Origin of the sequence: Chitinophaga sp. CCNWYY40 (genome assembly GCF_037483205.1) — a bacterium.
Classification (GTDB): Bacteria; Bacteroidota; Bacteroidia; order Chitinophagales; family Chitinophagaceae; genus Chitinophaga; species Chitinophaga ginsengisegetis.
On the sequence record NZ_JBBHLF010000003.1, the window covers coordinates 461,372 to 519,042 of the forward strand.

Sequence of the window (57,671 nt, forward strand, 5' to 3'; positions counted from 1 at the left end):
GAAATTTATCATAGCTCAGTTCAAAACGTACATAGAGGAAAATGAAGAAGCAGGCAGTAAGACCAATAGTGAGGCCCATTACATTGATAAAAGAAAAAACTTTATTTCTCCAGAGATTGCGCCAGGCAATTTTGAGATAGTTTTTAAGCATCAGCAGGAAAGTTGGATTTTGAAAGATATCAATCTCACGGGATCGTAGGGCTGCTGCGAAGAAAATGCCAGTGGGTAGAAGTGTTAGGATCAGGCGGAATTGAATACGTGAAAATTATAATCTGTCCGGATTTAAGACAGGGGTGTCCGGAAATGGACAAGGCAGTAAAAAGAAACAGGGGCTTTCCGATGTGGAGAACCCCTGTTTGAATAATGTGTTGCTGCAAACTTATTTAGTATTCTTTCCCGTACTACCTGCATTGATCAAATCCCTGATTTCTGAGGCTTCCGAGTTGTAGTAATAAGACATAATGGAGGAATACCGTTGATATAGATCATCTCCTGTCCGGAGATCATTTTGTTTTGATCTCAATGTGATTCTCATTTTCTTTGAAAGGATATCAACTTTCTTTGTTCTTCCCAATTTTGCAAGATATTTCCTTTTCATACTCAACTAAATTAAGATATTTTCACGGAATTCGAACAGCTTTGCAGGGTTATCGTTCAATAAATCAATACAATAAGGCAGTTGCCCCTTTGGAACATCTGTAGAAATTGCGCCATAACTGGAAATAAAGCTATATAATTTATTTTTTATTAAATAGTAGGTCAAACATGGATCATTTCCATAACCGTCGAATATCAATCCAATAGGAACGTACCGTTTTGTTTCATGAAATCTATGAATTGCGCGGATAGTTGCCTTCTGTCTCAAAAGAGAAACCAAAGTCAAATGCACCTCGTATCTTTTAAAATGTAAAAACGCCGCCAAATCAATTATTGCATTTACGTCCTGACCAATTTTCGGCAACAGAATGTTATAGCCCAAATCAATTGACCTCAGTGTTAAAGAAGGCACTATCGGATCTGGATTTGAAATGATCTTACTAGATTCCTCATGCACCAATGAGGCACCAAATGGATATCTTGAATATTCCGGCAGTTTTCTCTTTGCAAAATCTGCATCCAAAATTATTGCGCCAAAGTTGTCAGCCATACGGCACGCAATAGATGATTTCCCTGAAGCCGGTAACCCAATCAATATAAATGCTTTCCTGTTACTGATAATGCCACCAACAGGCAGCGCCCCACCTTTTCCTAAACAAATATCTTCATCGTCGGCTAATCTGGTCTTTGACAGTAATTCATCAACAATTGTAACCCTCAGTTTTTCCCTGGAAGGCTCATCAAAAAATCTCTTATCCCTATATTCATTTCCTGAATATGTCTGCATTTCATAGGGCACATTCAGTATGCCGATTTCACCTGCAACTATACCGGGAATAATTCCTTCCAAGCTGGATGGATCAAAATCAAGTACATGCCTTAAAAAGAATTCTACTTGCTTCTCCTCTATTAAAACTCTCGAATATTTCTGGCTCATCAACTAACAATCATTTTCAGATACATTCCACTACTCAACTGAACACTTATTTCAGGAAAACTTCCATCGTCATGGCCTCTTAATATCGGCGCACATCCAATATCTTCCGGCATTCATCTAAGTTTTTGTGGGTTAAACAATATCGTTAACAAATGTACCCTGCCAATGCAAATCACCCGTAAGAAACAGGTTAAAAGAAAATGATTAACATAAAAAAGATGACCAGCAAACGCTGATCATCTTTCTATAAATCTGTAAAAAAATATTACCTGACCGGCAAAAAAGCGCTTTTATCCCGGATACCCGAAATACCTTTCCACTTATCAGCGCTTTCCCGCCACCGCGCGATATATACGCATTTGGCAATTCCCGCACTTATCCTCTTGATAACGAAGGAATTTAGGTGGAGATTTGTTAAAGAAGCAGGCGCCATTATAACAGCACAAACAGTCCCCAAAAATTCTAATGAAGAACACCCCAAAAGCACCTGCTTTAGATTTAAAATAACCCCAAAATAAAATGTCATGAGTTACCAGTTTAAAGGCAATTTAAAGGGCCTTCTGTGCGACAAATACTGCATAGAAGCCATTGCCAACGTTAAGATCAGGCTTTACCGGGCAGCCGTTTCCCGGGAAGTAATCCTGCAGGCCACTGCTGCGGAGAAAGAAACTTTTCACGAAGTATCCGCCGAAGAAGCCAAAAAGAAAGCCGGCAACCTGCTGGCAGAAACCCTCACGGATGCAGAAGGCAACTTCGCCTTTTCTCTCGGAAGAGAAAGTAAGTATGAAGGCGAAGCCTTTGAAATCGACTTCGAATGCGGCAATGTACCACGCCCCAAACCTTACCCCGGCACATTGCCTACCCTCCAGTTCCACATCACCACGCTCCAGCCACGGTGGCGCGGACAGGAAAATGATTTCTTCGCTTCCTGGGAATATGTAATCCCAAACCGCTGGTGGTGCCTCATCCGCGCTAAATATGATGCATGGGTGATCTGCGGCCGTGTGATCAACTGTAAAACCCAGAAGCCCCTGCAAGGCTTACGGGTAGCCGCTTTTGATGTAGACTGGCTCCAGGACGATCCTCTCGGCAGCCAGCTCACCGATGCCACCGGCCATTTCAGGATAGACTATACAATGGCCGACTTCAGCCAAACGCTCCTGTCGCCCTGGCTTAATGTAGAATGGCCCGCTGGCCCCGATCTTTATTTCAGCATCACGGAACCTGTATCAGGCGCCGTACTGCTAAAGGAAGACCGCAACGTAGGCCACCGCGCCGACCGCACCAACCGCGGTCCCTGCTTCTGCATAGAACTCTGCGTACCAGACGATATCACTCCCAACAATGAAGTACCCGCCCTCTTTGAAAGAGTAGGCGCGTACGACATAGGCCCTACCGGCGCCCAGTTTGATGCACAGGGTTACACCACCGATGTACCCCGTCTCTCCTTCTACGGCCCGCTCGATCTCAACGGCACCCTGCCAAGCGGCACCAACTCCAATGAAATGGAATACCGCTTCCGTATCATCAACGCCGACACCAGCTACGAACTCAGCGCCACACAGGTGCTCAGCGCCCTGCTGCCATTTAAGATCGGCGAACTGCTGAAACAAACCGGCCCCACCACCTGGACGCACGAAGCGGTAATTGTTACCCCCGCCCTCAACAGCGCAGGTGAAGTATGGATTCCCGTACCGCGCGGCAATAACTTAACCACCGGTATCTTCACCCCTACCAATGGCGTACTGGCTATTCTCAATACTGCGCAGCTGGCACTCAATGCCGCCGGCACGGCCTTCGCAAGGGATAATTTTGATCTCACCTCACCCGCTGTGCTCGTGGCCGGCAACGCCGTGCCACCCGCACAAAGAGCAGGCATCCATACTTTCAAAATTATCTTCGAAGCCCGGAAAGTAGGTACCACCACACTCACCGCCATCAATACACTGGAGAAAATTGTAGTATCCAATGTAAATTATAAACAAAGAAGACACCCGGGATGGGGCTACACCGGCGATGAAAATATCCTCGCAGCAGCCATGCTCGAAATCGGGGAAACTACCGGCAGCGGCCACGGCTGCGGAGGTATCACCACCACCGTTACCGCACAATACACCATTGCCCACCCGCATATCGAAGCATTTACCCTCCGCTTTGAAGGCAACCCCGTACTCCCGGCATCCTTCCACGGCGGCCCGCCACCGGCAGCAGCGGAATACCACAACAACAGCCTGGTATTCTCTACCGCCGGTATGGAACCCTGCGCGTATATTCTCTGGCTGGATCTGCAATTAGGTCTTACCAACGGCTATCAGAAAATACCACTGGTACATGATCATATTGCTTTCTGCAAAACAGCGTAACATAAAAAAGCAGCGAAGAAAATCTTCGCTGCTTTTTTTATCTTCTAATTTCAATTGTCACGCCCGTTTTAACACATAAAGGATCAGGAGTAAAGTGAAGTCCCCAAACTGCTCACGTAAACTTTCAAGCGCACGGTATATCAGCTTGTACGCGCCAACAATATTCATGTGCATAATGTCAGCGATCTCTTCATAGGAAAGATCCTCATAGTATTTCAGGAATACCGCTTCCCGTTGCCGGTTAGTTAAAATGTTGAGCAACATATCTACTTTGGCAGTAAGTTCCTCCATGCGTTCTTTCCTCACCATCGGATGCCCACCAATCAGTTCCAGTTGAAAAGGAATATGTTCCCCACTCAACTCTTCTTCATGCCGCGAAGGGTTGTACTCCAGCTTACGAAGCAGGATACGCCGGAAAGAAAGATACAGATACTGCTTTACCACCGCCGGACTTTCAATACGCTCCCTGTTTTGCCATAGCTTCAGGAAAAGATCCTGCATGCTTTCTTCTATGCATACATTATCGGGCGTAAATTTAAATCCGTAGTTCGTGAGCGGGGAATAATACAGTTCATATAATCCTTCCAGGGCTTTTACATCTCCTTCTTTATAGGAGTACCATAATTCATTATCATGCATGATGTTGGAATAATGGGATTAGTTCCATAACGAGGGGGCAAAATACAGTAAAAATCGTTTACGGCAAAATGCGTAACCGCTGCCGGGACGAAATTGACCGTTCTTCTTTTTTTGCTCTCAATGGTATAATAATTTTAGTTAAATTAGCCTTATACACTATGATAATGTACTGATGTAGATAAGATCCCCGGTAAGTTTTTGCTTTTTTATCAAGTCGGAGCCATCAATAATACTGCCGGGAAGGTATAGTGATATCAACCAGAATATAAGATTAAACCCTTATTGCCTCATATGCATTCAACCAAGAGATGTAGAAAGCTGGGTGCGTTTCCCTACCCTACATTGCCCGGATTATATTCAATTAAATCGCTGTTAACTATGAAGCTACTGTCCCTTTTTCTGCTCGCGCTTTCTTTGCAGGCAAGCGCCAGGGATTCCCTGGAAAAACTCCCGCCCGGCCCATTGCGGCAAACCGTGAAAGCGGCAACCCCTGTGCATGGCATTATCCGCAACAATAAAGGGGAACCATTACCCGGCGCCTCGGTAAAAGTAAAGGGTACTACAAGAGGCGCTATTACCAATGCGGCAGGTGCATTTGACCTGGATGTACCGGATGGCGCCACGCTGGTAATATCTGCCGTAGGCTATAAAACCCGGGAAGTAAGGGCCACCGCTAACCTGGTTATTTCCCTTGAAGAAGATGTAACAGAGCTGGGAGGTGTGGTGGTAACCGGTTTCCAGAATATCGACCGTAAAAAATTTGCCGGCGCCGCCGTTACCCTCAAAGGCGATAATGTGAAAATAGACGGCGTACAGGATGTGAGCCGTATGCTGGAAGGCCGCGCTGCCGGTGTGAGCGTACAAAATGTTTCCGGCACCTTCGGTTCCGCCCCTAAAGTACGTATCCGCGGCGCTACCTCTATCTCCGGTGAAAACAAACCACTGTGGGTAGTAGACGGCGTAGTGCTGGAAGATATCGTAAACGTTTCCAACGAACAGCTCTCCAGTGGTAATATCAATACCCTCCTGGGTTCTGCCGTAGCCGGACTGAATGCCAACGATATTGAAACCTTCGACATCCTGAAAGATGCCGCTGCTACCGCTCTCTATGGCGCCCGCGCCATGAACGGCGTAATCGTTATCACCACCAAAAAAGGTAAGGCAGGCAGGGCCGCAGTTTCTTACACCGGCAACTTCGGCGTACAACTGAAACCCTCCTACGAAAACTACGATATCATGAACTCTGCCGACCAGATGTCGGTATACGCGGAACTGGAACGTAAACAACTGCTCCAGTATTCCGAACAGATCAACGAACCAACTTCAGGTATCTACGGAAAACTGGGCCGCCTCCTTCAATATCCCGATGGCAGCGATAAATTTTCTGTACTGAATACCCCGCAGGCACGGCAGCAATGGCTCATGCAATACGCCAACGCCAACACCGACTGGTTCGATATCCTGTTCCGGAATTCCCTCACACAGGAACACTCACTGAGCCTGTCTACCGGTAGCGAGAAGTCACAGCTCTATCTCTCCACCAGCTTCTACAACGACGCCGGCTGGACCATCGCTGATAACGTGAAACGATATACGGTAAACATGCGCGCCAACTATACGCCTAATAATAAACTGAGCTACGGCCTCCAGATTAATGGTAACGTACGCCAGCAACGCGCACCAGGTACGGAAGACCGCGTATCGGACAAGGTACAGGGTACCTATACCAGGGACTTCGACATTAACCCCTTCTCCTATGCACTCAGCACCAGCAGGGCGCTCAGAGCATACGACGAAAACGGCCAACTTGAATACTTCACGCGGAACTTTGCCCCCTTTAATATCATTGACGAAACGAGAAATAATTTTACAGACCTCAACGTCATCGATTTCAGGTTACAGGGCAACCTCAATTATAAATTCAATTCCCACTTCAACTATGACTTTACCGGCGCCATCCGCTACGCCCGGACAAGTGCGGAACATAAGTCAAACGAAAAATCCAATGAGGCCAATGCCTACCGCGCCAACGGCAACAGCATTATCAACCAGCGGAATCCATTCCTCTACAAAAATCCGGACTTCCCCAACGACCCGGCAGTAGTAGTACTGCCCTACGGAGGATTTTACCGGAGAAATGATGTGGAACTGAAAAATTATACTTTCCGTAACCAGTTTAACTATAACCAGTCGTTCAACGATGATGAACACCAGGTAGCCGCGCTGATAGGACAGGAAGTAAAATACGCCGATCGCCAAACGTCCAACAACATAGGCGTAGGTTATCAGTATAACAGCGGCGGAACACCCTTTGTAGATTATCTCTTCATCAAAAAAATGACAGAGAAAAATAAAACCTACTACGGGGTAAGCAACGACTACGACCGGTTCACCGCATTTTATGCCAACGCCAGTTATACCTATAAAAATAAATACACCCTCCAGGCCACCGTCCGCGAAGATGGTTCCAACAGGCTTGGCAGCTCCCCCAGCGCACGCTGGCTGCCTACCTGGACCGTTGCCGGTAACTGGAACCTTGACCAGGAAAACTTCCTGAAAAATTCCTCAGCGGTGAGTCACCTCATGCTCAAAGCCAGCTATGGCCTGAACGCCAGCACCGGCGCGGCCACCAATACCACCGCCATCCTGCGGTCGTTTGTTACCGCCCGGCCATATCTTGCCGATCAGCAAACCGCCATTCTCATACAGGCACTGGAAAACTCGGATCTTACCTGGGAGAAAAAGTATGAACTGGACCTCGGCGCTGATATGGGATTTTTTGAAGAAAGACTCGGACTCACCTTCGACTACTACCGGAGAAAAAGTTTTGACCTGATCGGTTTGATTAAAACTTCCGGCGTAGGCGGACAGGTAAACCAATTCGCCAACTATGCCGATATGAAATCTCATGGTGTGGACGTAGCGCTCACCGGCAAAATCATTGCACAAAAGAATGTGGGTCTTACCAGTACCCTCATCTTCAGCTATAACAATACCCTCATCACCAACGCCAGGAACAACCCCGTGATCTTCGACCTGGTAGGTGAAGGCGGCGGTGCTTTGGAAGGCTACCCTGTACGCGGACTCTTCTCCCTGCAAAACGCAGGACTGGACCCCTATACCGGCGTAGCACGCTTTATCAATGACACCGGCACCGTTTCGTCCGGCGTATACCTGCAAAGCCATAATGTGAAATACCTGAAATATGAAGGCCCCGCCGATCCAACCATCACCGGCGGATGGAGCAACACCTTCCGGTATAAGGATTTCTCCCTCAGCGCACTCATTACTTACCAGGCAGGAAATAAGATCAGGCTTACACCGGTATACACTACCAACTACACCGATTTTAACTCGCTGCCAAATGAGTTTAAAGGACGATGGAGTTTACCCGGAGATGATAAAAAAACAAATATCCCCTCCGTGGCCGACATCTACACACAAACAGATCTGCTGGCTAATACCGCCTATCCGTATAACAACTACAACTTTTCCAGCGACCGCATAGCAGATGGTGGATTTGTAAGATTAAAATCAGTGACCCTCAGTTACCAGATCCCCGCACCATTGCTGGGTCGCATCGGGTTAAAAGGCGGATCACTCACGGCTACAGGAAACAACTTATGGCTTATCTACGCCGATGAACGCCTGCACGGGCAGGACCCGGAATTTTATAATACCGGCGGGGTAGCAATGCCTGTCAACAAACAGGTAACCGTTTCACTGAGGGTAAGCCTTTAATCCAAAAAGTATTCATTATGAAAAAACTACTGATCTATATAGGCTTGTTTACCGCCGTACTAACCATACCTGGCTGTAAGAAGTACCTCGAAACACTGCCCGATAACAGGACGGTGATCACCTCACCGGAGCAGGTTACCCAGCTGCTCACTACTGCGTATCCGCATGCCAGTTATATGCTGTTTTGCGAAGCAATGAGCGATAATGTGGAAGACAAAGGCAACACCGGGGTAGGTATTGATCCGCAAACTTTCCTGATCAATACCCAAACTTTTAAGTACCAGGATGCAGATGATATTTCCGCCGATGGCCCTATTGCCTACTGGGACTCCTGTTATGCTGCTATTGCAGTGGCCAACCAGGCATTGTCCTATTGCAGCGGTCCGGACTCGGCAAATTATTCCGCACAAAAAGGAGAAGCGCTCGTATGCAGGGCCTATGCCCACTTTATGCTGGTTACCCTGTTTGCCAAAGCATATAATCCGGCTACCGCGGCCAACGATCCGGGTGTGCCCTACATGACCACCATCAGTACTTCCGTTTTCAATAAATATGACCGGAGCAACGTGGCGGCCGTATACCAGAAAATTGAAAGTGACCTCACCACCGGCCTGCCCCTGCTGAAAGATGAACTGTATGCCAACGCGCCCAAATATCACTTCACCCGCCAGGCTGCAAACGCCTTTGCTGCACGGTTCTATTTATTCAAGCGGGATTATGCAAAAGTGGTAACACATTCCACCGCTGTTTTCGGCAGCGCCAACCCAGCTAACCTGATCCGCGACCAGGACGCATTCTACGGCATGTCGTACGATGATATGGTGGTATACTACAACCACGCATCTAATCCTGCCAATATTTTACTGCAGGAAGCCCCCGGCACAAAATATCCGGACAACTATTACAGCTACCGCTATGGGATAGGCTCTGAAATTAACCAGGAATATTTCCTGTCGAACAACGTTACCGGCGGTAACCTGGCAGTCAGCATCTATGGTGCAGGTCCGCAGTATTTTAACTTCCCGAAATTCAAATCGGACGTTACGGTGATGTCGCTCCTGAGCATGGATGAAGTATTACTGAACCGGGTTGAAGCTAATATCCGTTTAAAGAATTACAGCGCGGCTGTTACCGACATGAATACCTGGGTAAGCAAAAATATCTCAGGCTACAATCCAGCCAGCCACAACGTAACCATCGCAAAAATGATGTCTTTCTATGGCTTGCCACAGGATCAATCCATGATCGAAACTACGCTCTTTATGAAAAGGATCACTTACATGCAGGAAGGTCTGCGCTGGTTCGATATCCTTCGTCTCGATATCCCGGTAGTACATACAGGCTCACCCAATTTTAACACGACCCTGGTACCCGGCGATAAAAGGCGATTGCTGCAGCTACCGCCGGAAGCGGTGAACGACGGTATGGCATTGAATCCGCGATAATTCATCTGTTGTAAACCTTTTAAAATGAAACCAATGAAACTACATATCATCACCGGCATCTTCTTCCTGCTACTAATGGGGAGCGCGTGCAAAAAAGAAAAGGTGAACCTTACCACACCTCCCGTTGGACTCGGCGGCGACTCTACCGCCAACACGCTGGAAGATATCTTTATACATGATAGTCTGACTGTACCTTATAACATCGCCGTTTATTATAAATGGCTGCCCGGTCAGCTGGACTTTCCTTACGAAATTGTTCCGCCAAAGGCAGAGAAAATGATCCCCGCACTAAAAGCCTTGCTGGCGGTTACTTTCAGACCTTATAATGATCAAACCGGCAGCACCGTTTTCCTGAGAAAATACCTGCCGAAAACATTTAAAGTAGCAGGTTCCGCACAATACCTGAGTAATGGTTCCATTATTCTCGGCCAGGCGGAAGGCGGTACTTCCATGGTGCTGTTTGAATTTAACAATTTCACCACCCAGGCAAAAGATTCCAATACGCTGAAACGGATGGGGCATACCATGCACCACGAGTTCGGCCATATCCTGAATCAGAATATTGTGGTGCCTCCTTCATTTAAACAGATCACACCACGGTACACCGGTAACTGGTATAATATCGCCGACCAGGAAGCGCGGATGGACGGGTTCATTACCGCCTACGCAGAGTCGGACCCGAATGAAGATTTCGTGGAAATGGTCGCGTCCCTCCTGATAGGCGCCGATAATGGCAACGATGGATACGACAACTATGAGAAAATTCTGGCCGATCAGACAGATGGTCCGGGAACATATGGATATGAAGCCATCAAAGCAAAAGAAGCAGCGGTGGTGGACTATTTTGCCCGGTCGTGGTCTATCGACTTTTATGCCCTGCAACGCAAATGCCGCAGAGCCCTGGCCGCCTATTATCAATAATTGTTGATCACCCTGAATTATTATTTATGAAAAAGATATGGATATATTATTTCCTCGGCATAGCAGTGATGCTCTCTGCGTGCGACAGGAAATCAGACCTTAATATAGATGGGATACCAACGGATGTGAGAATAGCACAGGCCCTGGCCACCTATCAGCAAAAGCTTACCGACGCCCCCTACGGATGGGTGGTTACCCAGTACACCAACGGTACCTCCACCAATGGCGGCGTTACCCGCAACGGGCCCAAAGCAGTATTCTCCTATTATATGAAATTCGATAAAAACAGCCAGGTGTCTATGCTGTCGGATTTTAACATGGGAGCTGCTACTGTTTTTAACAATACCGGCTACCGCATCAAAGCTAACCAACGCCCAACGCTGATCTTTGATACCTATAGCTATGTTCACCTTCCCTGCGATCCGGATGGTAGCATATCCAACAGTCCTTTCGGATCAGGCTTCGGATGGGGAACCGATTTTGAATTTTCTTTTGCAGATAACGTAGCCGCAGCGGAACTGGGAGACACCATCCGTTTGAAAGGCAACCTGAATCAGGCGGAAGCGGTGATGGTAAAGGCCACGCAGGCAGAACAAACGCTGTTTACTACCAGCGGATTCGGTTCCTATAGTACCTTCAATAAGATCCTCGAATATTTCAAACGGGTGAACGTTGGCGGTGTCATCTTCGAAATAACTCCCGGCGTAGGCGGCAGGTCGTTCGATATTAAAACAACAGGCAGTCAAACCATTACCAATGTCGGCTGCCAGTTCGCGCCCACCAGCATCATACTACAGGAACCCGTTACTGTTGGTGGACTCACGGTTCGCTCCCTCGACAACCTCGTTTGGAATGCAGGCAGCCGCACCATCAGCGCCACTGTCAATGGTACTGCTGCTACCATTGCGCCCGCTCTGGCGCCGCTATCGCCGGAACCAGGTATCGCGATCGCCTTCTACAATGAAGGGGTCGACAACCCCTGGCTTACTATTCCGGGCTTCCACATCAGCGGAGTAGATGACGCTTACAATATCAGGGGACTTACCTTTCCGGGCCGAACCTACTACAGGTATGTATATTACCCGGGCCTGGTAGATGCAGGCGGTGGCGACTTTTACGATGTGTTGTCGCCGTTCTTCGTAGGAGCTACTAACGGCTACCCCTACCTGTTTGCGGGCGGAGTGGCGTATCCATATTTACAGAGTGGTGGCCGTCTTACCTTCGAAATGCTCGACGGCGGCGATCCAATCGTGAATCCTCCGGCCATTATTTCTACCAATAACGTTTTTAATACCGGTAAAACAGCGCCGCCTTATTTTGCCAACTCCGCAGGCTTTTATATTGTACGTAAAGCAGATGGAACTACAATGGATATGGTGACTGCCGGCGATGCACTGGGCTGGATCTCATGGAACCACCAGTAATTTTATTATTAAAATTTTTATCAGATGAAAAAGATATTCTTCATAGCTGTTATAACCCTGCTGGGCGGCAAATTGGCACAGGCCCAACAAAGTACCCCGTCGCCGGTTAACCAGGTAAAGGAAGGCTATAAGCAAACAAGGGCCAATACCGATTATAGCATGATTTACCTGAGAAACATTGCGGTGACCGATGCGCAGAAACCACAGGTAAATAAAATAATACTGAACTATCTCGACGCCAAAAGAACATTGGCGCTGGCTAACAAACAAGACCTCAGCGTTTACAGGCAGCAGCAACCTGCCCTGTTCAACGACTTTAAAACAAAACTCGCCGCAGTGCTGAACAGCGAACAGATGTCCGCATTCATGGCCTCAAAGCCACCACTCGACGATAAGAAAAACCTGTTGAGAGGATTATTCTACTAAAATAAAAAACGGAGGGGATTATTCCCCTCCGTTTTCACTTGTATTTTTCTTGCCGAGAATTTCCGCGCGGTGCTGCTCTCCCCACTCTTTCATTGCACTGATTACCGGCGCCAGTGTTTTGCAGTAGGGCGTAATGTCATATTCCACTGTCACCGGCCGCGTATCGCATACCGTACGACTTACCAGTTTATGCATTTCCAGCTCCTGCAATTCCTTTGAAAGTACCCTCGGTGAAATGTTTAATTCTTTCACCAACTCACGGAACCGACGCCTGCCTCCTTTATAAAATGTTAAAAGTAGCAACAGCTTCCATTTTCCGCTAATGGTTTCTAAAGTATCTCTTACAGCCATCCCGGCTGATTTGCATTCCTTTTCGCTTAAATGTTCCATGTCAGTATCCTTTTTGTAACCGGTTACACGAGGCAAACATAACCATTCCGGTACTATTTTCGCTCAACGGATGCCATCCAATTGCATACATGAAAATACTTTGCCAGCTACTTTCGGTTTTACTGATTGCCCTCATTCTTATTGCCGCAGGCGTGCCTCATACGGCCCTCATTATTTCACCGGATGCTTTGGACAGCCTCCCCGCTGATACCTTGCCCATCGCCTCACCCGATAGCATGGATGCCCCCATCCATTACAAAGCGAAAGACTCCATCGTAATGCAGATACCCAAAAAACGTATACTCCTGTACGGTAGCGGCGATACTAAATACAAAGAAACCAACATCACCGCGGAACGTATCAGCTTCGACCAGGAAAACGGCATGGTGGAAGCCACCAAAGTAAACGACACCGCCGGCAAAGCCATTGGCCGCCCTGTTATGACCGACAACGGGCAAAGCTTTGAGTCAGATACCATGCAGTTTAATATTACCACCCGTAAAGCAAAAATTTATAATACCCGGTCGGTATACGGAGAAGGATTTATCACCAGCCAGCAGTCCAAACGGATGCCGGACAACACCATCTTCGGCTTTAAAAATACATTTACCACCTGCGACCTCGATACCCCACACTTCCAGTTCCGCGCCCGTAAAATAAAAGTGATCCCCGATAAACTGGTGATCTCCGGTCCGGCTAACCTGGAAATTGAAGGCATTCCCACACCTTTGTTTATCCCGTTCGCCATTTTCCCCATCACCCAGGGACAACGCTCAGGGATACTGCCGCCACAATACGTGGTGAACCAGCAAAAGGGAATCGGCCTGGAAAACGGCGGGTACTATCTCGGCCTGGGCGACAACTTCGACCTCACCACGCGGATAGACCTCTACTCGTACGGCAGCTGGGGGATCAAGGCCAGTCCTACCTACCGGAAAAGATATAAATACAACGGGGGCTTTAACTTCGACTTTGCCAACACCCGCTTCGGCGACCCGGAAGTAAAATCAGAGTTCAGTACCTCGAAAGATTTCCGCGTAACCTGGAACCACAGTATGGACAGCAAGGCCCGCCCCGGCGTGAACTTTGGTGCGGCAGTAAACTTTGGTACATCTTCCTATAACAAATACAATGTATTTGATTACAATACCCGCGTAAACAATAACATCGGGTCATCTATCACGTTCTCCAAAACCTGGCAGGGCAAACCCTATAACCTTACAATGGGATTGAACCATTCGCAAAACCTCAGCACCCGCGATGTGTCCATCTCTTTCCCGGATGCGACTTTCACCGTGAACACCATTTACCCTTTCCAGCCAAAGGAAATGGTGGGCACACCAAAGTGGTACGAAAAAATCGGCATCTCTTATAATACTATCCTGCGTAACCAGGCTAATTTCAAGGATTCCCTGTTTGGAAAGCAAGCGATGTTTGACGCCATGCAAACAGGTATGCAGCACAATATCCCGATCTCGTTTTCGATCCCGGTGTTTAAAACATTTACGTTATCACCGGGCATCAACTATACAGAATACTGGTACACCAAGAAACTTATCCGCAAGTGGGACCCCAATAAAAAGAACCTCGGATCGGACACCGCGGGTGGCGCTATTGACACCACTTATATTCCGGGCTTTTACAGTGCCCGCGATATCAGCGCCAGCATGTCGCTGTCCACTGCCATGTACGGCATGTATACGTTTAACAAAAACTCGAAGATAAAAGCCATCCGTCATGTGATGCGGCCTACGATGAGTGTAAGCTACCGCCCGGATCTCTCCAGCCAGTATTATCATGAGCTGCAGTACAACAAGGAGGGCGACAAACAAATGGTGTCCGATTTCGATGGCGCCATCATAGGAGTGCCTTCCCCAGGCGCTTTCGGAGGTATTAACTTCGGACTGGATAATAACCTGGAGATGAAAGTATTCTCGAAAAAAGATACAACCGGACGTCATGAAAAGAAAATAAAACTGCTGGATGGTTTTGGGATCAACGGCAGCTATAACCTGGTAGCCGACTCCTTTAAATTATCTACGTTCAGTTTATATGCCCGCACCAACCTGTTCGACAAACTGAATATCTCCGCCAGCGGCAACCTCGATCCCTACCAGGTAGACGCCCGTGGCCGCCGCCTCGATAAATACGTATGGCAGCAGGGTAAAATCAGCCTGGGTCGTTTAACCAACGCCAGCATCTCCATGAGCACTTCTTTCCAATCAAAAGATAAAAAGGGCGCCGCCAAAGAACAAAAAATGGATTCCCTCCAAAACGTCCAGGGCGCAGACGCCGCTTTTGCGGCGCAACAGCGGCAGCTGCAGATGGTGCGTAACAATCCGGGCGAATACGTGGATTTCGATATCCCCTGGCGCATAGATCTTTCTTATAGTTTGTCTTATACCAACACCATCATCCCCGACTCCGGCGGCGTGGTAAAGCGGATTACCCAATATGTGAGTTTTAATGGCGACTTTAGTCTCACACCCAAATGGAAGATCGGTTTGAACAGCGGCTTCGATTTTACCAACATGCAAATCGCGTACACCAACATGTATATCTCCCGCGATCTGCACGATTTCAATCTCTCCATCAACCTGATTCCGTTTGGCACTTACCGGCAGTTCAGTTTCACCATCAGCGCCAAAGCCAGCATCCTGAAGGATTTGCGGCTTAACCGATCCAGGCAGTTCTATGATCAGTAGAACAACACCTTTTCCAGTGTTCCTACTACCGCCGCAATTTCTTTATTGTTGAGCGACGCAAAACCCAAACGCAGCGCATTCTGCGACGAAGCTCCGTAGTGGTATTGCTCGCCGCTTGTCATCTGCAAACCAAGTGCTGCTGCCTTTGCTGCAATTTTCTTCAGCGGATATTTTTTGGAGAAGCGCAACCAGATAGCCATTCCGCCGGATGGAACCGTAAACTTCACCGCGTCGCCAAGTTTGGTGCGCAATAAGTGACAAAGCAGGTCCCGTCTTTCTTTATAAATTTTATTTGATTTTTTAAGATGCCGGTCGATGGTACCATCCTCAAACAGATTGGCCAATGCCTGTTCGGAAAGGTTATCCCCGCGCAGGTCCATCAGCCGGCGCAGGTCGGCGGCGGCCTTAATAAAATCCGCAGGCGCAATCATAAACCCGATACGGATAGACAGCCCCAGCGATTTTGTAAACGACCCGATATAAATCACATTACCGCCATGATCTGCACTGGCCAATGGTAAAATAGGCGCCGAGCTATAGTGGAAATCATAATCGTAATCATCTTCTATCACCGGCAGTTTATACTTCCGGATAACCGCCAGCAGCTTCATTCGCCGCGCTGCACTCAGCGTAACCGTGGTAGGATGGTGATGATGCGTAATCAGGTACAGCATCTTTATTTTCCGTTTGCTGCATAACTGTTCAATCATATCTACGTCAATCCCTTCTTCATCTACCGGCACCCGTAACAGCTGTGCGCCCCGTTGTTCAAAACAGAGGTCCGCGAAAAAATAGTTCGGACTACCAACAATCACCAGGTCATCTTTTTTAATGAGTAATGCAGCAGCCAGGTAAATAGCCATTTGTGCGCCACGGGTAATCATGATATGCGGCAAACTGATATTTAATCCGCGGGTATCAGAAAGATACTCCATCATTTGCTTGCGCAGCGATTCCAGGCCAGTAGCGCCTCCATACATCAGCAGCTTGTGATACCGAGGACTTTCAATCACCGAACGGCATTCCTTTACCCAGTCGGTAAGAGGCGCCAGCCGTGCATCCGGGAAGCCATCATTGACGACCAGTGCACCGGTAACCGGCTTCACACTGGCCAGCGTTATGGAAGGAGCCTGATGAAACGAAAATGCCGCCGCATCTTCATAAGGAGATACCGCGCCGCGATAAGTCCGGGGTCGTATTACCGGTAAATTGCCTGCTACCATCACCCCTTTGCGCGGTACCGCCACCAGCCAGTCCTGGCTCACCAGCTCATCATACGCTGCAATCACCGTTTTCCGGTGCAGCTCCAGTTGTAACGCCAGCACCCGGCTGCCGGGCAGGTATAGCCCCGGCTTTAAGATCCCTTCCTGGATAAGCCCTATGAGCCGGTTGGCGATTTGCTGGTACACGGGCAGCTTCAGCGTTTTATCTGTTTGTATGAGCGTTTTAAATGGCAGCATCTGGACTACTTAACAATTGTAAAGTGGACTACTAAGATACTCCAGTTGCCGGTAAATTTGCAGGATCATTTTTAATACAAAACAATTGACGATGACAACCAGATTTTTGATGAACGAAACGGAACCCGGCGCCTACGCCGCTATGCTGGGGCTGGAAAAATATCTTGCTACCACCGGCATTGCTCCGCTCCATCATGAGCTGATAAGAATACGCGCCTCGCAGATCAACGGCTGCGCCTTTTGCGTAAATAAACATAGTATAGACGCACTTAACTCAGGCGAAACCACGCAACGCCTGCTGCTGCTCCCGGTATGGCGGGAATCACCACAGTTCACGGAAGAAGAGCGGATCATCCTGGCTATGACGGAAGAAATTACGCTTATCAGCGAGAAAGGACTTACCGATGAAACCTATGAAAAAGCATTAGCCACATTTGGTCTGAATGGCACTGCGCAACTGATTATGGCAGTCAATATTATTAATGCGTGGGATCGTATCGGGATCACTACCCGGCGCATTCCCGGTCAATAAAACCAAACAATATGGTATCTGTAAAAACTGCCCGCAGCGAAGCTGAGGATGATACCCGTGTACGGGCACACGGCGTATCACCGTTACTGTTTTTTTGCCTGTACATTCAGCGTTACTGTGAGCTTATCATCAATGGCATTGTCTGGCCCCACCTGGAAGTCTTTCCGGTTAATGGTAAACTTACCGGTCAGTTGCACCGCCTCAGCAGATACCACTGCCGTAAACGGGAAAGTGATGGTCCGCGTAATTCCCTTGATGGTAAGCGCCGCAGTGAGCTGGTAAGTGGAGGGCTTATCCGTAGCTGCAATGCCGGTGGAAACAATCCGCATCACCGGATATTTTGCCGCATTAAAATACTTCTCCTCCAGCAGGTCCCTGTCGCGTTTACCAATACCGGTGCTGATCGTATTTACAGCCACGGTCGCATCTATCGACGACGATTTCAGGTCGCGCGGATCAAAACGGATACTCCCTTTCAATCCTTTGAAATAGCCATTCACCGTAGAAGTAAAGATCAGGTGATTGATAATGGTAAACTGTACTTTGGAACCGGCGTCTGTAGGAACATAGTGCTGCGCCTGTGCAGCAATACTGCAAAATGCCAGGAGGCATAACAACCATATACGCCGTGCGTTTGCGGGTGCTTTCATACCTGCTAAGTTGGCTAATTCCCCGCTTATTACCAAATCATAAAAAACAGCAGGCAGCCCTTGCAATGCCACCTGCTGTACATCTATCATTATGAAAAAAAAGCTATTTTTTGCCGGTTTCTTCTTTGTAGGCGCTCACGTATTCGTGCATAATTTCAGTAAGACTTTCCCCTATCAATGTATACGCATCGGTAGGTAAATTGGCCAGCGATACCCTTACCGACCATTCCGGACCGGCAAAGCCGCCACCATTCAATAATACAATCGCCGTTTTTTCCGCCAGCCGGAAAAGGATATCCGTGGGCTGCATTTTTTTCTGCAACCATTTCAGGAAATCATCTCCATAAATTTTCGACGCCCACGATGCAATATCTATTTCAGCATAATACCCGGTATTCAGCGGATCATCCAGCTGCGGCTGTTCCAGCTTATCCCACAATAACTTCAGCCGTTTATGCACCAGCGCCTGCGCTACCTGTTTGTAATTGTTTTCTTTGTCGAGCAGCGCAAACAGGCTGAATAAAGTCATTTGTGTTTGCTGCGGCAACGACAATCCAGCTGTATGGTTCAGCGCCACCTGTCGACTATCCGCCACCATGCGGTCGATGAACTTCATTTTTTCCGGGTGCAATGTAGTGGTACTGTAGCGCTTTGCCAGATCTTTTTTAGCAGCGGCAGGCAGGGCGGCAATCTGCTCATCAAAGATGTTGTCTTCATGAATAGCGATCACGCCTAAACGCCAGCCGGTACAACCGAAATATTTGGAGAAAGAGTATACACAGATTGTGTTGTAGGGGATCTTTGACAACAACGACCGGAAGCCATTCACAAAAGTGCCGTATACATCATCCGTTACAATCATCAGATGAGGGTTATCCTTCTTTACAATCTTTGCCAGCTTATCCAACGCTGCAGGCGCCAGGGCCCGCGATGGCGGGTTACTGGGGTTTACACAAAACAACACCCGGATGCCGGGGTCCTTTAATTTTTCCAGTTCCTCATCCGGGTACTGCCAGGTATGCCGGCCTTCTTTGGTTTCGCCCTTCGCGTTAATATATACCACTTCAAACTGGTAGCGGTCCAGTTCCGGTATTTCCAGGTAGGGCGTAAAAACAGGCACCATCAAAGCGATCTTTGATCCTTGTTTCAGCAGTTTGTTCTGCATCAGTGAATCGAAGATATAACACATCGCCGCCGTGCCGCCTTCTACGGCAAACAGGTCGAATTTACCTTTCGACTTTTCCCCGCCGCACATCTCCTGTACAATATAATCATGCACAATCGGCTCCATATGTGCCAGCATGCGGCCAGGCACCGGGTATTCATTACCGATCACACTTTCTGCCAGTTCAAATACAAAGGCATCATCGTTAAACTGGTGTACATTTTGTCCGTATAAATATGCCTGTTGCAGCAGCGCCGCGCCGGGAGCATCTTTATGCAGGGCCAGGAAACTTTTGAACCGGTCGGCGATGCCGCTCTTTTCAGGCACGCCGGTAAAGCCATGCTCTTCCCGCATATTACGGCGGCATTCCGCTATACCGAATTGCCCCAGCAGGAAGAAGGCTTCCCGTGGTGTGGAGGCCGTCCAGTTAGGATTACCACGCCCTGCATTCAACATTACCTCAATACTTTTCTGTGCGGTTTGTTGTGCCAGTGAAATCAGCGTATCCTTCAGTTCAAAAGGGCTTAATTTCTGTAATGCACGTTGTTCTGCAACGGTAGTTTTGATATAAGACAGTCCCATAAAATAATGTTTGTCGGGTCAATAGGTGAAAAAGTAACTCTGCAACATATCCCTGTTTGAAGTTTGGGTAAGTCCAAGCATCAGGAGGATCCTGGCTTTCTGCGGGTTGAGGTCATCGCTCACAATGGTGCCCAGTGTTTTGTCGTCTACTTCATCATATTGGGTAACGCGGCCGGAGCCAACATGACTGGAACGCACCACCACCACGCCTTTCTTTATCGCCTCCGCAATAGCGTCGTAAAATGCTTTGTTGAAATTACCGTTGCCTACACCGGCAATGATAATTCCTTTGTACCCGTCTTTTACAAAGTTGTTAATGGCTACCGGGTCCGCATCGGCATACATATAAGCGATGCCTACTTTCGGCAATGACGTAACACCCGCAATATCAAAAGGCGTTTCTTTATTTGCTTTCCGCATGGCGCTCTGGTAGTAGGCCACCCGGCCATCGTATACCTGGCCCAGCGGCCCCAGGTTGGGCGCATAGAAGGCATCTACTTTGGTAGTATTCCCTTTCGATACATCACGGCCATCAAAAATACTTTCATTAAACACCAGCAGTACGCCACGTCCGGCAGATTTGGGGCTGGCAGCCACGGTTACAGCATCAAATAAATTTTTGGGACCATCTGCACTGATAGCGGTGGAGGGGCGCATAGAGCCGGTGAGTACCACCGGCTTATCGGTACGTTCAGTGAGGTTCAGAAAATACGCGGTTTCTTCCTGTGTGTCGGTACCATGTGTGATCACAATACCATCTGCTTCATTATTGGCGTATATTTCATTGATCCGCTTATTCAGCTTCATCCAGATATCAATGGTCATATCCTGGCTGCCTACGTTGGCGATCTGTTCGCCGGTAATAGCTGCAATTTTCTCAATACCCGGTACCGCTTTCAGTAAAGATGCAATGGGCACCTTGCCTGCTGTGTAAGCGGCCCTGTCGGCGGAGGCGCCTTCGCCGGCAATAGTGCCGCCGGTGGCCAGGATGATCACACGGGGTTTCTGGGCAATGGATGAGATACAGACAAATAATACAATGATTAAAGTACAGACGGTTTTCATATGTAACACCTTTAGATTGTTTGGTGGAATGGTCAGGATAATAGAACACCGGAAGTTTGCGGATTGTTCACATCGCCTTCGGCGATGGAAATTGTCCTGGAGCAGGATTAGGCTGATTATACTGATTACACTGATTTTATTTTCCGGGATTTTTATTAAAAGATTAGGGGAGACGAAAGCGAATATACCTGCTTTCATCTCCCCTAATCTTTTTAAAATCAAAATATAATAAAATCAGTGTAATCAGTATAATCAGCCTAATCCTGCTCCAAGACAATCGCCGAAGGCGATCCTTTACGCTTTCTCCGCTACCTTCTTCAGGCCGGCCAGCACCTGCTGCCAGTTATCGCGCGAATGATCGCAGGCTTCCTGGTTTTCAAAATTTTCCTGGCTCACGGTAAAGCCGGTAGCGCCATTGCCGTTACTGTTCAACGTATAAACGATAACGGAATAATTCTCCGGTTTATCTTCTTTACCGGAACTCAGGTAAGTGAAAGACAATTTCTTATCCTGCTCCGCTGCCAGTACTTCACCTTTTTCTTCGTAGTGTTTTCCTTCCCATTCACCGGACCAGATCACCGGGCTGCCCACTTTCCAGTCGCTGATAACATCTGTTCCAAAAAAATATTCTTTGATCAGTGCCTTATCAGTGATGGCGGCCCATACTTTTGCAACAGGGGCGTTGATACTGATGGTTTCCGAAAGTTTTAACTGCTTGTCCATAATACATTGTTTTTGATAGTACAATATTAAGCAACCGCTGTTCCGGCGGATTGCATTTTACGGATTAATTCTAACGGAATTGGGAGTAACCCCGAATTTCTTTTTAAAGGCATTATTAAAATGTTGCGGTGTGGAATAGCCCAGCTCATAGGCTATTTCAGCAGAAGTTTTCTGGGTGTCCTGCAGGTATTGATTGGCCAGCTGCAGGCGTTGCCCGGTGAGATAATCAAACACCGTGGAATTAAATGTTTCTTTAAAACCACGTTTGAGTTTATATTCATTCAGTCCTACGAGTTGTGCTATTTCACTCAGGCCGGGCGGGTTAGTGAGCCGGTCGTTGATCAGGTCTCTTACTGCAATGATCTTTTCTTTGTCTTTTTTATTTTTTATAAAGATGTCTTTCTTCGCGGTATAATTATATGCTTCGGCCGATAGCACCAGCAATTCAATACTCTTCGACAGGAGGAATAATTTCTTCAGCTGTCCCGAAAAACGGCAGTTCAGTATTTGCACAATCACCTGTTGGATACCGGCATCAATGGGTCCCCAGTTTTCAGACAGCAATACACTTTTTCCACTCAGCACCGCTTCACAAAACCGTTGCAGATGTTCATTCCCCTTTTCAGTAAATTCCAGGAATTGTTTTTTGGAGAACTGGATCCCGAATGTTTCTATTTCTGTGGCTTTGGGCGTTATTTCAATCTCAAAGCCATTTGAGTACATGATGTTGTGATGCCCGCCGATCAGGTCAAAAGAACGGTCCAGTTGTTTATACGAAAACGCATAGTCGCCTTTCATACCGAAATGCAGGCGTACCACATCGGTATCGTTGCTGGCGTGTATCTTATCGGGTTTTGTATAACGGGAAACAGTATGCGTTAAGCGGATATCATCACAAAACCAGTCTGTGATATCGGTAACGCTGAATGCGGTAACTAACTGATGTTGTTTATCGTGGTTCATAATGGGTCCTAAAAATACGAATATTACGGGGTATCTTTGATTTGCACAATTAATACTGTAATAACTACAAGTATGCAGGTATTACGCCGCTTATCTTTGCCCCTTTGAATTACCACCAACCCGAAATTACATCATATGAAGTACAGAACATTAGGAACAACAGACGTGCAATTGTCAGCCATTGGACTGGGCTGCATGGGTATGAGCTATGCCTACGGCACGCCGGACGACGTGGAATCCATTGCCACCCTGGAAAAGGCCCTGGAAATCGGGATCAATTTCTGGGATACAGCGGATGTGTATGCTGCCGGCAAAAATGAAGAACTGATCGCCAAAGTATTAAAGCCTAACCGCAGCAAGATATTTATTGCCACCAAATTTGGCTTTACTTCTTCTCCTGCTTCGCCCGGTGCCATACAATTCGATGGTTCACCCGCCTACATGAGAAAGGCCGTGGAAGCCAGCTTAAAGAGATTGCAAACGGATGTGATTGATTTATATTATGCACACCGTATCGACCCGAATGTGCCGGTGGAAGAAATGGTAGGCGCTATGGCCGAACTGGTGAAGGAAGGAAAGGTACGCTACCTCGGCCTCTCCGAGGCGTCGGCTACCACTTTGCGTAAAGCGCATGCCGTACATCCTATCAGCGCATTGCAAAGCGAATACTCGCTGCTGACAAGAGACGTGGAGAAAGAGATCCTGCCGGCGTGCAAGGAACTGGGCATCAGCTTTGTGCCATTCAGTCCGCTTGCACGCGGCCTGGTGACCAATGACCTTGATATTGCCAATCTTGCTGACAACGATTTCCGCAAATCACTCCCCCGTTACCAGGGCGAACATGCGGAAAACAACCGCCTGCTGGCCGCCGGGTTTGCGGAACTGGCTGCCGGTAAAAACTGTACCACTGCACAACTGGCATTGGCATGGGTGCTGGCACAGGGCGAAAATATCATTCCTATTCCCGGCACCAAAAGGAGAAAATACCTGCTGGATAACGCCGGTGCAGTGGATGTAGATTTAACAGCTGCTGATCTGCAAAACCTGGAAGAATTGCTGCAGAAATATCCCAACACCGGGGAACGGTATACTGAAGCAATGAACAAACTGGTGGATAAGAGTTAAGCGTTCCGCTACTTTTCCTGGAAGGGGAACAACGCGGTTTCCACATGCGCCTCCTTCATATGGGCAGCCAGTCTGCGCGCAATATCCGGACGGGCTGCTGCCATATTCTTTGTTTCTCCCGGGTCTGTGGAAAGATCATAGAGTTCCACAGGCCCATCGGGGTGTTGCGCTGCGTGCAAGCGCACCGCTTTCCAGTTTCCCTCCCGCACAGCCTGACGGCCACCGTCTTCATGGAATTCCCAATAGAGATAATTATGTTGCTGCTGTCCTTTCCCGTTTGTAAGCGCAGGTAATAGCGACACGCCATCTGTATAAGGTACGGCCGGTGCGTTGGTGAGCTGCGCCAGTGTAGGCATAATGTCCCAGAATGCGCCCTGGAAACTGTTGGTGCTGCCGGCTTTGATTTTACCGGGCCAGCGTGCAATAAACGGTTCGCGGATACCGCCTTCATACAGGTCGCGTTTAACCCCGCGGAAACCTCCGCTGCTGTTGAAGAAAGCCGGATCGGCGCCGCCTTCTTTATGCGGGCCGTTATCGCTGGTGAAAATCACCAGGGTATTTTTATCTAAGCCCAGTTCTTTTAAACGCGCCATCACCTGCCCTACGTAGTTATCCAGCCGGGTAACCATTGTGGCAAAAGTAGCATGCGGATATTGCTGGGAGGCATAGCCAGGCACAGTGGCGTTTGGGCCGTAGTCGTTGCCTTTATAGGGCTTCTCTTCAAATTTGCCTTTAAAATGCTGAAAGAGGCTATCATCCGGTACCTGCAGCTCCGCATGTGGCAGGGTGTAGGTGAGATATAAAAAGAAAGGTTTGTTTTTATTGTCGTCCAGGAAGCGGAGCGCCTGTTGCTGGATAAGGTCCGGTGCATAGGTGTTCATATGTTCCAGCTGGCCGTTTTGTTCCAGCACCACTTTGGTATTGTTGTCCCACAGGTGTGTTGGAAAAAAGCGGTGCGATTCGCGCTGGCAGTTATAACCATAAAAACGGTCGGCTCCCTGCTTCAGCGGATCGCCTTCCGAGCCAACCGGGCCCAGTCCCCACTTACCGAAGATACCGGAAGTATACCCGGCTTTTTTCAGCACTTCCATCACGGTTGTAACGGTGTCGGCTATAGGTTGTTGTCCTTCCGGTTGGATCTCCTTGTTGCCCCTGATAAAGGTATGTCCTGTATGCAGCCCGGTTACCAGCGATGCGCGGGAAGGTGCGCATACGGATGTACCGGCGTAGAATTGTGTAAACCGCATGCCCTGCTTTGCCAGCTGATCGATGTGAGGCGTGCTGAATTTACGCTGACCATATGCACTCAGGTCGCCATAACCCAGGTCGTCCGCAAGAATAAAAACAATATTGGGAGGAGTCGCCTTTTTTTGCTGTGCCGCCACTGGTGCGGTTAACAGGGTGAGCCCTGCTGCAACAGGCAGTAGTGTGTTAAAAATTTTCATGTTCATTGTGCTATACCTTGCAATTACTTCGCTGGTCCAAAATACAAAAGTATTCCGGTCTTTTTACGACCACGGCGCTGGTAGCAAAGCAGGGTATCCGGCAGTAGCGGGTGGGGCCTGCACTGAATTTGTTTAAGCGGAGGGATTGTCTCCCTCCGCTTAACTACATGTTTTTACATTTTAAATACTTTACCTCCTACCATCACTTCCTGTGTTGCTTCATCGAAGGTGGCTTTCATGCCGGTGCGGTAAGCCGCGTTACCCATGATGAGTGCAATAGAGTGTGAGTAGGCTGCTTCTATTGGTGCATTGGGTTGCTTACGTTCACGCACACACGTCATCCAGTTGCGTACATGCGCATTGGTGAGCGGATCGCCGCCGGTGTTGGCGCTGGTAGCAGCGGCTTCTTCGTTGCTGAGTGTTTGAGGCGTCAGCAGGTTAGCGTGCATGCCCATTTCCTGCGCTTCTTTTTCGGTGAGGCCACCGGTAGCGCTTATTTTGTTGGTAGACATATCAATAGTGCCGCCGTTGGAATAATAAATTTCTTTGGTGCCACCGGCAGAGTTGTGGAAACGGCTGCTGTACATTACCTGGAAGCCATTGGAAGGATCATTTTCCGGACCGTAGTCGAAAACGGCGGTGAGAGTATCCGGGTTTTTGCGGCCATCTTTCCACATATAAATGCCGCCATTAGCTACTGCGCTGCGTGGATGTTTCAACCCGCTGAACCAATGCACCGTATCTATCTGGTGTGTCATCCACTGCCCGAAGATACCGGAGGAATAAGGCCAGAAGAGGCGGTATTCGAGGTACTTGCGCGGGTCCCAGCTATCCTGCGGGCGGCCGGCCAGGAAGCGTTTCCAGTCGGTATCCGATTCTTTGATGGACTTTACCAGGTCCGGGCGGCGCCAGCGGCCTGGCTGATTTACGTTCCAGGTCATTTCCACCATCGTAATAGGACCAAATTTTCCCTGTTGGATGAAGTTGGCAGCGGAGTGGTAGCTCGGACCGCTGCGGCGCTGCGTACCCACCTGCATAATGCGGCCGGAGTCTTTCACGGCTTTGAGGGCGCTGCGGGCGTCTTCCATTGTTTCCGCGAAAGGTTTTTCACTGTATACATCGCACTTATTCTTTACCGCTTCAATGGTATGATAAGCATGCTGAAAATCGGCGGAGGCGATGAATACCGCATCCAGTCCTTTGATATTATACAGCTCATCATTATTCATACATGCCTGTACGTTATGGCCTGTTTTCTGTTGCAGGAAAGCTTTTCCTTCATCCCTGCGGCGGTTCCATATATCAGATACAGCGATCAGATCAAAGTTCAGTTCCTTGTTATTGTTAAAGAAAGATGGCAGCAGGGCCTGGCGTGCACGATCGGAAAATCCTACCAATCCCACATTTACCCGGTCGTTGGCGCCCATGATGCGGGCATAGCTGCTGGCGGGCATTCCCATAGCACTGATCGTGATACCGGCTCCTGCCAGTAACGACTGTTGCAGGAATTCCCGTCTTGTTTTTTTTGATTCAGACATATAAAGGCGTTTTTTATAGTGTGTGGTTTATTTGGCGTAAGCTTCTTTCAGTTGACCTTCCAGGTAATCAAATGCTGGTTTATACTGCCTGGCAGGGTCGTCCCAGCGACATTCCATCATAATGCGACCGGTATATCCAATTTTATGCAGGGCGGCAAAATAGGGCCTGAAATCGTCTCCGGCAACACCGGGCGGTGTGCGTTTATCCCGTTCCGCGATGTGGCAATGTACCAGTACCGCCTTTGCATTTTCTATGCTGGCGGGTGATTCATGCTCTTTCAGCATATGATAGATATCTGCAGTAAGCCGGAAGTTAGGATGCTGTATGGCTGTAACGATCTCATTTCCTTCTGCCAGCGTATTCACAAAATTGGTTTCCGTGGCATTAAGGTTTTCCATAGCGATGATGATATTGTACTTTGCAGCTACCACCGCCATTTTACGACATAGTTGAATAAACTGTTGTTTGCATTTTCCCCGGTCGGCGCCTTCCGGTATTTTCCGGGCTTCCCCGCTGCCCAGCACAATGAGCTTTACTCCTGCAATTTTTGCCCGTTGCATCACCGAGTCCACGTATCCCAGCACATTGGCTTCGTTTACTTCGTTGCCGGTTAGCTTCATGGTTCCCGGGATAAATACATTGCAAGTCTGGATCTTGCACTTGCTGTTGCGGATGGCGTGCAGCTGTTCCCTGAACTGCGCCTCGCTCAGTGCGGGCGACAGGATCTTGCGGACCGTTTCTTCCAGGAAAGTAAACCCGGTGGCCGCAGCGAGACTGTCGTTGGAAAAAGAAGTGCAGATGCCAATAGCCGGTAACGACTGTGCATTCGATTGCAAAAATGGAGAGAAGATAACAGAAAAAAGCAGTAGCAACCAAGTTTTCATAACGTCTGGTATGTTTATGTGGAAAAACGGAACAGCATTAAGATAATATCTAATTCCGGAAAAACAAAACAAAAAGACGACAGGCGGAAAAACAGGGGGTTACCGTTTCATATTTTCCCCAGGCTCAGCCTTAAAGGAAAGATTTGAGCTTTATACGAATTACTTCCTCCATACTTCTCCGATACTTCCCGGATACTTCTCAGATACTTAGGAGTCGTGTATGCGTCGTATTCCCTATACGGTTCCTATACAGTCCCCCTACAGTCACTATACACTCCCCATACTCTCCCTATACAGTTCCCATACACTCACAATACACTCCCCATACACTCCCCATACACTTAGGTCCCTGAGGCTAATAGTATTTTAACGCCATTTCTTATATTGACTGCCTAGAATAATAATTTTATCCGCCTAAAAACCAACACAGGCTATGATTGGTAAAACACCTGCAGGAACGCAGCGATTAACAAATCATAGCCTGTATGTTAGGTTCATCGGAATAGCCTGACGAAATAAAGGCATGTTGAATTTATATGGGAAGGAAAGCAGAAAGAAGCGCTGACTAATTATACTCCTGTTTTAAAAAAGTACTTAATTCCTGTTCAAGCTTTCTCTGTTCTGAATAAAAAGGTAAAAGCCGGTGCAGCAGATTGCCACTACCGGTAGTGATAAGGTCCAGTAAAAAGAATATTGTTGTGAGAACAGATGGCTTAGTCATTCTCTCTATCACAATTTCGTTTTCTTCTTTTGTTACCTGGATGGATACAAAAGCAGATTTCTCCACAAAAATACTTTGCTTGTTACCAAAATCAAATAGCTCATAAGAATACCTGCCGGAGAACTTTTGCTTCAGGGTTTCTGATAGTTCGTTAATGGAAGGAAGTATTTTTGAGGTGGTAATCTTCATCTTTCTTTTTTTATATTAATATACCTATAAATTCCGACAAACAGTAAATAAAAAAATGGTTTTTACGGTTCCTTACAATCAAGAACCCGATCAGCACAACGATGATGATAATTCCTATATGCATCTTCCTACTTTTTTACTTCTTTTTCATACTGCTTAATCCACGCTTCCGGTGTAATCTTTGCCGCCAGTTCTCCCAGCAACTCATATGGTATCTCCGTCGCTTTTTTAAACCGGATACAACCTTTTCCCATATCCGGCTTCTTACCGGTTGTTTCTATCCAACGGGTGGTAAGCCATTCCAACAACTCCGGATCGTACAACCCCATGTGATAAAAAGACACATAATTTTTCTGCGATGCAATACTGATAAAAGGCAAAGGCAGTTCCGGGTTTGCATGATACCCGGAAGGATACAGGGAGTGCGGCACCACAAAGCCAGGCATACCATAATTCATTTCTTCCCGGAACCCGGCCGGTATGTGTTCCTGCAACACCTGGCGCAAACGGGTGAGTATTTCTTTGCGGCCGGGAGGCAACGCAGCAAAATATTCATCAGGGGTAGCGGCTTTGGATATCATAAGAAGCTGATTGTAGTATGAAGTTAAATAAAACGCCCCGGTAACTTCCGGAAAACAGATTAAATTATCCATATATTTGCTTAGACCAGCATTTGAATAATGGACCCATTATCTACCCTGCATATCCGGATCATCAACCAGGTTTTTGAACTGGACAAGAAAACAAGTGCCAAACCGGAGCTGCTATCCCTGCAACGTAATATAGACCGGATCAAACAACATTTTGAAGAAGCAGGTTATACCATCCTCAACCCACTGGGCGAACCTTACCGGGAAACACGGGTGGATTACGAAGCCAGCATCACCGGCGAAATGTCGCCGGACATGGAAATAGTAAATGTGATCAAGCCGGTGGTATATTATACAAACGGAGGACAAAAATCCATTTTACAAAAAGGTGTAGTCATCGCCGCAGCAAAATAAACCTATGAGCAACCAAATTAATTTCGGTATCGACCTGGGCACTACCAATTCCCTGATCGCCAGGTTCCAGAACGGCGCCGTGGAAATCTTCAAAAACCCGTTCGGTCAGAAAGAAACGCTGCCTTCGGTGGTGGCCTTCCGGAAAGACAGGATCATTGTTGGCGATAAAGCCAGGGAGCTGATAGAGAAAGATCCGGAAAATGTGTTCTCTTCTTTCAAAAGAAAAATGGGAACATCGGAATCATTCCTTGTACCTAATACGAGCGACTTTAAAACGCCGGTAGAACTTTCTGCCCTCGTACTCCGCGAACTCAAAAACTTTATCTATACCGGCGAAAAACCGGAAGCAGTGATCATCACTATCCCCGCTTCTTTTGATACGATCCAGTCGAACGCTACCAAAAAAGCAGGCAACGATGCAGGCTTCAGCGAAGTACTGCTGCTGCAGGAACCCATTGCCGCCAGCCTCGCTTTTGCCAACAAACAGGCCAACGCTACCTCCCTCCAGGGACAATGGCTGGTGTATGACCTCGGCGGCGGCACCTTTGATGTGGCCCTCGTAAAAATTGTAGATGGCGAAATGCGCGTTACCGATCATGAAGGAGATAACTATCTCGGAGGTGTGGACTTCGACATTGCCATCATAGAGCAACTGGTGATTCCCGCCCTGCAACAACAACACACCCTTCCCGATCTGCTTACCGAAATGCGCAGCGCACGCGGGAAATATAATACCCTGTATCATATCCTGCTTAAAAAAGCAGAAGAAGTAAAAATACAGCTCACTGCCAGTCCTTCGGCGGAAATGGAATTTGAAATCACCGACGCCACCGGCCAACCGCACGATATCTATCTCACCATTACCCGCGAACAATTTGAAACCGTTATATACGACCACATACAGTATTCCGTTGATCTCGTAAAAAAGATCATCGACCGTAACCACCTCACTGCTGCCGATATCAAAGAGGTAGTGATGATTGGCGGCAGCACGTATATCCCGCTGGTAAAAAACCTGGTCGCGGCACAACTGGGCATCCCCGTTAACTGCAGCGTAGATCCCACCACTGCCGTAGCCGCAGGTGCTGCATGGTATGCCGGCACCAAAACAATTACCCAGTCCAACCCCGCCGCCAGCAAACCTTTGGCCGCAGGCATGCCGGATATCCGGTTTAAAACAGCCTATCAGAAAAATACCGCCGATAAGGAAGAATACTTTACCGCCATCGTAACCGGCCCTGTAGCCGGACTAAGCTATCGCATTGTGCGCACCGACGGTGGCTACGACAGCGGCATCAAACCATTACAGGAACGTATCTCTGAAATGCTGCTGCTGGCCGAAAATACCAGCAATGTATTTAATATTCTGGTATTCGATGCCGCACATAACGAACTGGCGGTACAAGCCCCCGTTATCGCTATTTCGCAGGGCAAGTTTAATATTCATGGTCAACCACTGCCAAACGATATCTGTATTGAAATAGATGACCTGGAAAACAATACCACCAAACTGGAACTCATCTTTGAAAAAAACGCCATCCTCCCGCTGAGGAAAACGATTATCAAAGAAGTGATGAAAACAATCCTGCGCACCAGCCAGGACAGCCTCCTGATCAACGTGCTGGAAGGCAGTCGCTATGCCATCCCCGGCAGTTGTGTTCCCCTCGGCATGATCGAAATAAAAAGCACCGACCTCATCACCGATCTCGTGAAAGGCTCCGATGTGGAAATTACCTTACAGATCAGCGAAAGCAGGGACCTTTCCGTGAGGGCAGTACTGCTCATGAACGAACAGGAATTCTCCGAAGTATTCAACCCCATGGTCAGGAAAATCAACACCGGTAAACTACTGGACGATATCCGCCAGCTGCGCCTCAACGCATCTGAAAAAATAAAATCATTCAGGAGAAGCCAGCAGTATGAACTCGCGGCAACCGTACAGGATATCATGGTGGATCTGGATCATATCAGCAACCGCCTGGAATTGCTCAGCACAGACGACGTGACCGACGAAAAATATCAGCTGGAAGAAAAGAAACGTAAACTCGCGCAACATCTCGACAGCACCGGGAAAGACCAGCTGATTGTAGAAATTACAGAACTCTATTTTAAAAGGAAAGAATATTGTTTGTATAATATCCGGGAAGAAGAAGACAGCGCCCGCATGATCCGTTTTGAAAAGATCATCGCCGATGAAAGCGCCTGTCTTTCTTCACAAAGCTACTACGCCATCAAAGCAAAAATTGATGAGCTGAATGATCTTTGCTGGGAAATAAGACGCAACAAACCCGAAACCTGGATCAATGCGTATTACTACTACGCCAACGTAAGTACAGATGATTATACCGATCCTCAAACAGCCGCCCGCTTCAAGGAAATCGGGGAAAAAGCGCTGGAACGGAAAAATTATGAAGAACTGAAAGTAGCCGTGAATCAACTGTACAACCTCATGCCGGATACCAAAAAAGAAACCGATCAGCTGAAAGGAACCGGGATCGGTTAATTGCCTATTTCCAGTTCTATTCCTGCTGCATTATTTTCCAGCAGGTTGAAATACAAACTGGTACTATCAGTAAGCCCGATTTCAATAGGGATATTCCGGTCGGAGGTAGCCCAGTAATTGGGGTCGAGCTTAAAAATCAGGCTGCTTTCTTTCAGGAACTGCCTGGAATTTTTATACGGCATCAGGAAGAAACCTTTAACCCGGTAGGCACGCGCATCGTCCATCGGAGCCCTGGCTTCTTTACTTCCATTCCAAAGCTGCCCTGCATATACATACAGCTGGTTAACGGTGAGCTGCAGCGGTACATAAGCGCTGTCCGCCGGCGCAATATAGCAGGAATAAAAAGTATCGGGCGTTTGGATCATGGCAATGGCAGGAACGATCAAACGGTTGTAGAGATGCAGGCTTTGCCGGTGCGCGGTATTCGACTTTGGTGCAGAGATGGTTGCTCCCGGTTTGCGGTCTTTAAGACGATCGTTTACTGTTTTTAGCACAGCGGGATCGGTTGTATTAGGAAACAGCGGTTTTTGCAATGCAGCCATAAAGTCGGGGCCGTATACGTCGTCTCCTGTTATGGGGGTTTGGTTGGTGTCTTTGTTGTTTAGAGGATATATAGAGTCCGTTTGTAGATTAGACAAGAGGTATTTTACAGGTTCGTAAGTAATTGCATCTGTAAAATATTCTGATTGAGTTGCGGCTTTGGGTTGCAGCTTTCTTTTCGGCAAGCTGGTAAGAAAGGTTAAAAACAGGAACACTGATATAAGGATCAGCAATACTCCAGCGCCCTCCTCAGTTATCCAGCGTGGTTTAAGAGGTCCTATAAAATATCCCACCCGCTGCGATAAAGACATCTTCTTACGCTGCTCTTTTTTATGCTCCAGTATCCGCTGCTTCCATCGCTTATTTTCCTCCTGTACATACTCTGTAGTCTGTAACTTTTCCACCAAATTAAGAATAGCCATCCCATTCTGAAAATCTTTCTGGTATATAGCCAATCCCACGTTGATCAGGCAAATACCATAGTCACTTCTAAATTCATGAAACCCACGCGGCAATATATTCAGCTGTTGCACCAGCGTGATATTAGCCCACACTGACAAGTCCTTCCACCGGATAAATACGCCATTTCTCAGTTTCCCGATAATAATTTTAAGGTGTTCCTCCAGCACCTGGGTATAACGGAATATCCGTCTATAGCTGGTAGTAGTATGCTCTCCATCCAGTAACCAGGGATTCGTAAACAGATAGGAAGTATTTTGCAACCGTTGATGTTTCAAACTATCCAATACCGCATTAGTAAATAGCGGCTCGTAGTAAGGAGATATAAATTTCAGAAACCCATTCTCATTATAAAGAGGACTATCCGCAAACCTTCCGGTGATTTCACCGGTTTCCAGGAAATGCAGCAGCACCGGGTCTGCCGCTATCTGTGCATGATAGCGCAGCTCGTTGCCTGCTGTCAGCTTGTCGAAAAACTGTAACAGCTGGTGCTTATCGAATGTCCATTGATTTATTTTGAATTGCTTGTCATCCGACAGTTCCAGTTCTGCCAGCATTTTTTTCCGGAGAAGGGATAACGCAGCAGTATTCTCCGTATCTACGGGTCCACCATGAACTGTCTCCAGGAAACTAACGGGATTCACATACTTCATAAGAGAGCAAAATAAATAAAAAAGTGGCTACTCCACCGGAATCAGGTCCACCCCATTGAAATTATTGGTTAGCTGCCGGAGTTGGAGCTCCTGCTGCAGCTGGTTCTTTTGGGATAAGAAAACTTCTACCGGGATATAACGGTTGGAGTGTTGCCAGTAGCTACTGTCCAGGTTGAGTTGCAGACACGACGTTTTCAGAAACGACAACGCATCATACACCGGCATAAGGAAAAAACCTCTGGCACGATAAGATGGCACGTATTCCATGGCATATTCCGCCTTCCAGTCCGGGTCCCAGCCTACACCGGCATAAAAATATACCCTGCTTATTGAAAGCGGCAGGGGCACAAAGGCGCTGTCGAACGGCGCTATGTAACACGAGTAAAAAGAATCGGGCGTTTGCACCATTGTAATCAGTGCGCCATCCTGACGGTTAACCACCTGCATGCTTTGCCGGTGTGCGGCATCGTTCCAGGAGCTGTCTTCCGGCCCCCACTTCCGCGACCGGCCAAAAGGCGGACGTACAAAGCCGGCGCCATAACCTCCCTGCATACGTACGGCCTTCATAAAATCAGCGCCATACACATCTGCCCCGGTGGCCGGAGATGGCAGCTTAGGGCTCTTTAACAGCTTCTTCGCCCGTTTTTCTGTATCCATCAGTAGCTGCGATAAGAGGTATTGCATAGTCAGCGAAGTACGGGCGCCCATAAAAATACTGTGCTCACTTTCGCGGACTTTTATGCGGGGCGTATATTCCTGTTCAAAGCGGGCACCGATGAAAATGGCTACGATAATGCCAAGCGCAATTCCTCCTTTCAGCAATACATCACGCACCAGTTTCCGGCGCTGTTGCCGGGTTTTATATCCGTTCCCGAAAAACCTGCCCAGCAACGATTTGCGGCTGGCGGCCTTTTCTTCCAGTTGCTGAAGATACCGGTGTGTTTCTTCTCTCACATACGCACCGCATTTCAATGTGTTTACGGCATGCAGGATTTCCAGCGCCTTTTTATTTTCGCGGGTACCATCCAGCGCCAGTGCAAAGTTGATCATCAGGATACCATAGTCATTCCGGAACTCCTGGAAAATATCCGGCAACGCATTCAGCGCCTGTACCTGCTGCAAATTCACATATGGAGCGGCTTCCCGCCACCTGGAGCCAGGATCTGCTCTCCTGCCCTTTTCTGCGGCTTCCAGTATTTTATAGGATTCCTGCAATGCGCGGAATATTTTATCATAACTCCGGTTCAGGTGTTCGCCATCCATCAACAGCGGATTGGCATACAATTGCTGTAGTGCCGCCGCCTGCTGCTGTTTCAGGCTATTGAGCACCGCCGTGGTAAACACCGGCTCGTAAAAGGGTGCTATAAAAGTGAGGAAGACAGGCGTGCTGTAAAGCGGGTTATTATTAAAAAGTCCCGTCAGCTTGCCCGTTTCCAGGAAAGCCGACAGGACGTTATCTTCATTGATCTGTTGATGTAAGTGTAATTTGCCGGGCGACTGCAGTTCGTCAAAAAAAAGCAGCAGGTCGTTTTTACTGAACCATTGCGCACCTACGCGTAATACCTTTTCTTCCGATAATTCCAGCTCTGCCATCATTTTTTTCCGGAGAAGGGATACTGCGGCAGCATCCTCCGCTGATACGGGCCCGCCATTCATCTTCTCCAGGAAAGCAAAGGGATTCAGGTATTTCATATACCGGCAAAATACTAAAAAAAGTAATCAGCCGGGTCAGGAAAACAGCAGGTAAGCCAATATCAGTGTAACAATTACGTTAAACGTTTGGGCTATCAGGAACGCATACACGGGTTTCCTGCTTTCTGTGCCGATCAGGTCCTTGAAATTTGTTTCCAGCCCGATGCTGGTAAATGCCAGCGCAAACCACAACCCCTGTAAACTTTTCAGCGATCCCTTCACCGGTGCAATAGCTGCGGGCGACAATAAAAATGAAAATACCAGCGAAGCAATGATAAAGCCGATCACGAATTTTGGAAATCTATCCCAGATCACTTTCAGCGTGGGCTTCTGCTCTTTATCAGCCGCATTCGGATGTTTGGTGTAAGTCCAGTATACCGATATAGCAAAGGCCGCGATACCCAGCAACACATTCTGCGAAAATTTCACGATGGTGCTGATCTTCAGTGCGGTTTCACCTACCAGCGATCCGGAGGCCACCACCGCACCGGTAGTGTCTATACTACCTCCCAGCCACGCACCGGTTACTTCTTCCGGGAACTGGAAATGATGGGCAATCATCGGCATAAAAATCATCATCGGGATAGCGGTGATCAATACCAGCGAAATCACCAGCGACAATTTCTTTGAATCTCCCTTAATAGCGCCGGAAGTAGCGATGGCTGCAGATACCCCACAAATAGATACTGCGCTCGATAACATCATGGTCAGCTCTTTATCTATCTTCAGTTGCTTACATACCCAATAAGAGAAATACCACACGGAAAGAACTACTACCAATGCCTGTATCAGTCCCAGGGAACCGGCTTTCAGTACATCTGAAAAAATAACGGTAGTACCGAGCAATACCAAACCTATTTTCACAAAAAACTCCGAGGTAAGCGCTTCGCGGAACCAGGTGGGTAATTTAAACAGGTTACCGATCAGCAAGCCAATGATCAGGCTGAAGATAACCGCTTCCAGTCCCAGTTCATTTAACGCAGCGTTACCCGCTACAATCAGCGCCAGTGTGGTTAATATAAACACTACCGGGAATACCAGCAGGGTATTTTTTAATGATCTGCCGGTAAGAAAGGATCCCAGCAGGGCCACCAGCAACACGTAAATAAACTGTGCGCCTATTTTTAAAAAGTTGGCGCCGGTCAATACTTTTGTGGTAAGGTCACCGGTGGTGCTCCATTTGTAATCCGGTAAAGCAACGTGTACTCCGGCCAGCGATAGCAGGATGATCAGGAACCCCAGTACAACAATGGCCCAATCTTCCTGTAAATAAGACTTAACTTCAGGCATATTTTTTTTTCATTAAGATAGTGACGGTTTAAAAAATATCTTTCAGCACGGTGTTGGCAGCATGGTATCCGCACATGCCATGAACGCCGCCTCCCGGCGGTGTGGCGGAAGAACAGATATAGATTCCTTTGGCAGAGGTACGGTAGGGAGAAATGCGACAGGCAGGACGGGTGTACAACTGCCTGATGTCAATGATGCCGCCATTGATATCGCCCCCTACATAGTTTGGATTATATATTTCCATCTGTTGTGCATTCATGGTGTGTTTTGCCAGGATCAGGTCGCGGAACCCCGGTGCAAAGCGTTCTATCTGCTGCTCTATGATCTGGGTCATGTCCGCATCGCTGCCGTTAGGCACGTGGCAATAGGCCCAGGCGGTATGTTTTCCGGCAGGCGCCCTGTGATCAAACAGGCTTTGCTGCGACAGCAATACATACGGCGCCTTACAGATCTTTCCATCGTATGCCTGTTGCTCCGATAAGGCAATTTCTTCAAAGGTGCCACCCAGGTGTACTGTGATGGCCTGCCTGCATTCCGGTGCGGTGAAAGGAATGGGGCCGCTTAATGCCCAGTCCATTTTAAACACGCCCGGACCGTAGCGGTAGCGGGACAGCTGCCGTTTATAATAAGGTGAAAACTGATCACCGGCAATGGTGAGTAATTGTTTTGGCGTGAGATCAAAAACCACTGCATGATGCGATGGCAGTTGCGAGAGCGAACTAACGCGTACGCCTGTCTGAATTTGTCCGCCGAGTGAAATAAAGTATTGCGCCAGCGCATGGCCGATAGCCTGTGAACCGCCTTTTGGAACCGGCCATCCGTAGCGGTGGCCTACCGCAGACAATACAATGCCGATGGCCGCAGAAGCCACGTTGGTTAAGGGTTGTATGGAGTGTGCCGTCATACCGGCCCATAAACCCCGCGCTGCGGTAGTGGAAAACCTGTTGGCAACAGCCGATGCAGACCGCAGCGCATTCAGTCCAAAACGTGCCATGATCAAAGGATGCCGTGGAAAGGAAAAAGGCCCCAGGCTATCTTCCGCCACTGCTTCCCAATTGTCTGCCACCGGTTTTATCAGCTCCCGGTACACTTTTCCATCTGCCCCCAGCGCGCGGGCGGTATCGTCCAGCGAACGCGCCAGGAAGGCTGCTGTGCCATCATCAAACGGATGGGCTGCTTCCAGCGGGGAATAGGCAAACTCCAATCCGTAATCCGCCAGCGGCAGTTTGGAAAAAAAAGGAGATCCCATCGCCATGGGATGCACCGCCGAACATACGTCGTGGTAAAACCCCGGCAACGTAAGTTCTGCAGTACGCATTCCCCCGCCAATGATATCCTTTGCTTCCAGCAGCAACACCGATACCCCCTGCTGTTGCAGCCTGATGGCGGCAGACAGGCCATTGGGTCCGGACCCTACCACTATTACATCGTAATCTTTTTTCTCCATGAGCTGCTTGCCGCGGTTGAGAGATCATACCCCCGCGCTGATTTATTAGTCTACAAACTTAGTATACTATTAACGGGAATGCAAATTATTTTTGAGAAAGATAATATTTTATTTCGCCTCCTCCACTACTACGGCCAGGCGCAGCGCTTTCAAACCGCTGAGGCCCTGCAGGTCTTCCAGTTCCAGCTCTTCCAGCTCCGGGTGCAGCACACCGGTATCCTGTAAATAACGGATAAACGGCAGGTAATCGTCCACATCGTCCCTGTCGGAATAGATCAACGCAATTTTATCGGGCTGGGTTAACCGTTCTTCGGTGTTCCGGATATGTACTTTATCGATCCGCTTCTTAATCATCTGGTAACGGATATTATATGCGCCCTCTACATCAAACTTCCGTTCATCTGCGCGGAAGCTGATATCAATAGGATGGTTATGCACAAAAATAAGCTGGGTGGTAAACAACTCTTTTTCCATCTGCGCAATCAGCGAGTGGGTAAGCTTTGTAATGGCCACCATAGAAGACAACTGCCATAACCGGAGGTTTTTGAGATGGAAGTGATTAAAGGGCCGGTCCGGTGCAATAGACTGACCAATATAAATATCATACTCCACGCCATCCGTTCTGAACTTTTCAAAATAACAGGGATAGGATTCCTGTAACCTGGCTTTCTCCGATTCCAGGTAGCCATTCGCGGCCTGGGTGATGAGCTGCATAGATATTTCCAGCGCATCTTTGTTCACATTACCGGCCATGCTTTCCAGGCAGGTATTAATGGTTTCACGGGTGTTGGGGTATTGCGCCGCTATATGCTGCAGATAACTCACCGATTCTTCTTCCAGGAACCTGTTCAGCGCGTTTTCATCGGAAGGACTCAGCTGCTGATGCAACAGGGCTTGCTGCCACCGCTGGCAATGATAAATCATTTCCTGCAGCAGGTCATTCTGCTGGTACTTACGCAGCACATCCAATGTATTGGCAAGGATGCTTAAATGACTATCCAGGTCGGCAATAATGGCTTTATTTCTTTCTACAGTAGAATTCCGGATATCAATGGCGCCATACAACGGGTATACTTCTTTGAACAGGATATTACTGATGACAGCCGGCTGGTTCTTTTTCAGCCGGTACAGGTAATACCAGGCGGCTTCGTTAAATTTCCATTGCACCGCGGGTTGTATGGAAGTAAATTTCTCCTTGATCACCTTTTCTATCTCCCCGTTAAATTCTTCTATATAAATCTGCAACAGCTGGCCTATTGCTCCTATGGCAGGTTCCAGCAGTGATAACGTTTTTTCGTCGAACGAATGATCGCTCCAGGTATGTACTGCAAATGCCCCCACCGGTTCGCCCATAAAGAAAATGGGCATAATGGCCAGTGATTTTACCCCCTGCTCTCGGAAATATTCCAGGAACGCATATTCCTTCCGCGTTTCTTTCCCGATATCTCCGGAAAAAAAGAAGAGGGGTTTAGACATAAATGCTTTCGCATTCCGGCTGAACTCTTCCGGCGACAAGCGGCTTTCTCCCCAAACAGCAAACAATACACCGGTGCCACCCTTTTCAAAACTATACACCGGGTTATCATTTACCCGCAGGAAAGGAAACAGGTCGAATTCAATCCGGGTGTCGCGCACCAGCGATTTAAGCGATAAGATCACCCGCTCGTAATTCTTTTCATCTATCAGCGTTGTACGCGACAGCCGCATACCCGAAATATTTTCCACCGCTTTTTCCGCTGTAACATCTGTTACGGTGATCACACAAAATCCACGGAAACGGAACAGGTCCAGCGGCATCATTTCCTCCAGTATTTCCACCCCGCCTCCTTCACTGAAATGCGTGTACAACTGCACAAAATCAATGTCCGGCAGCTCCCCTTTTGCCGTCACCTCAACAAAGTCGGTGCTGATGGCCACCGCATAATATTGCAGCAAACCCGTAGCCGTATTCACCCCTGCATGGTGTTGCTCCGTTTTTACCGGCGCCTGGAAATTATACAATCGTTGCAGGATCAGTGAATACACCAGCTGCAGCCGCTCCCGGTGATAATCAGCCGGTGTACGGGTTACTTCGTAATTATACTCCGGCGAATTATTTGCAAGCAGTTGATAGATCAGGTCGGTGCCGTAAAAAGTAGTGGGCAGGAACGGGAAGCTGAGTCCCCAGGCCAGCTGATGCTCCGGGCTCATGGCGGGAGAAAGACAGGCATATACATACTCCAGCAGGTCGGAATACTGAGACGTTTCTTCCAGGGGGATATCCCGCCGGCCAATATCCGACGCTTCAAATGCGGTCAGCGCTTCTTTATACAACCGGGCTTTCACCGTTGGTTCTTCCCCGATCCGCTGCTTCAGATAGGATATAAATGATTCAAAGGAAATGGCTGCATCTATGGCCAGTGGCTGCGCCTTTTTTCCTGACACATCCAATATGGTTGTTTGCATAAAGGGGAATATTCTTTTTCAGGATCAAAGGTAGGGGAAATCCCGGCTATTTACGAGGTGTAACACGCATGCGATGGCGGAAAGCAATAAATATCTTATCTTGTTGTCCTGTAATTTCACCCCGATACAAACATCTCTTAAACAGCTGCAAATCATGAAAACAATTTACCTGTTAACAGCTGCGTTATGCCTGTTAATTAACTCCGCAACCTTTGCTCAGCAAGACTCTGCCGCTATGATGAAAGCATGGACAGACTACATGACACCAGGCCCCGCACACCAGAAAATGGCACAAATGGATGGCGAATGGACAGCCGACATGACCTTCTGGGAAAAGCCAGATGCCCCACCTACCAAATCAATGGGCACCGCCGCTTACAAAATGATCCTGGGCGGCCGCTATTGCGAAGGCCGTTACACCGCCAATATGATGGGCATGGACTTCGAAGGCATCAGTACTATGGCGTATGACAATGCAAAGAAAATCTACATCACCACCTGGGTAGACAACATGGGCACCGGGATCACCATGATGGAAGGGAAACCTAACGGCGACGGACTGGAACTTACCGGCAAAGGGCTGGACCCCACAACCGGCAAAGAACACAATATCCGCCAGGTAATGAAATGGCAGGATAAAGACCATCACACGATGGAAATGTACAAAACAGTAGATGGAAAAGAAACAAAAGACATGGAGATTAAATACACCCGCAAATAACACCAGGTTTTGCAGGGGAACCAGCTTCCGATGGACGCTAATTCCCCTGCCTTAAAATATCATTCACGTTATAGTCCGGCGCACCTCCCGTATAAGACGCCACCAACGCCCCCAACGCATTGGCAAATACCAGGCACTCCCGCGCTGCACGCCCACGGATGATGCTATGCAGGAACCCCGCCAGGAAGGCATCCCCGCTGCCGATAGTATCCACCACCTTCACCGCAATACCTGGTTCCACATAAAAAATATCATTCATAAACAACAACGCACCCTCACCACCCATTGTTACCACAATAGTCGTAATTCCAAAACGCTCCGACAACATACGCACGGCCTGCTCCTTATCCACATAAGGATGATACCATCCGCTGATCAGCTCCAGTTCAGCGGCATTCAGCTTCAGGATATCGCACTCCGTGAGCAGCCATTCCACATGCGCACGGGTGTAATGCGGCTCCCTTAAATTAATATCCAGCACTTTCACCACATCTTCCTTCAATGCCTGCTGCAATGTATGCAGCGATACTTTATCGCGGGAACAAAGACTCCCGAATACAAAATAGCGTATAGCCGTATCCTTTAGCCGCGCTGCCAAAGCAGGCTCCCATTCAATAAAATCCCACGCCGCCGGGTATACGATGTCATAATGTACATTGTGCGGATCCGTCATATCAGCGTATACTTTCCCGGTTTCCTGCTGCTCATCGATCTGCACCAGGCTGGTATCCAGTCCAAACCGGTGCAGCATATCCAGCAGCCCCTGCCCCCGCACATCACGCCCCACACGGGATACCAGCGATACCTGCTCTCCCAGCTTCTGCAGGTGGTAAGCTACATTCATCACCGCTCCACCGGGTAATTCCTTCTCCGGTAAAATATCCCAGAGCATTTCACCAAAACATACAATCCCGTTTGCCATAATTTTTCAATTTTGATTAAAGGTGATGATCCCTTACATTGTTCAGACAAAATACGATAAAGCACTTATATTTATAACGCAAAGCCCCCTAAACCAGGAAAAGATGCACCAGGAAGAACATTTAAAAAGCTCAGATTTTATTACAGATATGGTCATTGGCATGAGCGACGGACTCACCGTACCCTTTGCCCTGGCCGCAGGACTCAGCGGCGCCGTGAGCAGCAACAGCATCATCCTCACCGCCGGTATCGCTGAAATTGTAGCCGGCTGTATTGCCATGGGCCTCGGCGGCTACCTCGCCGGGAAAACAGAACTGGAACACTATGAAAGCGAATTAAGAAGAGAATATACAGAAGTGGAAACCGTGCCCGACAAAGAAATGGAAGAAGTGAAAGAAGTGTTTGCAGAATATGGCCTCAGCCCGGAAATACAACACCTCATTGCCACCGAGCTGTCGAAAGACAAAACCAAATGGGTGAACTTCATGATGAAATTTGAACTGGGGCTGGAAGCGCCCAATCCAAACAGGGCGCGGCAAAGCGCACTCACCATCGGCGTCTCTTATTTTGTGGGCGGACTCCTGCCTTTATCGGCCTATCTTTTCACGGACACGCCTCAACGTGGTTTGGTAGGCTCCACCGTGCTTACTATCATCTGCCTGTTTGTATTCGGCTATTTTAAAAGTAAAGTAACCGGGCAACCACCCGTACAGGGCGCCCTGAAAGTAACCATGATAGGTGTGCTCGCTGCTGCTGCCGCTTTTGCCATCGCAAAACTGGTTTCCTGAAAAAGTGAACATATATGATACCCGGCTGTTTGTAATCAGGTCATTCGCATACGAGGAATATGAAGATATCGCCCAAAGCAAGAATATGGCTGAAAGTACTGGCTATCCTGCTCATCATCAGGATTGTCATAGGTGTGCTGTTATACTATCTTGTGGAACACAAGTTCGTAAACATCATACGGTACATTGTGAATAAGGAATCCGGTAACGCCTATACGTTTGATGCGGATGATATCGACTTCTCCCTCCTCAAAAGAAATATTGTAATCAGCGGTGCGCGGCTTACAGGGAAAGATACCGTTAACGTGGCCTCGCATTTCGATGTGTCCATTCCCAGGGTTTATCTCTCCATACAATCCTGGCGGGCACTGATACTGCATAAAAAATTGCTGGTGGATAGTCTTTCCGTAATCAGCCCGGCGCTCAGCATTCATGAACATGTATCGCGCGGCCCACGCCAGGAAGGGTTTCAGCTCTCGTCTGTTGTGCAGCACCTGGAACAAACCCTGCAATACGTAAACGCCCGCATCGTTCACCTGCAAAACGGCTCGCTGTTATACAGCAAGGTAAACGGCCCGCCACCACTGCGTGTTGATCATTTCAATTTCGCTATCGTCAATTTTTCTAAAGTTACGCATTCGGATAACCACATCCTGGGATCAGATGATGTGGACTTCTCATTCGATCACCAACACTGGATCCTTCCGGATGGCAGGAATACCATCAGCTTCAAACGGCTGCACTTCTCCGGTAAAAAACAAATCTTTGAACTCGACTCTGCTACTATCTTCAGTGCCGCTACTGCCACAAAAGGAGAAATGTCGTTGCAGGCAGATAAATTCTACTTCAGCGCCCGGCATCTCCCAGCTATTTATATGCGGGAGGAATTGCTGATAGACACCCTGGTGTGTATCCGCCCGGTGCTGAAGCTCCCCGGCAGAAAGGTGAGCGCCAAAGATAAAAAAGTGGCGCTGGACAGCCTGCCCAATACCCTGTTCAAAAAGATGAACTTTAAATACATCGAAGTAAAGGATGGTGAACTGTTACTCCGCGGCAATGTATCTACCGGCACTACCAAACGTACCAACCTGAATATCTATAACCTTACCATTGCGCACGATACTACACCCGGTATCACCACCGACAGCATTGCACTGAACCTCGATAAAATAAAGTTCTATTCGCTCGATAGTATGTTCCAGCTTAGCGTAGATGAATTTATCCTGCAACAGAATGACGTCATCTTTAACAATGTGGAATACAGTCCCACGCCACAAAACCATTCCGGCAAAGGATTAACCTTCCGCGCACCATCCCTGCGGCTCAACAACGTAAGCCTGGAACACTTGCTGAGAAAGCGTTTGAAAGCCACCAGTGCGGTACTCTATGAGCCAGGCATCACCTTTCTTACCAAAGCAAAGCAACCCGTTAAAGGTAAAACACCAACAGACAGTACCGCTCTTAAAATGCCTGCCTTCTATCAAACCCTGCACGGCCTCAGTGAACTGATACAGGTAAACACTTTCCGTATAGTAGATGGCAATGTTAACTTTACTTCCAACGGTAAATCAAAGGTGACGCTACTGGTAAAAAAACTGAACACCGATATCCTGCTGCACAACTTCCTGCTCAGCGATTCACTGGTAGATATTAAGCACGCCATGCCCAACCTGCGGATCCTGCAAATGAATGTGATATCCGACAAGGCCAATATTACGCTGGACAACTATAGCTTCGATGGCACCCACCGGCATAATAAAGCCGCAAAACTAGCCGTGTCACTCTCCAACGGTACCCGCATTGCCGCGCGGGATCTTTACTGGGAAGTGTTCGACTGGGACGTATATCAGCAAACAAAGGATATACAGGTAGATGTGTTAAGAATAGGCGCCCTCAATATACAGGCGCCGCACAATGGTGCAAAGAAAGAGGCTCCAGCAAAGAAGGATCTGCCGGTGATCCGCATCGCCCGCATGGACATCGGCAACATGCAGTTTAACAGCGAAGGGGCCGGTGAACACAGCAGTTTTAATGCAGCTAAAATAGCTTTGAGAGATGTACGCACGCGCCAACGCTTCTTTACCTGGGCATCTGTCACGGGGCAGCTTAACCGCATCAGCCATCATAATAAAAAGATGGATGTTACCATTGGAGGTGTACGGCTTAACAGCAACGGCTATACGTACATTACTGATGCCGACGCCACGCTGTATAACGGTAACGGCCATACTAAAATAACGGTCCCTTCTCTCGATATTCAAACCAATATTCATAGCACCGACTTCAGCAAGGTGGCTATCAGTAAACTGGCTACAGGCAATGCCGCGGTTACGCATACCAGTATCAAAGGACCTGATACCACCCGGTTGGAAACACAGGCCAGGCTGACGGGGAATGAACTGGAATTAAATAACGGCGGCCGGTTGCAATACAGCGATATGCACGTACAGCTATCAGCACTTTCTTATAGCCATACCGGTACCACTGCCGCGGTTCCGCAACTATCGCTGCAACTTAATAAGGGGTCGCTTCATAAGGATAAGTCCGGCCATTTATCGCTCCATTCCGGTATAGCCCTCGCATGGCAGGAGGCGCAATTTTCCCTGCATCATGCCGATACGCTGGAACTGGTATTGCAAAAGTTGTCCGGGTTGTTTAAAGATGCGTCCTTCTCCTGGCACCAGGGACATAAAATAAAATGGCAGTCATTTATTAACAATACCACTCTCAGCGACGGCGGATTACACTACCGCAATAAACAGATCCATGCCCACGCGGAAAACTTCAAACTGGACCCAACCACCCAAACATTTCATGTGAGCAACTTTGAAGTGGCGCCCAATCTTACAGCAGCAGAAACTTTCCGCACCGCCCGCTGGCAGCGCGATTACATTACGGTGAAAGGAGATGCCTTACGGATCAGCGGTATCAATATGCATCACCAACCCGGCGACACCACCATTGCCATCCGGAAAATTACGGTGGAGAATACGCTGCTAACTACGGCCAGGGATAAACGAATTCCGTTTGAACACGGCATCGAAAAATGGATGCCTACAAAATTAATTCACACTATTCCATTTGCCTTACAGGTGGATTCTATCGTGGTAAAGCAATCCGCCGTAACGGTCAACGAATCGTCGAAGTCCACGCACAAGTGGTCGGCCGTACCCATTACAGATATCAACGCCCTGATCACGCATTTCGGCAATACGTACGGTAACGCCGACAGCCTCCTGGTGCAGGCTACCGGCCGGCTGCTGGGAAATCCCATCCGTTACTTTTCCTATCATGAATCTTATGGGGATTCCCTTTCCGGCTTCACAGCACAAAGCTATCTTGCACCAATGGACCTGAAAGATTTTAACGCTGTAGCCATCCCCATGGCCGCCGTAAAAGTAAGACGCGGTTATGCAGATACGGTCTTCTCGCAATGGTCAGGAAATAAATACGCTACGCTGGGTACCATGAATTTTTATTATCACAACCTGAACGTACAGGTGCTCAATAAAAAGGATTCCACGCGGCAGGGTTTCAAGGCTAACCTGGAAACCTTCCTGGCAAACGCTTTCCTGAGAAATCGCAATCAACGGCCCACCCTTATGTTCTTTGAGCGCGACCGGGAGAAGTTCATCTTCAACTATTGGGTAAAAGCAGAAACTTCCGGTATGGTAACAGCTGTAGGCGTTAAAAAAGACCGGAAGTACCTGAAGAAATATAATAAAGTAGCAAAGAAATATTCTTTACCAAAAAAGTAACTTATTCCCTGATAATGGCCAGGGCTCTGTCCAGCAGCTCATCCCTGTTTTCACGTATACCCTTCACCGTTGGTTCCATCACGATGTCGGGAACAATACCCACCCGCTGCGTTTCCCGGCCATCAGGATAGTACACGCCAATGCCGGTGATCAGCGTTTGTACGCCGCCGGGAAGTGTAAAATAAGAAACATTTCCGTCTGCCCCGGCGGTAGTGCTGCCCAGCACCACAGCGCGTGGCGCCAGCCGGAGGGCCATCGTAACAAACTCGGCATTGCTTTGCGTGGTGGCACCTACCAGGATCACCACCTTGCCTTTATAATAATCTTTGTTCTTTGTACCCGCCTTCATTTCGCCTGTCATGCCAAACAACCCCGGTTGCTGTACACTGCCAACAGTAAACTTCGCAAAGGGCACCGGCGAAGGCAATACGTACTTCACGAGAGAATTCAACAGGTTGTCCGCGGGATAGGAACGCAGGTCTATGACCATTCCTTTGGTGTTTTTAAAAGCTTCGCTCACCGAGTCCATTTCTGTGTTCTTAAAATTACCCGGATATACATATCCCACATCTTCTCCTATCATCTTCCAGGAAACGGACGGCCGTTCGCCCGGTATGATGGCCTGTTTATAAGTGGTGGTGGCTAACGTTACGCTGCTGATGTTACCCTCTCTTTCATACTCCAGTTGCAGGGTGCTATCCTTCGTTTGAAACAGGACCTGCTCAATCCTGTTTAATTGTGTAGCGTAATTGGAAGCAGAGGTAACAGGTAGTAATCTTTGTACTATAGCCGCCACCGGCTCTTTATTAATGGCGGTAATCACATCGCCGGTGCGTAGTCCATATTTTTCATCGCCCACTTTTACCAGTACGGCTTTGTTTTCTACAAACCGCGCCCTCAGTGGCAACGTTCTGAATCTATCTGCACCGCGGATCACTACATTGGGTCCATACATACCGGCGTGCGAATCATGGATGCCTGCAATGAGCCGTAGCAGCGCAGTTTGATAGGACGCGGTATCTGCCGCGTTTACCATTGCCGGGATATATTCCGCCAGTTTATTATTCCAGCCTTCGGTGATCAGGTGCTTATAAGGGAAGTAGTATTGTATGATATTCCAGTAGCGGTATAATGCCAGTAGCCGGAAACCTGCATCAGGAAAGGGCATGGTGTTATAGCCCTGTTCATTTTTAAATGATGGATTCCCTGCGGGCGCCAGTTCGAGATAATAATTGAAATCCCCGCGGTTCATGGCCGCCACATTTTTCAGGGATGCAGATAACGCAGCGCCGAGTGTTTTCTCATCTGAAAGCCAGTCGAGATCAGGAGTGAATTTAATAACCGTTTTAGCGGTGCGCGTATGCCGGACCTCTTTCGGTGTGGTGAGCTGGTTGATCCAGCGGAGCAACGCCTCATTCCTGGCCGTTTCGCTGGCACTGTTCAGTATCGCCGGCAGGATCCGGAACAGTTCATAGTCCCAGTTATACTCCCCGGCCATTACTGCAGGATGATAATATTTCAGGAAGCCCCATACTTTTCCGAGAACTTCCAGGTGTGTTGTTTGTAAAGGTGTAAGACCGGAGATAGTTATACCAGAGCCTTTATCGAACGCGTGATCGCTGTCGGCCTTAAACACACGTAGTGGTGGCGCTTCTTTCAACGGTTTCCCATCAATCAGTATTTCCAGGTTATCGGCCCATACGTTGCCATTGCTATGGTTAATGGCGCCGGCATATACCGTACCGCCACCGGGTGGCAGGGAAAGGGTAATGCTGTATTTTTTCCAACCGGTAGTTCCCTGCAGCCGCTGCTTCTGCATATTATCCATTTTGTATACGGCGCCAGATGTATTGTCTACCCGCATAAACAGGCCGGCATAGCCATCGGTCACTGAATCCAGTTTCAGGTAGCCATTGAGCAAAATGGTTTTCCCGGCGAAAGTAACCGGTATGCGCATTACGGTGCAACCAAAATCGTTACTCCCTCTTTTTTCAAATGGCGTAATACGCAACGCTCCATGTCCTTCATAACTGGTGCTGTCAACGGCCAGGAGGTAATTGGAGCCCCAGTCGATCCAGCCGGACGGTAATCCGCCATCCGGTTTTTTACTTTCAAAACTTCCGTCGAAGGACGCAGGGAATTGGGCTGCAACAGGAAGAGATAAGGCACACGATAATAAAAGAGCCGGAAAGCGCATAAGGAAAAGGATTTTCTGTTTCAAATCTTACCTTAAAATAACGGGTATTTTTGTACCCTAAAAGTTAAAGTGTGCACTTGATTATTTTAAGATTTTTTGATGTACTTTACCTTCATTCATTTACAACTTTTTATCCGACATTTGTTACCCAATTTTGAATGAATATGAAAGTTTGCATTGCTGAAAAACCAAGCGTGGCAAGGGATATTGCAGAAGTGATCGGTGCGAAACAACGCAAAGATGGCTACTATGAGGGCAATGGCTACCAGGTAACCTGGACTTTCGGACATTTCTGTACCCTCAAGGAGCCGCACGATTATTACGAGCAATGGAAGTTCTGGCGACTCGAAGATCTGCCGATGATTCCTCCCAGCTTCGGTATCAAACTGATTGAAAATTCAGGCGTACAAAAACAGTTTAAAATTATAGAAACCCTGGTACAAGCGTGTGAAGAAGTGATAAACTGTGGGGATGCCGGCCAGGAGGGGGAACTGATCCAGCGCTGGGTGCTGCTGAAAGCCAAGTGCGCTGCCCCTATTAAAAGGCTCTGGATTTCCTCACTAACGGTAGAGGCTATCCGCGATGGCTTTCAAAACCTGAAAGCTTCCGAACAATATAATAACCTGTATGCCGCAGGCAGCGCACGCGCTATCGGCGACTGGCTCCTGGGTATGAACGCCACCCGGCTGTTCACTAAGAAATTTGCGCAGGGCAAAGTGGTATTGTCTATCGGAAGGGTGCAAACACCTACCCTCGCGATGATTGTACAACGGCAAAAGGAAATCAATGCCTTTGTATCAGAAGATTACTGGGAACTGAAAACCATTTACCGGGAAACAGAATTCACTGCGGCCATCGACCGGCTGAAAACACCGGATAAAGCTGCCAAAGGGCTTGCCTACCTGCAGGAACATCCGTTTGAAGTAACTTCTTTTGAAAAGAAAGATGGTAAAGAAGGCAACCCGCGTCTGTTTGACCTCACCGCCCTGCAGGTGGAAGCCAATAAAAAATTCGGCTTCTCCGCAGACGATACGCTCAAATATATCCAGAACCTCTACGAGAAAAAGCTGACCACCTACCCCAGGGTAGATACCACTTACCTCTCGGAAGACCTGCACCCGAAAATTGCGGGTATTCTCCAGGATATGACGCCCTACAACGCACTCACCGCGCCGCTGCTGGCCGCGCCGATCCCAAAGCTGAAAACCGTTTTCGACGATAAAAAAGTAACCGATCACCATGCCATCATCCCTACCGGTCAGCATCCCGGTGGTCTTCCCCTGGAAGAAAAACGGATCTACGACCTGGTAGCCCGCCGCTTTATCGCCGCTTTCTACCCGGAATGTAAGATCTCCAATACCACCGTACTCGGTAAAGTAGGACAGGTACCTTTCAAAGTAACCGGTAAACAGATCATAGAACCCGGCTGGAAAGAAGTATATGCCAACGATGTAAAAGAGAAAAAGGAAGGGGAAGAAGAAGAAAAAATACTCCCTCACTTTGAAGTGGGTGAAAGCGGACCACATACCCCGCGCATCCACCAGGGTAAAACCTCTCCGCCCAAAGCCTTTACAGAAGCTACTTTGCTGAGAGCAATGGAAACCGCCGGCAAGCAGGTAGATGATGAAGAAATGAGGGAACTGCTGAAAGACAATGGCATCGGCCGGCCTTCTACCCGTGCCAACATTATCGAAACACTGTTCCGCAGAAAATATATCGAGAAGAAAAAGAAGAATATCTATGCCACCCAAACCGGCATGGATCTCATCGACACTATACAAACAGAATTGCTGAAAAGCGCTGAACTAACCGGTCAGTGGGAACGTAAACTACGCCTCATAGAAAAAGGCGAATACGCTATGGATACCTTCAAAGATGAACTGATCCAGATGGTGGTTGATCTTACCAAAGAAGTAAAAACCGCCAGCTACAAGTTCATCACCATTGCCCCCGATCCGCCACCCGTACCGGAAGAAAAAGAGAAACCTAAGAAAGAGCCCAAGCCCAAAAAGGTAGTGGTGATAGAGGAAATGCAATGCCCGAAATGCAAAACGCATCCACTTAAAAAAGGTAACACTGCCTATGGCTGCGCCAATTTTAAGGAATGCGGTTTTAAACTTCCTTTTGAAATACTGGGCAAGAAGTTAACTGATAAACACATCACCGATCTCCTGACCAAAGGCAAAACCGCTAAAATAAAAGGGCTCAAAGTGCCCGGCAGTGAAGAAGAGCGCGAAGGTAAACTGGAGCTGGGAGCGGATTTTAATATCAGCATGACTTAGTGCGGAGGGCAGCGTCTTCGCGCGATGGTAAATTGTCCCGGAGCAGGATTAGACAATTTACCATCGCCCGAAAGCGATCCATCACTACGCAATCGCGGTTCCTACGGTTACTTCTTTCCACTGTTCCAGCTCTGCTTCCAACGCAGCTATTTTCTGATAAGCGAGGTTATAGGCGTCTTCACCGAGGAAGAGGTGCAGCGGTGCATTTTCCATATCGGCTATATCGATGATGGCGGCTACTGCTTTTTCAGGATCTCCAGGCTGGTTGCCGTTGATTTCCTCCTGGTGCGCATGTTGGGTGGCGCGAACAGCCTCATAAGCAGCCAATGGGTTGGCAGGCACGCCCAGGGAGCCGGAAGTAAGGAAATCGGTTCTGAAATAACCGGGAGAAACAATGGTAACGGAGATACCAAAAGGTTTTACCTCTGCGGCGAGCGACTCTGATAAACCATCTACTGCAAACTTGGTAGCGCAATAGATCCCGAAGCCGGGGAAGCCACCGGTAAAGCCGGCAATAGAGGAAATATTGAAGATCTGTCCCGATTGCTGCGCTCTCATCTGCGGCAGGATATTGCGGGTTACATTCAGAAGGCCGAATACATTCACATCAAAATTGCTTCTTGATTCCGCATCCGACAGCTCTTCAATGCTGCCTACCTGTCCGTATCCGGCATTGTTTACCAACACATCGATACGGCCAAAGCGGCTGATCGTTTCTTTTACTGCTGCCTGTATGCTGTTTTCATTTTTAAGGTCAACGGCCAGCGGCAGGAAATCCTCGTCCGTTGCAATTTTGCGCAGGTCTTCGATGCTACGTGAGGTGGCTGCTACTTTATATCCTTTACCTAATAATTGTTTTACAAGGGAGCGGCCTAATCCTTTGGAGGCGCCGGTTACAAACCATACTTTTTTGTTGTCCATGATCTTGTGTTTTTTATTAACACAAAAGTAGATCAGGGAGCGTTGCCACCTGTTACGTTATTCAAACCAATGATTGCAAAATTCAAACAACGCGGAAAGCGCCGGGGGTGATGCTGGTTTGTTTTTTAAAAAAGTTACTGAAGTGGGCGGGCTCTTCAAATCCGAGGGCATAACTGATTTCTGCCACGTTCCAGCTGGTGTGCTTTAATAAAGCCTTTGCCTCGGCGGTTAAGCGTTCTGCAATGTGTGCTGTGGTGGTTTTACCGGTGGTTTCGCGGATGGCCCGGTTCAGGTGGTTTACGTGTACGGACAACTGCTTTGCAAAGTCGTTGGCCGAGCGCAATGCAAACCGCTGTGCCGGCGATTCAATGGGGAATTGCCGTTCCAGCAGGTCGGTAAATACCGCGGTGATACGCGACTTCGCATCGGCGTGCTGGTACAGGGTTTCGGAGGGTTGCATCTTTAATGCGTAATGGATGATTTCTGTGAGGTAACTGCGCAGCAGATCGTATTTATAGACATAGTCCGTATTAATTTCTGTGAGCATCTTTTTAAAGATCTCTGATACTTCTTTATCCTGGGCCTTCGTGAGTATATAGGAGGGAATGCCGCCCGGCATCATCATGGGCAGATCATGGACGTTGCCACGGGTAGCGCCGGTAAAAAAGGACTCCCTGAATATGCAGAAATAGCCGCTATGATCGGTGGAGCGGGGCTCCCAGCCATAAGGTACCAGCGGATTAAAGAAGATCAGGGTACTCCCTTTTACCTCAATGGTTTTATCGGCGTAGTGATAGAGGTTGGTTCCTCTTAGCAGGCTTACTTTGTAAAAATCGCGGCGGCTGTACTTCACCGTTGAAGCGCCGTCTACAATACAGTCTTCCAGCCTGAACACATTAAAATGTCCGATATCCTGCTGTAACTTATCAGGTACTGCCTGGAACTTATGCTCGTAAAACTCCCGGAGTGTTTCTGTTTTGTTCATCTTACAAAATTACAAAATTCACACTATGGTTGATGTGATGATGGTAATTTTCCGGATAATCACCATCATCACATTATCGTTCGGCGTTCTAACAGGCCAGTACCAGGTCTTCCGGTTCCCGGAATTTCCGTTCGCTGCTTTTAATAGGCACGTCGTTGATGGCTGCCAGCCTGCGCTGCATGAATCCGTCGGCATTAAACTCCCATAGCTCATTACCGTAAGACCTGAACCAGTTACCGGCATGATCATGCCATTCATACTCAAAACATACGGCAATGTGGTTGTCGGTAAAACTCCAGAGCTCTTTTTTCAGGCGGTAATCCAGCTCCCGCTGCCATTTCTTTGTAAGAAAGGCCACTACTTCTTCCCGGCCGTTGATAAACTGGTCGCGGTTACGCCATACAGTGTCGGGAGTATACACCAATGATACCTTTTGCGGATCACGGCTGTTCCAGGCATCTTCTGCCATCTGTACTTTCTGCAGGGCGGTTTCACGCGTAAACGGGGGAAGGGGGAATTTTTGTTCCATGTTTGAGATGTTTAAAAATGATGAATATGATTTATATAGATAGATCGATCTGTCTATTTAAAAAGGTTAAAAAAAAGATGCCCGGCATCTTTTGATTTATATAATGTGGTCGGTTGTTAGTTTGCAGAAATGATCTACTGCCGCACTGCAACAATTTCTCCGGTTCCGGTAAAGCGGCCGCACTACAACAGCCCCAGCGCCATTTTTCTCGCTTCCTGCACCGGCCACTGATTCCGGTAAAGCTGACTTTCCACGATCGCGGATTCAAACAACAGGTAAACGTGGTCCTTTACCAACTGCTTTTCGTTGGTGAGGATCTCCCCCAGAAAGGCGCGCAGGTCTTTTTTATGATCCTGTATCACTGTCAGCACCGCAGTATCTTTTTCCGTAGTTTCAGAGAGGATATTCAAAAAGGCACAACCCCTGAAATGCTCCCTTTCATTATTATCGGACAGGAAGTCAAACGCCGCTGCAATTTTATCCTTCGGCTTGCTGGCCTCATCCGTAAAGCTCTTCAACCCGGCCATCCAGTCGATATGCCGCTGGTTTAAGAACGCCAGCAGCAGGGATTCCTTTGACTCGTAATGCAGATACAAACTGGCTCTTGCCACACCGGCTTCTTCAATTACCTGGTTAATGCCCGTGGCATGATACCCCTGGTTATAGAAAAGCGCAGTGGCTGTATCCAGCAAACGCTGCTTCGGATCACCTGTTTTCTTCTTCATGGAACAAAGATAGGAAATAAATAGACAGATCGATCTATCTTTTTTCCATCTACATAAAACAATAAAAAAAAAGTGCGGCTTACTTTATCTTGTTGTCAAATAATCAAGCGCTTAGCATGCATTCAATATTCCGGAAATTGTTTCTGTACCTGTTATTTTTTGTTGTGTCAGCCAGTGCAAAGGCAGACAGCCTTACGGCCTTCACAAAAGCCAATAGCCGTTACAAGACGGCCCAACCTGCTACTGCCAGCAAAGCAGCAACAGGAGTCACTCCCTGCGTGGCCAGCGGCCTGAAATGTGAGCACCTGGTAACGCCACTCGGCGTAGATGCCGCTCATCCACGGTTGTCGTGGCAACTGGAAGATACACGCCCCGGCGCACGTCAAACGGCTTACCAGATCCGCGTATCCGACGACTCCCTGACACTGAACACCCACCCGCTCTGGACCTCCGGAAAAATCAACCGCGCAGATATCCTGACCACCTACTCCGGGAAAGCACTCGATCCATTTACCCGCTATTACTGGAGCGTGGAAGTGTGGGATAAAGACGGCGTAAAATCCATTGCCCGCCGCTCCTGGTTTGAAACCGGCATGCGGCAACAAAACAACTGGAAAGGCGCCTGGATCAGCGACAATGACGACGTTCGCCTGAAACCCGCCGCTAACTTCAGGAAAGTTTTCACGGCGGATAATACAATTAAATCCGCCCGTGCCTACATCGCGGTAGCGGGCTTGTATGAACTGTATATCAACGGAAAAAAAGCAGGCAACCACCGCCTCGATCCTATGTACACGCGCTTCGACCGCCGCACGCTATACGTTACTTACGATGTTACCTCCCTGATGCAATCCGGTAAAAACGCCATCGGCGTGATGCTTGGTAATGGATGGTACAATCACCAGTCCACCGCCGTATGGAACTTCCATGAAGCACCGTGGCGCGGAAGACCCGCATTCTGCCTCGATCTGCGGGTAACCTATACCGATGGTACCGTGGAAACCATTTCCTCGGGGAAAGACTGGAAAACAGCACTGGGACCCATTGTATTTAACAGTATCTACACCGCGGAACATTATGATGCCCGCAAAGAACAACCAGGATGGAACACGGTTAATTTCGACGACAGCAAATGGAAGGATGTTAACAGCAAATGGAAGGATGTTATTTACCGTGCCGCGCCTTCTCAAAATATTGTGTCCCAACAATTATATCCCATCGAAAATGTGGAGGAAATTCCTGCTGCCGGCGTTACCCATCCCAACGACAGCACCTGGATATATGACCTGGGCAGAAATATTGCCGGTGTTAGCAAGATCCGCGTAAGCGGTGCAGCCGGCACTGTCATTAAACTGAAGCACGGCGAACAACTGGATAAAAAAGGTTTCGTGGATCTGTCTAATATCGTGGTGCATTACCGCCCTACAGATGACACCGATCCTTTCCAGACAGATATTTTTACGCTCAGCGGCAAAGGCGAAGAAACCTTTATGCCCCACTTTAATTATAAAGGTTTTCAGTATGTGGAAGTTACCAGCAGTAAACCGGTGCAGCTCAACAAGGAAAGTCTTACCGGCTATTTCATGCACAGCAACGTGCCTCCCGCAGGCCACGTTTATGGCTCCGATACTATGATCAATAAATTATTCGCAGCCACCAATAACGCGTATCTCTCCAACCTGTTCGGTTATCCAACGGATTGCCCGCAGCGTGAAAAGAATGGCTGGACGGGAGATGCACAGATCGCCATTGAAACAGGACTGTATAGCTACGACGGCATCACCATCTACGAAAAGTGGCTGGCAGACCACCGCGATGAGCAACAACCCAACGGTGTACTGCCCTCTATCATTCCAACCGGCGGATGGGGATATGAATGGGGCAACGGTCCGGACTGGACCAGCACCATTGCCATCATCCCGTGGAACATCTATCTTTTTTACGGAGATGCCACGCTGCTATCGGCCTCCTATGATAATATGCGCCGGTATGTAAACCGGATCACGGAAATCAGTCCTTATGGATTAACCACCTGGGGCCTTGGCGACTGGGTACCCGTAAAATCAAAATCGCCGGTTGAATTCACCTCAACGGCTTACTACTACGCCGATGCACTGATTCTGGCCAAAGCTGCGAAACTGTTTGGTAAAACGGACGACTATACCTATTACAGCGCATTAGCAGAAAAGATCAAAACCGCCTTTAATGCCAAATACCTGAACAAGGAAACCGGTATTTATGGAGAAGGAGTGCAAACAGAGCAAAGTGTTGCCCTGTACTGGGGATTGGTACCGGATTCCATGAAAAGCAAAGTAGCTGCCAATCTCGCTAAGAGAGTAGCCGCAGATAACTTTCACCTCGACGTAGGTTTGCTCGGAACCAAAAGTATCCTGAATGCGCTGAGCGAAAACGGGTATGCAGATGTGGCCTGGAAGCTGGCCGCGCAACGCACCTTCCCATCCTGGGGCTGGTGGATCATGAACGGCGCCACTACCCTCTTTGAAAACTGGGACATCAACGCTTCTTCAGATCTGTCGCGCAACCACATCATGTTTGGCGAAATAGGCGCCTGGATGTACAAGGGCCTTGCCGGTATTAAGCCCGATGAAAATGCACCCGGGTTTAAAAACATCCTGCTGTCGCCCAATTTCGTGGAAGGACTGGATCATTTTGAAGGAAGTCATGACAGCCCTTATGGTACCGTGGTTTCCTCCTGGAAAAGAAACGGTACTGCCATCACCTACCGTGTGACAGTGCCCGCAAATGCCGGTGCAGACATCTTTTTTCACATCTCACCCACACAAAAAATATATGAAAATGATAAACCGGTAACTACACAAAACACCGGTAAAGGGTTACGTTATCATGTAACCGCTGGTACGAAAGAGTTTCAGATCAGATAAGCCGGATCTTTCGGAATAATTTCCACTCCATTCTTTCCCGCTATAATGGCAGCATGCGCCATATTGTAAAAAAGTGAAGTTTCGAGAATACCCGGAATTTCCTTTAAACGATGATTGAGGCTGTCTAATGGCGGGAAAGAACGGAACCAGATATCAATGAGCAGGTTGCCATTCTCCGTAATCACTGCGCCATCTTTTTTATTACTGAGCCGGATCACCGGGTTAGCCAGTGAAAATATTTTCTTCAGCTGCTTCATCACAAAGGGAACCGCTTCCG

General features: G+C 48.2%; 43 protein-coding genes (2 of these 43 running past the window's edge). 16 read left to right on the forward strand and 27 right to left on the reverse strand.

The genetic code is table 11. The features are described 5' to 3' along the window. Both V7S65_RS12355 and V7S65_RS12360 read right to left on the reverse strand, forming a co-directional pair. Nucleotides 1–151: the 5' portion of an ABC transporter permease gene (locus V7S65_RS12355; protein ID WP_336386913.1), read on the reverse strand. Its footprint begins 2,228 nt before the window's first position; the window shows 151 of its 2,379 coding nt (coding positions 1–151); the start codon lies at nucleotides 149–151; its stop codon lies beyond the left edge, outside the window. Nucleotides 152–604: 453 nt separating this feature from the next. Next, on the reverse strand, nucleotides 605–1,534 hold the full coding sequence (locus V7S65_RS12360) for a zeta toxin family protein (protein ID WP_336386912.1): 930 nt from the start codon (nucleotides 1,532–1,534) through the stop codon (nucleotides 605–607). 524 nt (nucleotides 1,535–2,058) lie between these two features. On the opposite strand from V7S65_RS12360, the gene V7S65_RS12365 reads away from it, so the two are divergent. Further along, nucleotides 2,059–3,897 carry a hypothetical protein gene (locus V7S65_RS12365; protein ID WP_336386911.1) on the forward strand — a complete coding sequence of 613 codons (1,839 nt, stop codon included), beginning with the start codon at nucleotides 2,059–2,061 and terminating at the stop codon, nucleotides 3,895–3,897. 57 nt (nucleotides 3,898–3,954) lie between these two features. Here V7S65_RS12365 and V7S65_RS12370 read toward each other — a convergent pair whose 3' ends face one another. Continuing rightward, nucleotides 3,955–4,536 carry an RNA polymerase sigma factor gene (locus V7S65_RS12370; protein ID WP_111577544.1) on the reverse strand — a complete coding sequence of 194 codons (582 nt, stop codon included), beginning with the start codon at nucleotides 4,534–4,536 and terminating at the stop codon, nucleotides 3,955–3,957. A gap of 378 nt (nucleotides 4,537–4,914) precedes the next feature. Here V7S65_RS12370 and V7S65_RS12375 point away from each other — a divergent pair, with 378 nt between their 5' ends. From V7S65_RS12375 to V7S65_RS12395, 5 genes are read left to right on the forward strand one after another with little or no spacing between them, the layout of a single operon-like run. Beyond that, nucleotides 4,915–8,277 carry a SusC/RagA family TonB-linked outer membrane protein gene (locus V7S65_RS12375; RefSeq protein WP_336386910.1) on the forward strand — a complete coding sequence of 1,121 codons (3,363 nt, stop codon included), beginning with the start codon at nucleotides 4,915–4,917 and terminating at the stop codon, nucleotides 8,275–8,277. Between the two features lie 17 nt (nucleotides 8,278–8,294). Then, a complete protein-coding gene (locus V7S65_RS12380) occupies nucleotides 8,295–9,722 on the forward strand; it encodes a RagB/SusD family nutrient uptake outer membrane protein (RefSeq protein ID WP_336386909.1) in 1,428 nt (475 codons plus the stop codon). Between the two features lie 33 nt (nucleotides 9,723–9,755). After that, complete coding sequence (locus tag V7S65_RS12385) at nucleotides 9,756–10,643, forward strand: substrate import-associated zinc metallohydrolase lipoprotein (protein ID WP_159454307.1); 888 nt, start codon at nucleotides 9,756–9,758, stop codon at nucleotides 10,641–10,643. Nucleotides 10,644–10,669: 26 nt separating this feature from the next. Further along, nucleotides 10,670–12,067 (forward strand): DUF4302 domain-containing protein, encoded by a 1,398-nt coding sequence (locus tag V7S65_RS12390; protein WP_336386908.1) that lies wholly within the window; start codon nucleotides 10,670–10,672, stop codon nucleotides 12,065–12,067. 24 nt (nucleotides 12,068–12,091) lie between these two features. Beyond that, entirely contained in the window at nucleotides 12,092–12,493 is a 402-nt protein-coding gene (locus tag V7S65_RS12395) for a hypothetical protein (RefSeq protein ID WP_079470182.1), read from the forward strand. An 18-nt stretch (nucleotides 12,494–12,511) separates the two neighbouring features. Here V7S65_RS12395 and V7S65_RS12400 read toward each other — a convergent pair whose 3' ends face one another. Then, complete coding sequence (locus V7S65_RS12400) at nucleotides 12,512–12,883, reverse strand: winged helix-turn-helix transcriptional regulator (protein ID WP_079470183.1); 372 nt, start codon at nucleotides 12,881–12,883, stop codon at nucleotides 12,512–12,514. Nucleotides 12,884–12,972: 89 nt separating this feature from the next. Between V7S65_RS12400 and V7S65_RS12405 the strand changes: the two genes are divergently transcribed. Then, nucleotides 12,973–15,588, forward strand: coding sequence for a putative LPS assembly protein LptD (locus V7S65_RS12405; protein ID WP_336386907.1), 2,616 nt, complete (start codon nucleotides 12,973–12,975; stop codon nucleotides 15,586–15,588). On the opposite strand, the gene pdxR is transcribed toward V7S65_RS12405, so the two are convergent. Next, a complete protein-coding gene (pdxR, locus tag V7S65_RS12410) occupies nucleotides 15,582–17,048 on the reverse strand; it encodes a MocR-like pyridoxine biosynthesis transcription factor PdxR (protein ID WP_336386906.1) in 1,467 nt (488 codons plus the stop codon). The two genes, V7S65_RS12405 and pdxR, sit on opposite strands and share 7 nt — an antisense overlap. A gap of 91 nt (nucleotides 17,049–17,139) precedes the next feature. On the opposite strand from pdxR, the gene V7S65_RS12415 reads away from it, so the two are divergent. After that, complete coding sequence (locus V7S65_RS12415) at nucleotides 17,140–17,580, forward strand: carboxymuconolactone decarboxylase family protein (RefSeq protein ID WP_079470186.1); 441 nt, start codon at nucleotides 17,140–17,142, stop codon at nucleotides 17,578–17,580. Nucleotides 17,581–17,663: 83 nt separating this feature from the next. Here V7S65_RS12415 and V7S65_RS12420 read toward each other — a convergent pair whose 3' ends face one another. From V7S65_RS12420 to V7S65_RS12440, 5 genes are all read right to left on the reverse strand, one after another. Next, nucleotides 17,664–18,230, reverse strand: coding sequence for a YceI family protein (locus V7S65_RS12420; protein ID WP_339545790.1), 567 nt, complete (start codon nucleotides 18,228–18,230; stop codon nucleotides 17,664–17,666). Between the two features lie 103 nt (nucleotides 18,231–18,333). Further along, nucleotides 18,334–19,977 carry an aspartate 4-decarboxylase gene (gene aspD, locus V7S65_RS12425; protein ID WP_079470188.1) on the reverse strand — a complete coding sequence of 548 codons (1,644 nt, stop codon included), beginning with the start codon at nucleotides 19,975–19,977 and terminating at the stop codon, nucleotides 18,334–18,336. Nucleotides 19,978–19,995: 18 nt separating this feature from the next. Further along, nucleotides 19,996–21,042: a type II asparaginase gene (locus tag V7S65_RS12430; protein WP_079470189.1), complete on the reverse strand. Its 1,047-nt coding sequence runs from the start codon at nucleotides 21,040–21,042 to the stop codon at nucleotides 19,996–19,998. Nucleotides 21,043–21,336: 294 nt separating this feature from the next. Further along, entirely contained in the window at nucleotides 21,337–21,765 is a 429-nt protein-coding gene (locus V7S65_RS12435) for an SRPBCC family protein (RefSeq protein ID WP_336386904.1), read from the reverse strand. 57 nt (nucleotides 21,766–21,822) lie between these two features. Continuing rightward, on the reverse strand, nucleotides 21,823–22,728 hold the full coding sequence (locus tag V7S65_RS12440; RefSeq protein WP_336386903.1) for a helix-turn-helix domain-containing protein: 906 nt from the start codon (nucleotides 22,726–22,728) through the stop codon (nucleotides 21,823–21,825). A gap of 135 nt (nucleotides 22,729–22,863) precedes the next feature. On the opposite strand from V7S65_RS12440, the gene V7S65_RS12445 reads away from it, so the two are divergent. Then, nucleotides 22,864–23,853, forward strand: a complete 990-nt coding sequence (locus tag V7S65_RS12445; protein ID WP_079470192.1) for an aldo/keto reductase — start codon at nucleotides 22,864–22,866, stop codon at nucleotides 23,851–23,853. Nucleotides 23,854–23,861: 8 nt separating this feature from the next. Here V7S65_RS12445 and V7S65_RS12450 read toward each other — a convergent pair whose 3' ends face one another. The 5 genes from V7S65_RS12450 to V7S65_RS12470 all read right to left on the reverse strand — a co-directional run bounded on the left by V7S65_RS12450 (nucleotide 23,862) and on the right by V7S65_RS12470 (nucleotide 29,212). After that, nucleotides 23,862–25,298, reverse strand: coding sequence for an arylsulfatase (locus V7S65_RS12450; protein ID WP_336386902.1), 1,437 nt, complete (start codon nucleotides 25,296–25,298; stop codon nucleotides 23,862–23,864). Nucleotides 25,299–25,471: 173 nt separating this feature from the next. Continuing rightward, nucleotides 25,472–26,836, reverse strand: coding sequence for a Gfo/Idh/MocA family protein (locus tag V7S65_RS12455; protein WP_079470193.1), 1,365 nt, complete (start codon nucleotides 26,834–26,836; stop codon nucleotides 25,472–25,474). A gap of 27 nt (nucleotides 26,837–26,863) precedes the next feature. Next, nucleotides 26,864–27,721, reverse strand: coding sequence for a sugar phosphate isomerase/epimerase family protein (locus V7S65_RS12460; protein ID WP_079470194.1), 858 nt, complete (start codon nucleotides 27,719–27,721; stop codon nucleotides 26,864–26,866). Between the two features lie 565 nt (nucleotides 27,722–28,286). Further along, complete coding sequence (locus V7S65_RS12465) at nucleotides 28,287–28,631, reverse strand: hypothetical protein (RefSeq protein ID WP_336386901.1); 345 nt, start codon at nucleotides 28,629–28,631, stop codon at nucleotides 28,287–28,289. Nucleotides 28,632–28,759: 128 nt separating this feature from the next. Next, nucleotides 28,760–29,212, reverse strand: coding sequence for a DUF1801 domain-containing protein (locus V7S65_RS12470; RefSeq protein WP_336386900.1), 453 nt, complete (start codon nucleotides 29,210–29,212; stop codon nucleotides 28,760–28,762). A 99-nt stretch (nucleotides 29,213–29,311) separates the two neighbouring features. Here V7S65_RS12470 and V7S65_RS12475 point away from each other — a divergent pair, with 99 nt between their 5' ends. Together V7S65_RS12475 and V7S65_RS12480 are read left to right on the forward strand one after the other, a co-directional pair. Then, complete coding sequence (locus V7S65_RS12475; protein ID WP_079470196.1) at nucleotides 29,312–29,635, forward strand: hypothetical protein; 324 nt, start codon at nucleotides 29,312–29,314, stop codon at nucleotides 29,633–29,635. A 4-nt stretch (nucleotides 29,636–29,639) separates the two neighbouring features. Continuing rightward, nucleotides 29,640–32,138, forward strand: coding sequence for an Hsp70 family protein (locus V7S65_RS12480; protein ID WP_336386899.1), 2,499 nt, complete (start codon nucleotides 29,640–29,642; stop codon nucleotides 32,136–32,138). Here the strand turns inward: V7S65_RS12480 and V7S65_RS12485 are convergent. The 5 genes from V7S65_RS12485 to V7S65_RS12505 all read right to left on the reverse strand — a co-directional run bounded on the left by V7S65_RS12485 (nucleotide 32,135) and on the right by V7S65_RS12505 (nucleotide 40,664). After that, nucleotides 32,135–33,790 (reverse strand): hypothetical protein, encoded by a 1,656-nt coding sequence (locus V7S65_RS12485; RefSeq protein WP_336386898.1) that lies wholly within the window; start codon nucleotides 33,788–33,790, stop codon nucleotides 32,135–32,137. The two genes, V7S65_RS12480 and V7S65_RS12485, sit on opposite strands and share 4 nt — an antisense overlap. A gap of 27 nt (nucleotides 33,791–33,817) precedes the next feature. Then, nucleotides 33,818–35,482 (reverse strand): hypothetical protein, encoded by a 1,665-nt coding sequence (locus V7S65_RS12490; protein WP_336386897.1) that lies wholly within the window; start codon nucleotides 35,480–35,482, stop codon nucleotides 33,818–33,820. Nucleotides 35,483–35,518: 36 nt separating this feature from the next. After that, nucleotides 35,519–36,772 (reverse strand): YeiH family protein, encoded by a 1,254-nt coding sequence (locus tag V7S65_RS12495; RefSeq protein ID WP_336386896.1) that lies wholly within the window; start codon nucleotides 36,770–36,772, stop codon nucleotides 35,519–35,521. Nucleotides 36,773–36,800: 28 nt separating this feature from the next. Continuing rightward, nucleotides 36,801–38,219 carry a phytoene desaturase family protein gene (locus V7S65_RS12500; protein ID WP_336386895.1) on the reverse strand — a complete coding sequence of 473 codons (1,419 nt, stop codon included), beginning with the start codon at nucleotides 38,217–38,219 and terminating at the stop codon, nucleotides 36,801–36,803. A gap of 108 nt (nucleotides 38,220–38,327) precedes the next feature. Further along, complete coding sequence (locus V7S65_RS12505) at nucleotides 38,328–40,664, reverse strand: GAF domain-containing protein (protein ID WP_079470202.1); 2,337 nt, start codon at nucleotides 40,662–40,664, stop codon at nucleotides 38,328–38,330. Between the two features lie 154 nt (nucleotides 40,665–40,818). On the opposite strand from V7S65_RS12505, the gene V7S65_RS12510 reads away from it, so the two are divergent. Then, nucleotides 40,819–41,385: a DUF1579 domain-containing protein gene (locus tag V7S65_RS12510; protein ID WP_336386894.1), complete on the forward strand. Its 567-nt coding sequence runs from the start codon at nucleotides 40,819–40,821 to the stop codon at nucleotides 41,383–41,385. A 37-nt stretch (nucleotides 41,386–41,422) separates the two neighbouring features. Here the strand turns inward: V7S65_RS12510 and V7S65_RS12515 are convergent, their stop codons facing one another. Further along, nucleotides 41,423–42,307 carry a carbohydrate kinase family protein gene (locus V7S65_RS12515; protein ID WP_336386893.1) on the reverse strand — a complete coding sequence of 295 codons (885 nt, stop codon included), beginning with the start codon at nucleotides 42,305–42,307 and terminating at the stop codon, nucleotides 41,423–41,425. A gap of 103 nt (nucleotides 42,308–42,410) precedes the next feature. Here V7S65_RS12515 and V7S65_RS12520 point away from each other — a divergent pair, with 103 nt between their 5' ends. Then, entirely contained in the window at nucleotides 42,411–43,094 is a 684-nt protein-coding gene (locus V7S65_RS12520) for a VIT1/CCC1 transporter family protein (protein WP_336386892.1), read from the forward strand. Between the two features lie 59 nt (nucleotides 43,095–43,153). Then, nucleotides 43,154–46,852, forward strand: a complete 3,699-nt coding sequence (locus V7S65_RS12525; protein ID WP_336386891.1) for a hypothetical protein — start codon at nucleotides 43,154–43,156, stop codon at nucleotides 46,850–46,852. 1 nt (nucleotide 46,853) lies between these two features. On the opposite strand, the gene V7S65_RS12530 is transcribed toward V7S65_RS12525, so the two are convergent. After that, complete coding sequence (locus V7S65_RS12530; RefSeq protein ID WP_336386890.1) at nucleotides 46,854–49,049, reverse strand: S41 family peptidase; 2,196 nt, start codon at nucleotides 49,047–49,049, stop codon at nucleotides 46,854–46,856. Nucleotides 49,050–49,213: 164 nt separating this feature from the next. On the opposite strand from V7S65_RS12530, the gene V7S65_RS12535 reads away from it, so the two are divergent. Further along, nucleotides 49,214–51,331, forward strand: a complete 2,118-nt coding sequence (locus V7S65_RS12535) for a type IA DNA topoisomerase (RefSeq protein WP_336386889.1) — start codon at nucleotides 49,214–49,216, stop codon at nucleotides 51,329–51,331. Between the two features lie 84 nt (nucleotides 51,332–51,415). Here the strand turns inward: V7S65_RS12535 and V7S65_RS12540 are convergent, their stop codons facing one another. The 4 genes from V7S65_RS12540 to V7S65_RS12555 form a co-directional block, all read right to left on the reverse strand. Beyond that, nucleotides 51,416–52,252, reverse strand: a complete 837-nt coding sequence (locus V7S65_RS12540; protein ID WP_079470207.1) for an oxidoreductase — start codon at nucleotides 52,250–52,252, stop codon at nucleotides 51,416–51,418. Between the two features lie 82 nt (nucleotides 52,253–52,334). Next, nucleotides 52,335–53,237 carry an AraC family transcriptional regulator gene (locus V7S65_RS12545; RefSeq protein WP_111577567.1) on the reverse strand — a complete coding sequence of 301 codons (903 nt, stop codon included), beginning with the start codon at nucleotides 53,235–53,237 and terminating at the stop codon, nucleotides 52,335–52,337. 88 nt (nucleotides 53,238–53,325) lie between these two features. After that, the gene (locus tag V7S65_RS12550; RefSeq protein ID WP_079470209.1) at nucleotides 53,326–53,766 is read right to left on the reverse strand and encodes a nuclear transport factor 2 family protein; all 441 of its coding nucleotides are present in this window, start codon (nucleotides 53,764–53,766) and stop codon (nucleotides 53,326–53,328) included. A 182-nt stretch (nucleotides 53,767–53,948) separates the two neighbouring features. Continuing rightward, the gene (locus tag V7S65_RS12555) at nucleotides 53,949–54,491 is read right to left on the reverse strand and encodes a TetR/AcrR family transcriptional regulator (protein ID WP_336386888.1); all 543 of its coding nucleotides are present in this window, start codon (nucleotides 54,489–54,491) and stop codon (nucleotides 53,949–53,951) included. Nucleotides 54,492–54,607: 116 nt separating this feature from the next. Here V7S65_RS12555 and V7S65_RS12560 point away from each other — a divergent pair, with 116 nt between their 5' ends. Then, a complete protein-coding gene (locus tag V7S65_RS12560) occupies nucleotides 54,608–57,394 on the forward strand; it encodes an alpha-L-rhamnosidase (RefSeq protein ID WP_336386887.1) in 2,787 nt (928 codons plus the stop codon). Here the strand turns inward: V7S65_RS12560 and rpiA are convergent. Beyond that, nucleotides 57,382–57,671, reverse strand: partial view of a ribose-5-phosphate isomerase RpiA gene (rpiA, locus tag V7S65_RS12565; protein ID WP_336386886.1) — the final stretch only. Its footprint extends 412 nt past the window's final position; the window shows 290 of its 702 coding nt (coding positions 413–702); the start codon falls outside the window, past its right edge — the gene reads right to left on this strand; the stop codon is at nucleotides 57,382–57,384. The genes V7S65_RS12560 and rpiA overlap by 13 nt on opposite strands.

What these genes read in the sequence shown, in the direction of transcription:
- V7S65_RS12375 (WP_336386910.1), top strand. Translation starts at nt 4,915, where the DNA reads ATGAAGCTACTGTCCCTTTTTCTGCTCGCGCTTTCTTTGCAGGCAAGC.
- V7S65_RS12555 (WP_336386888.1), bottom strand. Translation starts at nt 54,491, where the DNA reads ATGAAGAAGAAAACAGGTGATCCGAAGCAGCGTTTGCTGGATACAGCC.
- V7S65_RS12430 (WP_079470189.1), bottom strand. Translation starts at nt 21,042, where the DNA reads ATGAAAACCGTCTGTACTTTAATCATTGTATTATTTGTCTGTATCTCA.
- V7S65_RS12540 (WP_079470207.1), bottom strand. Translation starts at nt 52,252, where the DNA reads ATGGACAACAAAAAAGTATGGTTTGTAACCGGCGCCTCCAAAGGATTA.
- V7S65_RS12390 (WP_336386908.1), top strand. Translation starts at nt 10,670, where the DNA reads ATGAAAAAGATATGGATATATTATTTCCTCGGCATAGCAGTGATGCTC.
- V7S65_RS12460 (WP_079470194.1), bottom strand. Translation starts at nt 27,721, where the DNA reads ATGAAAACTTGGTTGCTACTGCTTTTTTCTGTTATCTTCTCTCCATTT.
- V7S65_RS12415 (WP_079470186.1), top strand. Translation starts at nt 17,140, where the DNA reads ATGACAACCAGATTTTTGATGAACGAAACGGAACCCGGCGCCTACGCC.
- V7S65_RS12505 (WP_079470202.1), bottom strand. Translation starts at nt 40,664, where the DNA reads ATGCAAACAACCATATTGGATGTGTCAGGAAAAAAGGCGCAGCCACTG.
- V7S65_RS12530 (WP_336386890.1), bottom strand. Translation starts at nt 49,049, where the DNA reads ATGCGCTTTCCGGCTCTTTTATTATCGTGTGCCTTATCTCTTCCTGTT.
- V7S65_RS12455 (WP_079470193.1), bottom strand. Translation starts at nt 26,836, where the DNA reads ATGTCTGAATCAAAAAAAACAAGACGGGAATTCCTGCAACAGTCGTTA.
- V7S65_RS12475 (WP_079470196.1), top strand. Translation starts at nt 29,312, where the DNA reads ATGGACCCATTATCTACCCTGCATATCCGGATCATCAACCAGGTTTTT.
- V7S65_RS12385 (WP_159454307.1), top strand. Translation starts at nt 9,756, where the DNA reads ATGAAACTACATATCATCACCGGCATCTTCTTCCTGCTACTAATGGGG.
- V7S65_RS12515 (WP_336386893.1), bottom strand. Translation starts at nt 42,307, where the DNA reads ATGGCAAACGGGATTGTATGTTTTGGTGAAATGCTCTGGGATATTTTA.
- V7S65_RS12365 (WP_336386911.1), top strand. Translation starts at nt 2,059, where the DNA reads ATGAGTTACCAGTTTAAAGGCAATTTAAAGGGCCTTCTGTGCGACAAA.
- V7S65_RS12380 (WP_336386909.1), top strand. Translation starts at nt 8,295, where the DNA reads ATGAAAAAACTACTGATCTATATAGGCTTGTTTACCGCCGTACTAACC.
- V7S65_RS12370 (WP_111577544.1), bottom strand. Translation starts at nt 4,536, where the DNA reads ATGCATGATAATGAATTATGGTACTCCTATAAAGAAGGAGATGTAAAA.
- V7S65_RS12525 (WP_336386891.1), top strand. Translation starts at nt 43,154, where the DNA reads ATGAAGATATCGCCCAAAGCAAGAATATGGCTGAAAGTACTGGCTATC.
- pdxR (WP_336386906.1), bottom strand. Translation starts at nt 17,048, where the DNA reads ATGCTGCCATTTAAAACGCTCATACAAACAGATAAAACGCTGAAGCTG.
- V7S65_RS12405 (WP_336386907.1), top strand. Translation starts at nt 12,973, where the DNA reads ATGAAAATACTTTGCCAGCTACTTTCGGTTTTACTGATTGCCCTCATT.
- V7S65_RS12445 (WP_079470192.1), top strand. Translation starts at nt 22,864, where the DNA reads ATGAAGTACAGAACATTAGGAACAACAGACGTGCAATTGTCAGCCATT.
- V7S65_RS12490 (WP_336386897.1), bottom strand. Translation starts at nt 35,482, where the DNA reads ATGAAATACCTGAATCCCTTTGCTTTCCTGGAGAAGATGAATGGCGGG.
- V7S65_RS12520 (WP_336386892.1), top strand. Translation starts at nt 42,411, where the DNA reads ATGCACCAGGAAGAACATTTAAAAAGCTCAGATTTTATTACAGATATG.
- V7S65_RS12395 (WP_079470182.1), top strand. Translation starts at nt 12,092, where the DNA reads ATGAAAAAGATATTCTTCATAGCTGTTATAACCCTGCTGGGCGGCAAA.
- V7S65_RS12500 (WP_336386895.1), bottom strand. Translation starts at nt 38,219, where the DNA reads ATGGAGAAAAAAGATTACGATGTAATAGTGGTAGGGTCCGGACCCAAT.
- V7S65_RS12485 (WP_336386898.1), bottom strand. Translation starts at nt 33,790, where the DNA reads ATGAAGTATGTGAATCCCGTTAGTTTCCTGGAGACAGTTCATGGTGGA.
- V7S65_RS12550 (WP_079470209.1), bottom strand. Translation starts at nt 53,766, where the DNA reads ATGGAACAAAAATTCCCCCTTCCCCCGTTTACGCGTGAAACCGCCCTG.
- V7S65_RS12435 (WP_336386904.1), bottom strand. Translation starts at nt 21,765, where the DNA reads ATGGACAAGCAGTTAAAACTTTCGGAAACCATCAGTATCAACGCCCCT.
- V7S65_RS12420 (WP_339545790.1), bottom strand. Translation starts at nt 18,230, where the DNA reads ATGAAAGCACCCGCAAACGCACGGCGTATATGGTTGTTATGCCTCCTG.
- V7S65_RS12400 (WP_079470183.1), bottom strand. Translation starts at nt 12,883, where the DNA reads ATGGAACATTTAAGCGAAAAGGAATGCAAATCAGCCGGGATGGCTGTA.
- V7S65_RS12465 (WP_336386901.1), bottom strand. Translation starts at nt 28,631, where the DNA reads ATGAAGATTACCACCTCAAAAATACTTCCTTCCATTAACGAACTATCA.
- V7S65_RS12560 (WP_336386887.1), top strand. Translation starts at nt 54,608, where the DNA reads ATGCATTCAATATTCCGGAAATTGTTTCTGTACCTGTTATTTTTTGTT.
- V7S65_RS12495 (WP_336386896.1), bottom strand. Translation starts at nt 36,772, where the DNA reads ATGCCTGAAGTTAAGTCTTATTTACAGGAAGATTGGGCCATTGTTGTA.
- aspD (WP_079470188.1), bottom strand. Translation starts at nt 19,977, where the DNA reads ATGGGACTGTCTTATATCAAAACTACCGTTGCAGAACAACGTGCATTA.
- V7S65_RS12440 (WP_336386903.1), bottom strand. Translation starts at nt 22,728, where the DNA reads ATGAACCACGATAAACAACATCAGTTAGTTACCGCATTCAGCGTTACC.
- V7S65_RS12470 (WP_336386900.1), bottom strand. Translation starts at nt 29,212, where the DNA reads ATGATATCCAAAGCCGCTACCCCTGATGAATATTTTGCTGCGTTGCCT.
- V7S65_RS12480 (WP_336386899.1), top strand. Translation starts at nt 29,640, where the DNA reads ATGAGCAACCAAATTAATTTCGGTATCGACCTGGGCACTACCAATTCC.
- V7S65_RS12535 (WP_336386889.1), top strand. Translation starts at nt 49,214, where the DNA reads ATGAAAGTTTGCATTGCTGAAAAACCAAGCGTGGCAAGGGATATTGCA.
- V7S65_RS12360 (WP_336386912.1), bottom strand. Translation starts at nt 1,534, where the DNA reads ATGAGCCAGAAATATTCGAGAGTTTTAATAGAGGAGAAGCAAGTAGAA.
- V7S65_RS12450 (WP_336386902.1), bottom strand. Translation starts at nt 25,298, where the DNA reads ATGAAAATTTTTAACACACTACTGCCTGTTGCAGCAGGGCTCACCCTG.
- V7S65_RS12545 (WP_111577567.1), bottom strand. Translation starts at nt 53,237, where the DNA reads ATGAACAAAACAGAAACACTCCGGGAGTTTTACGAGCATAAGTTCCAG.
- V7S65_RS12510 (WP_336386894.1), top strand. Translation starts at nt 40,819, where the DNA reads ATGAAAACAATTTACCTGTTAACAGCTGCGTTATGCCTGTTAATTAAC.